Source organism: Paraburkholderia sp. SEWSISQ10-3 4 (assembly GCF_030464785.1).
Taxonomy (GTDB): Bacteria; Pseudomonadota; Gammaproteobacteria; order Burkholderiales; family Burkholderiaceae; genus Paraburkholderia; species Paraburkholderia aspalathi.
The window spans coordinates 56,023-113,186 of the sequence record NZ_JALPRI010000011.1; the positions used below are offsets into that span (position 1 = coordinate 56,023).

51 protein-coding genes, 1 tRNA gene and 2 pseudogenes (2 of these 54 only partly in view) are annotated in these 57,164 nt (G+C 60.9%); 32 read left to right on the top strand and 22 right to left on the bottom strand.

Annotated elements, in window-relative coordinates; genetic code table 11:
* The 3 genes from M0D68_RS20785 to M0D68_RS20795 form a co-directional block, all read left to right on the top strand.
* Positions 1–53, top strand: the end of a protein-coding gene (locus M0D68_RS20785) for an AraC family transcriptional regulator (RefSeq protein ID WP_211703775.1). 883 nt of this gene lie to the left of the window's left edge; the window shows 53 of its 936 coding nt (coding positions 884–936); its start codon lies beyond the left edge, outside the window; it ends in the stop codon at positions 51–53.
* A 105-nt stretch (positions 54–158) separates the two neighbouring features.
* The gene (locus M0D68_RS20790) at positions 159–1,253 is read left to right on the top strand and encodes a triacylglycerol lipase (RefSeq protein ID WP_211708747.1); all 1,095 of its coding nucleotides are present in this window, start codon (positions 159–161) and stop codon (positions 1,251–1,253) included.
* 4 nt (positions 1,254–1,257) lie between these two features.
* Complete coding sequence (locus M0D68_RS20795) at positions 1,258–2,316, top strand: lipase secretion chaperone (RefSeq protein ID WP_266225199.1); 1,059 nt, start codon at positions 1,258–1,260, stop codon at positions 2,314–2,316.
* A 28-nt stretch (positions 2,317–2,344) separates the two neighbouring features.
* Here M0D68_RS20795 and M0D68_RS20800 read toward each other — a convergent pair whose 3' ends face one another.
* From M0D68_RS20800 to M0D68_RS20810, 3 genes are all read right to left on the bottom strand, one after another.
* A complete protein-coding gene (locus M0D68_RS20800; RefSeq protein ID WP_266225201.1) occupies positions 2,345–3,172 on the bottom strand; it encodes an anti-sigma factor in 828 nt (275 codons plus the stop codon).
* Positions 3,169–3,687 (bottom strand): sigma-70 family RNA polymerase sigma factor, encoded by a 519-nt coding sequence (locus M0D68_RS20805; protein WP_093638677.1) that lies wholly within the window; start codon positions 3,685–3,687, stop codon positions 3,169–3,171. The genes M0D68_RS20800 and M0D68_RS20805 overlap by 4 nt, the downstream gene beginning before the upstream one ends.
* A 143-nt stretch (positions 3,688–3,830) precedes the next feature.
* Positions 3,831–4,556 carry an anti-sigma factor gene (locus tag M0D68_RS20810; RefSeq protein ID WP_266225203.1) on the bottom strand — a complete coding sequence of 242 codons (726 nt, stop codon included), beginning with the start codon at positions 4,554–4,556 and terminating at the stop codon, positions 3,831–3,833.
* 167 nt (positions 4,557–4,723) lie between these two features.
* Here M0D68_RS20810 and M0D68_RS20815 point away from each other — a divergent pair, with 167 nt between their 5' ends.
* The 3 genes from M0D68_RS20815 to M0D68_RS20825 all read left to right on the top strand — a co-directional run bounded on the left by M0D68_RS20815 (position 4,724) and on the right by M0D68_RS20825 (position 6,735).
* On the top strand, positions 4,724–4,993 hold the full coding sequence (locus M0D68_RS20815) for a DUF4148 domain-containing protein (protein WP_200619231.1): 270 nt from the start codon (positions 4,724–4,726) through the stop codon (positions 4,991–4,993).
* A 114-nt stretch (positions 4,994–5,107) separates the two neighbouring features.
* Positions 5,108–6,199 carry a catalase family peroxidase gene (locus tag M0D68_RS20820; RefSeq protein ID WP_301713943.1) on the top strand — a complete coding sequence of 364 codons (1,092 nt, stop codon included), beginning with the start codon at positions 5,108–5,110 and terminating at the stop codon, positions 6,197–6,199.
* Complete coding sequence (locus M0D68_RS20825; RefSeq protein WP_211703779.1) at positions 6,196–6,735, top strand: cytochrome b; 540 nt, start codon at positions 6,196–6,198, stop codon at positions 6,733–6,735. The genes M0D68_RS20820 and M0D68_RS20825 overlap by 4 nt, the downstream gene beginning before the upstream one ends.
* Here M0D68_RS20825 and M0D68_RS20830 read toward each other — a convergent pair.
* Positions 6,732–9,236 carry an FAD-dependent oxidoreductase gene (locus tag M0D68_RS20830; RefSeq protein WP_266225206.1) on the bottom strand — a complete coding sequence of 835 codons (2,505 nt, stop codon included), beginning with the start codon at positions 9,234–9,236 and terminating at the stop codon, positions 6,732–6,734. The two genes, M0D68_RS20825 and M0D68_RS20830, sit on opposite strands and share 4 nt — an antisense overlap.
* A 166-nt stretch (positions 9,237–9,402) precedes the next feature.
* Here M0D68_RS20830 and M0D68_RS20835 point away from each other — a divergent pair, with 166 nt between their 5' ends.
* From M0D68_RS20835 to M0D68_RS20850, 4 genes are all read left to right on the top strand, one after another.
* On the top strand, positions 9,403–9,699 hold the full coding sequence (locus M0D68_RS20835) for a type II toxin-antitoxin system MqsR family toxin (RefSeq protein ID WP_200619233.1): 297 nt from the start codon (positions 9,403–9,405) through the stop codon (positions 9,697–9,699).
* Between the two features lie 2 nt (positions 9,700–9,701).
* On the top strand, positions 9,702–10,103 hold the full coding sequence (locus tag M0D68_RS20840) for a type II toxin-antitoxin system MqsA family antitoxin (protein WP_200619234.1): 402 nt from the start codon (positions 9,702–9,704) through the stop codon (positions 10,101–10,103).
* A 113-nt stretch (positions 10,104–10,216) separates the two neighbouring features.
* Positions 10,217–10,996, top strand: coding sequence for a DeoR/GlpR family DNA-binding transcription regulator (locus M0D68_RS20845; RefSeq protein WP_266225208.1), 780 nt, complete (start codon positions 10,217–10,219; stop codon positions 10,994–10,996).
* A gap of 201 nt (positions 10,997–11,197) precedes the next feature.
* On the top strand, positions 11,198–14,683 hold the full coding sequence (locus M0D68_RS20850) for a DEAD/DEAH box helicase (RefSeq protein ID WP_266225209.1): 3,486 nt from the start codon (positions 11,198–11,200) through the stop codon (positions 14,681–14,683).
* 64 nt (positions 14,684–14,747) lie between these two features.
* On the opposite strand, the gene M0D68_RS20855 is transcribed toward M0D68_RS20850, so the two are convergent.
* Positions 14,748–15,083, bottom strand: coding sequence for a type II toxin-antitoxin system HicB family antitoxin (locus M0D68_RS20855; protein ID WP_266225211.1), 336 nt, complete (start codon positions 15,081–15,083; stop codon positions 14,748–14,750).
* 271 nt (positions 15,084–15,354) lie between these two features.
* Here M0D68_RS20855 and M0D68_RS20860 point away from each other — a divergent pair, with 271 nt between their 5' ends.
* The 4 genes from M0D68_RS20860 to M0D68_RS20875 all read left to right on the top strand — a co-directional run bounded on the left by M0D68_RS20860 (position 15,355) and on the right by M0D68_RS20875 (position 16,963).
* Positions 15,355–15,663, top strand: a complete 309-nt coding sequence (locus tag M0D68_RS20860; RefSeq protein WP_266225213.1) for an SDR family NAD(P)-dependent oxidoreductase — start codon at positions 15,355–15,357, stop codon at positions 15,661–15,663.
* Between the two features lie 183 nt (positions 15,664–15,846).
* Positions 15,847–16,299 carry an Hsp20/alpha crystallin family protein gene (locus M0D68_RS20865; RefSeq protein ID WP_266225214.1) on the top strand — a complete coding sequence of 151 codons (453 nt, stop codon included), beginning with the start codon at positions 15,847–15,849 and terminating at the stop codon, positions 16,297–16,299.
* Between the two features lie 24 nt (positions 16,300–16,323).
* Positions 16,324–16,740 (top strand): Hsp20/alpha crystallin family protein, encoded by a 417-nt coding sequence (locus M0D68_RS20870; RefSeq protein WP_256457936.1) that lies wholly within the window; start codon positions 16,324–16,326, stop codon positions 16,738–16,740.
* A 147-nt stretch (positions 16,741–16,887) separates the two neighbouring features.
* A tRNA-Lys gene (locus M0D68_RS20875) sits at positions 16,888–16,963 on the top strand.
* Between the two features lie 417 nt (positions 16,964–17,380).
* On the opposite strand, the gene M0D68_RS20880 is transcribed toward M0D68_RS20875, so the two are convergent.
* From M0D68_RS20880 to M0D68_RS20895, 4 genes are all read right to left on the bottom strand, one after another.
* Positions 17,381–17,713: a hypothetical protein gene (locus M0D68_RS20880; RefSeq protein ID WP_266225215.1), complete on the bottom strand. Its 333-nt coding sequence runs from the start codon at positions 17,711–17,713 to the stop codon at positions 17,381–17,383.
* Entirely contained in the window at positions 17,710–18,084 is a 375-nt protein-coding gene (locus M0D68_RS20885) for a phage holin family protein (RefSeq protein ID WP_256457938.1), read from the bottom strand. Before M0D68_RS20885 ends, M0D68_RS20880 begins: the two co-directional genes overlap by 4 nt.
* Positions 18,085–18,192: 108 nt before the next feature.
* Positions 18,193–18,489 (bottom strand): CsbD family protein, encoded by a 297-nt coding sequence (locus tag M0D68_RS20890; RefSeq protein ID WP_266225216.1) that lies wholly within the window; start codon positions 18,487–18,489, stop codon positions 18,193–18,195.
* A 102-nt stretch (positions 18,490–18,591) separates the two neighbouring features.
* Positions 18,592–18,885: a hypothetical protein gene (locus M0D68_RS20895; protein WP_256457940.1), complete on the bottom strand. Its 294-nt coding sequence runs from the start codon at positions 18,883–18,885 to the stop codon at positions 18,592–18,594.
* A 113-nt stretch (positions 18,886–18,998) separates the two neighbouring features.
* On the opposite strand from M0D68_RS20895, the pseudogene M0D68_RS20900 reads away from it, so the two are divergent.
* From M0D68_RS20900 to ribB, 3 genes and pseudogenes are all read left to right on the top strand, one after another.
* Positions 18,999–19,337 (top strand): annotated as a pseudogene (locus M0D68_RS20900) (alcohol dehydrogenase catalytic domain-containing protein); the annotation flags it as partial.
* 197 nt (positions 19,338–19,534) lie between these two features.
* Complete coding sequence (locus M0D68_RS20905) at positions 19,535–20,875, top strand: carbohydrate porin (RefSeq protein ID WP_266225218.1); 1,341 nt, start codon at positions 19,535–19,537, stop codon at positions 20,873–20,875.
* Positions 20,876–20,991: 116 nt separating this feature from the next.
* Positions 20,992–22,131: a 3,4-dihydroxy-2-butanone-4-phosphate synthase gene (gene ribB, locus M0D68_RS20910; protein ID WP_256457942.1), complete on the top strand. Its 1,140-nt coding sequence runs from the start codon at positions 20,992–20,994 to the stop codon at positions 22,129–22,131.
* A gap of 124 nt (positions 22,132–22,255) precedes the next feature.
* Here ribB and M0D68_RS20915 read toward each other — a convergent pair whose 3' ends face one another.
* From M0D68_RS20915 to M0D68_RS20955, 9 genes are all read right to left on the bottom strand, one after another.
* A complete protein-coding gene (locus M0D68_RS20915) occupies positions 22,256–23,776 on the bottom strand; it encodes a DHA2 family efflux MFS transporter permease subunit (protein WP_266225219.1) in 1,521 nt (506 codons plus the stop codon).
* Positions 23,773–25,269, bottom strand: a complete 1,497-nt coding sequence (locus M0D68_RS20920) for an FCD domain-containing protein (RefSeq protein ID WP_266225220.1) — start codon at positions 25,267–25,269, stop codon at positions 23,773–23,775. Before M0D68_RS20920 ends, M0D68_RS20915 begins: the two co-directional genes overlap by 4 nt.
* Before the next feature lie 35 nt (positions 25,270–25,304).
* Positions 25,305–26,675 (bottom strand): MFS transporter, encoded by a 1,371-nt coding sequence (locus tag M0D68_RS20925; protein ID WP_266225222.1) that lies wholly within the window; start codon positions 26,673–26,675, stop codon positions 25,305–25,307.
* A gap of 110 nt (positions 26,676–26,785) precedes the next feature.
* Positions 26,786–28,126, bottom strand: a complete 1,341-nt coding sequence (locus M0D68_RS20930; RefSeq protein ID WP_256457946.1) for an acyl-CoA dehydrogenase family protein — start codon at positions 28,124–28,126, stop codon at positions 26,786–26,788.
* A gap of 8 nt (positions 28,127–28,134) precedes the next feature.
* Positions 28,135–28,656, bottom strand: coding sequence for a nuclear transport factor 2 family protein (locus tag M0D68_RS20935; protein ID WP_266225224.1), 522 nt, complete (start codon positions 28,654–28,656; stop codon positions 28,135–28,137).
* Positions 28,653–29,975, bottom strand: a complete 1,323-nt coding sequence (locus M0D68_RS20940) for an acyl-CoA dehydrogenase family protein (protein WP_256457948.1) — start codon at positions 29,973–29,975, stop codon at positions 28,653–28,655. Before M0D68_RS20940 ends, M0D68_RS20935 begins: the two co-directional genes overlap by 4 nt.
* Before the next feature lie 11 nt (positions 29,976–29,986).
* Entirely contained in the window at positions 29,987–30,595 is a 609-nt protein-coding gene (locus M0D68_RS20945; protein WP_256457949.1) for an NADPH-dependent FMN reductase, read from the bottom strand.
* Entirely contained in the window at positions 30,592–31,197 is a 606-nt protein-coding gene (locus M0D68_RS20950) for a nitroreductase family protein (RefSeq protein ID WP_266225226.1), read from the bottom strand. The genes M0D68_RS20945 and M0D68_RS20950 overlap by 4 nt, the downstream gene beginning before the upstream one ends.
* Before the next feature lie 23 nt (positions 31,198–31,220).
* Positions 31,221–32,504: an acyl-CoA dehydrogenase family protein gene (locus tag M0D68_RS20955; RefSeq protein ID WP_266225227.1), complete on the bottom strand. Its 1,284-nt coding sequence runs from the start codon at positions 32,502–32,504 to the stop codon at positions 31,221–31,223.
* A 237-nt stretch (positions 32,505–32,741) separates the two neighbouring features.
* On the opposite strand from M0D68_RS20955, the gene M0D68_RS20960 reads away from it, so the two are divergent.
* The 6 genes from M0D68_RS20960 to M0D68_RS20985 all read left to right on the top strand — a co-directional run bounded on the left by M0D68_RS20960 (position 32,742) and on the right by M0D68_RS20985 (position 39,256).
* Positions 32,742–34,340 (top strand): hypothetical protein, encoded by a 1,599-nt coding sequence (locus tag M0D68_RS20960; RefSeq protein ID WP_256457952.1) that lies wholly within the window; start codon positions 32,742–32,744, stop codon positions 34,338–34,340.
* Between the two features lie 164 nt (positions 34,341–34,504).
* Positions 34,505–34,927, top strand: a complete 423-nt coding sequence (locus M0D68_RS20965) for a nuclear transport factor 2 family protein (protein WP_266225229.1) — start codon at positions 34,505–34,507, stop codon at positions 34,925–34,927.
* A 54-nt stretch (positions 34,928–34,981) separates the two neighbouring features.
* Positions 34,982–35,887 (top strand): VOC family protein, encoded by a 906-nt coding sequence (locus M0D68_RS20970; protein ID WP_323137233.1) that lies wholly within the window; start codon positions 34,982–34,984, stop codon positions 35,885–35,887.
* A gap of 36 nt (positions 35,888–35,923) precedes the next feature.
* Positions 35,924–36,787, top strand: a complete 864-nt coding sequence (locus M0D68_RS20975; RefSeq protein WP_256457955.1) for a fumarylacetoacetate hydrolase family protein — start codon at positions 35,924–35,926, stop codon at positions 36,785–36,787.
* A 95-nt stretch (positions 36,788–36,882) separates the two neighbouring features.
* Positions 36,883–38,337 carry an aldehyde dehydrogenase gene (locus M0D68_RS20980; protein ID WP_266225232.1) on the top strand — a complete coding sequence of 485 codons (1,455 nt, stop codon included), beginning with the start codon at positions 36,883–36,885 and terminating at the stop codon, positions 38,335–38,337.
* A gap of 25 nt (positions 38,338–38,362) precedes the next feature.
* On the top strand, positions 38,363–39,256 hold the full coding sequence (locus M0D68_RS20985; RefSeq protein WP_266225233.1) for an acetoacetate decarboxylase family protein: 894 nt from the start codon (positions 38,363–38,365) through the stop codon (positions 39,254–39,256).
* A 505-nt stretch (positions 39,257–39,761) separates the two neighbouring features.
* On the opposite strand, the gene M0D68_RS20990 is transcribed toward M0D68_RS20985, so the two are convergent.
* Positions 39,762–40,490, bottom strand: a complete 729-nt coding sequence (locus M0D68_RS20990; RefSeq protein WP_266225234.1) for a TetR/AcrR family transcriptional regulator — start codon at positions 40,488–40,490, stop codon at positions 39,762–39,764.
* A 552-nt stretch (positions 40,491–41,042) separates the two neighbouring features.
* Between M0D68_RS20990 and M0D68_RS20995 the strand changes: the two genes are divergently transcribed.
* From M0D68_RS20995 to M0D68_RS21005, 3 genes are read left to right on the top strand one after another with little or no spacing between them, the layout of a single operon-like run.
* Entirely contained in the window at positions 41,043–42,107 is a 1,065-nt protein-coding gene (locus M0D68_RS20995) for an efflux RND transporter periplasmic adaptor subunit (RefSeq protein WP_266225236.1), read from the top strand.
* Complete coding sequence (locus tag M0D68_RS21000; RefSeq protein WP_266225237.1) at positions 42,104–45,277, top strand: efflux RND transporter permease subunit; 3,174 nt, start codon at positions 42,104–42,106, stop codon at positions 45,275–45,277. Before M0D68_RS20995 ends, M0D68_RS21000 begins: the two co-directional genes overlap by 4 nt.
* 2 nt (positions 45,278–45,279) lie before the next feature.
* Complete coding sequence (locus M0D68_RS21005; protein WP_266225239.1) at positions 45,280–46,743, top strand: efflux transporter outer membrane subunit; 1,464 nt, start codon at positions 45,280–45,282, stop codon at positions 46,741–46,743.
* A 125-nt stretch (positions 46,744–46,868) separates the two neighbouring features.
* Here M0D68_RS21005 and M0D68_RS21010 read toward each other — a convergent pair whose 3' ends face one another.
* Positions 46,869–47,624, bottom strand: a complete 756-nt coding sequence (locus tag M0D68_RS21010) for a TetR/AcrR family transcriptional regulator (RefSeq protein ID WP_266225241.1) — start codon at positions 47,622–47,624, stop codon at positions 46,869–46,871.
* Between the two features lie 212 nt (positions 47,625–47,836).
* Between M0D68_RS21010 and M0D68_RS21015 the strand changes: the two genes are divergently transcribed.
* From M0D68_RS21015 to M0D68_RS21040, 6 genes are all read left to right on the top strand, one after another.
* Complete coding sequence (locus M0D68_RS21015; protein ID WP_266225343.1) at positions 47,837–49,444, top strand: bifunctional 3-(3-hydroxy-phenyl)propionate/3-hydroxycinnamic acid hydroxylase; 1,608 nt, start codon at positions 47,837–47,839, stop codon at positions 49,442–49,444.
* Between the two features lie 13 nt (positions 49,445–49,457).
* Positions 49,458–50,528, top strand: a complete 1,071-nt coding sequence (locus tag M0D68_RS21020) for a VOC family protein (RefSeq protein ID WP_266225242.1) — start codon at positions 49,458–49,460, stop codon at positions 50,526–50,528.
* Between the two features lie 34 nt (positions 50,529–50,562).
* Positions 50,563–51,519 (top strand): fumarylacetoacetate hydrolase family protein, encoded by a 957-nt coding sequence (locus M0D68_RS21025; RefSeq protein WP_266225244.1) that lies wholly within the window; start codon positions 50,563–50,565, stop codon positions 51,517–51,519.
* Positions 51,516–53,522 (top strand): acyl-CoA synthetase, encoded by a 2,007-nt coding sequence (locus M0D68_RS21030; RefSeq protein WP_266225246.1) that lies wholly within the window; start codon positions 51,516–51,518, stop codon positions 53,520–53,522. Before M0D68_RS21025 ends, M0D68_RS21030 begins: the two co-directional genes overlap by 4 nt.
* Positions 53,523–54,041: 519 nt before the next feature.
* Positions 54,042–54,782: an OmpW family protein gene (locus M0D68_RS21035; protein WP_266225247.1), complete on the top strand. Its 741-nt coding sequence runs from the start codon at positions 54,042–54,044 to the stop codon at positions 54,780–54,782.
* Between the two features lie 608 nt (positions 54,783–55,390).
* On the top strand, positions 55,391–56,719 hold the full coding sequence (locus M0D68_RS21040) for an FAD-binding oxidoreductase (protein WP_266225248.1): 1,329 nt from the start codon (positions 55,391–55,393) through the stop codon (positions 56,717–56,719).
* 65 nt (positions 56,720–56,784) lie between these two features.
* On the opposite strand, the pseudogene M0D68_RS21045 reads toward M0D68_RS21040, so the two are convergent.
* Positions 56,785–57,006, bottom strand: a pseudogene (locus M0D68_RS21045) (DJ-1/PfpI family protein); the annotation flags it as partial.
* A gap of 115 nt (positions 57,007–57,121) precedes the next feature.
* Positions 57,122–57,164: the end of a hypothetical protein gene (locus tag M0D68_RS21050; protein ID WP_256457968.1), read on the bottom strand. 293 nt of this gene lie beyond the right edge of the window; only the last 43 of its 336 coding nucleotides appear in the window; its start codon lies beyond the right edge, outside the window; its stop codon occupies positions 57,122–57,124.

Sequence of the window (57,164 nt, forward strand, 5' to 3'; positions counted from 1 at the left end):
GCATTGTGGAACTCGACGCCTTCAATGCCCGTCGCATTGCAACACCGCGATAGACCTTAAAAACGCACTGCAGCATAAGCAGTTTGGAGGACCGGCTCTATTGCCCTCGATCGATTTGTATAGCTAAATACGCGGACTTCGCAACCGGAGGCCGTCACATGTCGAAATCGAAGGGTTCTCGCATCGTCGCCTGGGCGATCGCGGCCGCTCTCGCCAATGCGCCGCTCGCTGTGCTTCTCACCATCGCCACTCCGGTTGCCATCGAGCGCGCAGTCGCCGCGACGTCGACCACCAGCGCCGATGATTATGCGGCAACCCGCTATCCCATCGTCCTCGTCCACGGCCTCACTGGGACCGACAAATATCTCGGCGTGCTCGACTACTGGTACGGCATTCAGTCCGACCTCCAGCAGCACGGCGCAAGCGTGTATGTGGCGAACCTGTCGGGCTTTCAGAGCGATGACGGTCCGAACGGCCGCGGCGAACAGTTACTCGCTTACGTGAAGCAGGTGCTGGCCGCGACCGGCGCGCAGAAGGTGAATCTGATCGGCCACAGCCAGGGCGGATTGACCTCGCGCTATGTTGCGGCAGTAGCGCCGGAACTCGTCGCTTCGGTCACCACGATCGGTACACCGCATCGCGGTTCGGAGTTCGCCGACTTCGTGCAGGACGCGTTGCAAAAAGATCCGACCGGTCTTTCGACACCGATCATCGGCGCGTTTGCGAATATATTCGGCATCCTGACGAGTAGTAATCACAATACCAATCAGAATGCGGTAGCCGCGCTGCAGACGCTGACCACGGCTAACGCCGCGGCCTACAATTTGCGCTATCCCAGCGCCGGCCTCGGCGCGCCCGGTTCATGCCAAACGGGCGCCGCGACTGAAACCGTCAACGGCAACACGCATCTGCTGTACTCGTGGGCGGGCAGTGCGATTCAGCCGACCTCCGTGCTTGGCATCCCCGGCGCCACTGACACCAGCGTCGCGCCAATCGATTCCGCCAACCTCCTTGATGCTTCGACACTCGTCCTGTACGGCACCGGCACGATCATGCTGAGCCGCCGGTCGGGACAGAACGACGGACTCGTCTCGGTGTGCAGCGCACTCTACGGCAAGGTGCTCGGCACGAGCTATAAGTGGAACCATCTTGACGAGATCAACCAGTTGCTCGGCGTGCGCGGCGCGAACGCGGCCGACCCGGTGGCAGTGATTCGCACGCAGGCCAATCGCCTGAAGACGCAAGGCGTGTGATCGGATGCGGCGATTGGATCGGCAGCAGGGTAGCGCGCGCGGTCAGTGGCTGGTTTTCGTGGCGGTGGGTGCGGTGTCGGCCGGCGCGGCATTGTGGTTGAACCGCCCGCCGTCCGCGCATGATGCGTCAGCGTTGCACGCGGTGAATGCAGCGAGCTCTGCGCAACCCGCGCTTGCTTCGAGCAAGGACATGGTGGCCGGCACGTCGACTGCCGGCGCATTGCCCGCTTCGCTCGACGGTTCGTCGCCACCGCATCTTCCAACCGATGGCCGCGGCCACCTCGCGCGCTCGCGTGCGGTCCGCGATTTCTTCGATTATTTCCTGACGGTGCAAAACGAAATCTCCGCTGCGACGCTCGATGCATTGGTGCGTCGCCAGATCGCCGCGCAACTCGACGGCACGCCGGCCGCCGACGAAGCGGTGACCGTCTGGCAGCGCTACAACGCTTATCGCACGGCGCTCGACCAGTTGCCACAAACCTCACCGGTCCAAAGCCAGAACGGCGCAAAGCTGGACCTCGACGCGCTGCAACTCGCACTCGATCAGCGCGATGCCTTGGGCACCCGTTTGATGGGCGAATGGAACGAGCCGTTCTTCGGAGCCGAATCGCAGCAGCAACATACGGATCTGGCGCGTCTGCGCATCGCGTCAGACGATTCGTTGAGCGCGGCGCAAAAAGCGGCGCGTCTCACCGCACTAGACGCGACACTGCCGCCGGAAACGCGCGCAGCCCACGAACGAGCGCGCCAGCAACAGGCCGCACTCGACGCGATCAGTCAAGCGCAGAAGCAGGGCGGTTCGCTCGATACGATGCGTGCGCAGATCACGCAGACACTTGGGCCTGAAGCGGCGCAGCGCGTCGTGCAGATGCAGCAGGCTGACGACGCCTGGCAAGCCCGCTACGCGGACTATGCGAGCCAGCGCGCGCAGATCGACAAACAGGGTTTGTCGCGTCAGCAACGCGACGCGCAGATTGCGCAGTTGCGTCAGCAATTCTTCACTAATCCGAGCGACGCGATGCGCGCGGCGTCGCTCGATCACGGTAGCGGCTCGGCAAACTGAACCCGCTATCGCGATCTGATGCAGCATCTCAACCCGGTGCGGCGCCCGTCAATTGCGAGTACACGTCATGCGACAGTTGCAACAGCACCTTGCGATCGATCCCGCCTGACACCGCATAGCCGAAGTCGCCGTCGACCCAGTAGAACACGTTCACTGACCCGTCCTGATACAACTTGAACGCAGTGGTATTCGAATTCACCTGACGGTGCGAAATGCACAGCGTTACGCGTTCGCCATTCGGCCCGCGATACATGAACTGCGCGGTCGGTCCATCGGCGCCCGGCAACAGGCGGCCGCCCGAAAGATTGAAACCGCTTTTGGACAGCATCGGCGGATGCACGTTGGTGCCGAGCCGGTTTGACAGCCACTGCACGAAATCCTGCTCATGATCCGCAGTCATTTCGGCCGGACGGTCGACGGCGGGCATATAAACCACATGCGCCACCGCGGCCTGCCGCGCAAACATTTCCGAACTGTCCGCACTGACCGGGCGCGTGTTCGACTGACCGGCGACCGGCGCCACGACGTCCTGCCCCATATGCGTGCCGACGCCGATGCCCACGCCCAACACCAGCGCCGCCGCCATCCCGGCGAACTGCGGCCAGTTGGCGGCTATGCGCCAGCGGCGCCCGCTGGCCAGAGGCGTTTGCAGACGTTTGGGCACGGGCTCGCTCAGCACGCGGTCATAGCGGTCATGAAACATATTGTTCAGCGAGAAATAATCGCTGACGCGTGCGGCCAACTCGGGGTTCTGTTCGAGCGCGCGCTCCACCTCGACGCGTCGTTCGTCGGACAGCGTGCCGTCCACGTACGCGTGCAGTTCTTGTTCGCCGATCGGCGTGTGTTGGTCGCTCATCGCACCACCTGTAGTTTTGCACCGGGCTGCGTGCCCGCCATCAATGCCCGAAGCCGCTCACGCCCGCGCGACAGGCGCGACATCACCGTGCCGATCGGAATGTTCAGCGCCAGCGCCACGTCGGCGTAGCTCATTTCCTCGAGACCGACCAGCAGCACGACTTCGCGCTGCTCCATCGGCAGACGCTGCAGCGCGTAGTCGAGGTCGCGCATTTCCAGTGAACGGGTCTGGTCGGACTGCACGGCAAATTCGCTTTCGTGGACGCTGTCGTCGTCGACCGCCACGTGTACCGCGCGCGCCGAAGCCTTGCGCGCCTGATTGGCGAACACGTTATGCATGATCGTGAACAGCCACGCACGCAGGTCGGTGCCGGGCTGGAACATGCCGGTTCGGCCGAGCGCGCGTTCGAGCGTGTCCTGCACCAGATCGTCGGCGAGATCGCGATTGTTGATCAGCGCTCGCGCATAGCGCCGCAAGCGCGGCACATGCTCCATCAACTCGTCACGGACATCCATTTTCTATCCCAATCGTGGGGCTTCTCGTAGGCGCCGGGTGGGCAGCCGTCGATTGAACCACCACGCGTATTCGAGGTGCAAACACACGTGGGCACATTTTATTCCGTTGTTTTTGTCGCGTTGCGCAAAAATCTGGAAAGGGCTTAGCGCATCGTCATCACGTCGGCGGCGCGCATCAGGCCGTGGGTGCGGGCGTCGCCGGCGACCACGAAGCGCTGCCATTGCACCGTCCAGGTCAGCAACCTGATCTCGCCGATGCGCAGGGCGGCCCACTGCGGCTGCGCCGGCGCCAGCGGTGCCAGCGAGGAAATCAGCACGACGGGGCGGTTGTCGCCGTTCAGATAAATGAATTCGGTGGCGCGTTGGAGTGGACCGAGCGATAGGACCCTTTGATCCACCAGTCTCAACCCGATCGCCGCGAGGTTGGGCGCGGACACGTCGGTTCGCGTCGGCGAGGCAGCGGAATAGTGTGCGGTGGCGGTTTCCGCCAACGCCATTACGGCCGCATTGTTGAGTGCCTGCCGGGATACCTGGGTGGCGGCCAGCCAGCCGCTCGCGGCGATCAGCGTCAGAACGAGCGCCACGACAGCGTTCACCACCTTGCCCCGGCGTTTCCCGGCCTGTAGCCGCCCGAGTACACCGCGCCATCCTTCGGCGCGGGTCGAAACGGGTTCGTCAGTTGTTTGGAAGGCCTGCTGCATCTGCGCGTTGAGCCTGTCGTAGAACGCTACGCGGCGTGCTTCCGCCGGATCCTTGCCCAGATAGTCCTGCAGAAACGCAGCGCGTTCCGGCGTCAGCGTGCCATCGGCGTAGGCCTGAATGTCGGCTTCGGAAGGCGGTGAATCGGAGGGAGGAGCGGTTGAGGTCATGGTTTCGGCATTCGTCGGATTTCAGCTATCGAGTGGCGAACACACGCAGGTGTGAGTTTATTCCACGTTCGAAGTTTGTTTTTTACGAAGCGCCAAGGCAGGAATAAAAGCCGGAAACCCGTGGTTATCCCTCATGCAAACCCGCACAATACTCTCTGGAGTTCATCATGAAGAAGATCGCTTTTGCCGCATTGTCCCTCGTCGTTTTCGCTGCTTCGTCGAGCGTTTTTGCAGAAGGCAAGACACGTGCTCAGGTGTACCAGGAATTGATCGAAGCCCAGCAGAACGGCCTTGACTATGTCACTGATACATCGTATCCGGAAGTCAACCCCATCTTCGCCCAGCAGGTCGCGCACAACAAGGCAGCACTCGCCGCCAAGGCGGCCGCCGCGAACCATGTCGCGAGCGGCGCCGCGACCGCAGGCAGCGTCAATTGACCGTATCGATAGCCGGCGCGCACACGGAACGGACGCGCCCTACGTCGAATGGAATAGATCGCCGAATTCGGTGTTTGCCGATGAGTGCATCTTTCCGAGAGTCAAGGAGTCGTCGTGACAAAACCATCCGTTCCCAACGCTGCGCCTCCATGCATGCCATGCCGGCTCGCGGCAATTGGCGCGGTCGTCGCGGTTCTTGCCGGCGGCTTCGCTTACACGGCGGGCTGGCTGACACCTGCGCGGCTCACTGCGCCCCGTATCATCAACACTTTCGAAGCGGTGGCCGGCCAGGCTCATCCCGGCTATCGCCGCAACCATGCAAAGGGCCTGTGTGTGGCGGGGTATTTCGATAGTAGCGGCGACGGTTCGGTACTTTCACGTGCTGCCGTGTTCGCGCCGGGCCGCACGCCGGTCATCGGCCGCTTCGCGGTTCCAGGGGGCAACCCGTCCGCGCCCGACACGAGTTCACCGGTGCGCAGCATGGCGTTGCTGTTCCAACTGCAGAATGGCGAGCAGTGGCGCACTGGGATGAATTCGACACCTGTGTTCGCGGTTCATACACCCGAGCAGTTCTATCAGCAACTGGTCGCGGCGAAACCTGACGCCGCGACCGGCAAACCGGACCCGGCAAAGCTGAAAGCGTTTTATGCGGCGAATCCGGAGACCAAGCCGTTTCAGGCATGGGTGAAGGCGCATCCGCCATCGTCGAGTCTGGCGAACGCCGCGTACTACAGCATCAACGCATTCCAGTTCACCGACAGCGCGGGCAATACTCGCGCCGTGCGTTGGGCGATGGTGCCTGAAACGCCGTATGCATCGATCACCGATGCGCAGAAGGAAGAGAAGAATTTCCTCGAAGCCGATCTCGATCAGCGTCTGCAAAATGGACCGTTGCGCTGGCATCTGATCCTGACGGTCGCGCAACCCGGCGATCCCATCGACGACGCGACGATGCAATGGCCCGACGATCGTCAGCATATCGACGCCGGCACGCTGGTGATCGATCACACGACGTCGCAGAAAGACGGTGCCTGTCGCGATGTTAATTTTGATCCGACCATCTTGCCGGCCGGTATCCGGCCTTCCAACGATCCGTTGCTCGCCGCGCGCTCGGCAGCGTACGCGCTGTCATATAAGCGCCGCACGCGCGAAGAATCGTTGCATCCCGAGGTTCATCAAACGAAGTCGAACGGAGAGCGTTCATGACACAGACGCGTACCCATTTCAGTCCGCTAGCGCGACTCCTGCATTGGACGATGGCGCCGCTGATCATCGCCATGCTGTTTATCGGCGTGGGAATGGTCGCGACGGTGTCGCGGGCGCATACCACGCTGATCGCGATTCACAAGCCGCTTGGGATAGCGCTGCTGCTGTTGGTGATACTGCGCGCGGGCGTGCGTATCCGGCGCGGCAGTCCGCCATTGCCGGCCTACATGCCGGCGCCGCAGCGTTTTGTCGCCAGGCTGTCGCATCTCATCCTCTATGCGCTGATGATCGCGATGCCGTTGATCGGTTGGGGGATGCTATCCGCCGGGGGATATCCGATTACGCTATGCGGTCCCCTGCATTTGCCGCCGATCGCGCCGCATAACACGGAGCTGTTCGCACTACTCCGTGCCTTGCATACATGGCTAGCATTCGCGCTGTTCGCCACGGTGCTGTTGCATCTCGCGGCGGCGCTGTTTCATGGTCTGATCCGCCGCGATGGGGTGTTTTCGAGTATGGCGCGCGGCGGACGTTAGCCCTTCACCCGTTCCGAGCGTGGATCATAGGGCGCCTTCAGATGCACGGTCGCCGGCAGTAGATCGCCGGCTACGTCGATCATGTATTGACCGCTATTCAGATACGCGGCATCGGCGACGCCGTCCGGATTGTTGATATAGCCCATCGCCACCGGACAGCCGAGCGTGTGCCCGAACGCTGCCGAACTGACGAAGCCGACCGGCTTGCCGTCACGCAGAATGGCTTCGCCACCCCACAGCATGCGATCGGCGGCGCCGTCGGCGGTAAGCACTACCATGCGGCGGCGCAGCGGCTTGGCGCGCAATTTCAGCAACGCATCGCGGCCGCGGAACGGGATGTCCTTATCGAGCTTGCAGGCGAATGACAGACCCGCTTCGAACGGATTCGTATCCGGCGTCAGTTCGCGGCTCCACGCACGGTAGCCTTTCTCGATGCGCAAAGAGTCGATCGCGTAGTAGCCCGCGTTGACGAGACCGAACGCCTTGCCTGCCTGTTGCAAGGTTTCGTACACGCCGACTGCGAACTCGGCCGGTACGTACAGTTCCCAACCGAGTTCGCCGACGTAGGTGAGGCGGGTGGCGCGCAGCGTCGCGTAGCCGAGATCGACCTCGCGGCTCTGGCCGAACGCGAACGCCTCATTGCTCCAGTCCGCCTTCGACACGCTTTGCAGCAACTCGCGTGAACGCGGGCCCATTACAGCGAGCACGGCGTACTGGCCTGTGACGTCGACCAGCGTGCAGTGTTTGTCGCGCGGAATCGCTTTTTCGATGGTGTCGAAATCGCGCGTGGTTTGCGCGGTGCCGGTGACCAGCAGGTATTGATCGTCGGCGAGGCGCGTGAGCGTGAAATCCGATTCGTAGGTGCCGCGCTCGTTGAGCATGCCGGTGTAGACCGTCGTACCTGGCGGTACGGCTACGTCATTGGCGACGATGCCTTGCAGCACGCTTTCCGCATCGCGTCCTTTGACGAGAAATTTGGAGAACGACGTCATGTCGAATAGCGCGACGCCTTCGCGACATGCGCGATGTTCGGCGCCGCTCCACGGTAACCAGTTCTGCTGCCCGAACGCGTAATCGATCTGTGCTTCAGCGGGTGTCGGCGCGAAAAAGTTGGCGCGCTCCCAGCCCATTTTGCTGCCGAAGCAGGCGCCGTCATCGCGCAGCAGCGAATACAGCGGCGAGCGGCGGAACGGCCGCGCGCTGTCGAGTTCGCGATTCGGCCACGGCATCGCATAGTGCAGGCCGAGCGTTTCCTTCACGCGATCATGCAGCCAGGTGTCGTTGCCGTTAAATCGCGCAAAGCGGCGGATGTCGACCGGCCACAGGTCCATCGTCGGTTCGCCCGCGACGATCCACTCGGCGAGCGCCATCCCCGCGCCGCCTGCCGATGCGATCCCCATCGAATTGAAACCTGCGCCGATGAAAAAGCGCCGCAATTCGGGCGCTTCGCCGAGCATGAAGTTGTTGTCCGGCGTGAACGATTCCGGGCCGTTGTAGAACTGCTTTACTTGCGCCGTTTCGAGCGCGGGCACGCGCTGCAACGCGTTTTCCATCAGGATTTCGAACTGATCCCAGTCGTCGGGCAGCAACTGGAATTCGAAGTTGTCCGGGATGCCGTTCATGCCCCACGGTTTCGCGTTCGGTTCGAAGCCGCCCATCACGAGACCGCCCACTTCTTCCTTGAAGTAGATGAAGCCGTCCGGATCGCGCATCACCGGCAGGTCAGGATGCACGCCGGCAATGCGTTCGGTGACGATGTAGTAGTGCTCGGCCGAGTGCAAGGGCACGGTCACGCCGCACAGGCGGCCCACCGCCTTGGCCCATTGGCCCGCGCAATTCACGACGATGTCCGCGCCGATCGTGCCTTCTTCGCCTTCCTTGTTGCGCCACGCGAGGCCGCTGACTTCGCGTGCGCCTGTCGTGCCGTTTGCCTTGTCTTCGAGCGCGGTGCGCGTGTGAATCGCCGTGACCCGGGTGTTCTCGACGATGCGTGCGCCGCGCGTGCGTGCGCCGCGGGCGAGGGCCTGGGTCAGATCAGTGGGATTCGCTTTGCCGTCGCCGGGCAGCCAGACGGCGCCGAGCAGGTCGTCGGTGCGCATCACCGGCCATAGATCGCCGGCTTCCTGCGGGCTGATTACGTCGCACGCCACACCGTAGGCGCGCGCAACGGCGGCGGTGCGCTTGAGTTGCGTCATCCGCTCGGCCGTGCGGGCCACCGAGAGCGAGCCGCATTGCTTCCAGCCGGTCGCGAGGCCGGTGTCGGCTTCGAGTTCGGCGTAGAGGGCGGTCGAGTAACGGATCAGTTTGGTCATGCTTTCCTGCGCGCGCAGTTGGCCGACGAGGCCGGCCGCGTGCCAGGTCGTGCCACACGACAACTGACCCTGTTCGAGCAGAACCACATCGGTCCAACCCAGTTTGGTCAGGTGATAGGCGACCGAGCAGCCAATGATGCCGCCCCCGATGATGACGACACGGGCGTGGGTTGGAATGGATGTGGACATGTGTGGAAATAGGTTGAATTAACGTGCGTAGATTGCAACAAAATTTGGCAAAAAGCAACGATCGATTTGGCTGATGTGGGATCAAAGGATGTCGCGGATACGTCAGTAACAGACGGCCGCCCTACCTTTTTATAACCAAATAGGTTAATATCAATCGGAGGCAAGAGTGGAAAAAAATACGCCTCACTGCAAGTTGGCCGATGTCCAGGGCTTGGCGAGTGCAGGGAAGATCAGAATCACGAAATCGGCCGTGATCGGGGCTGCGGCACTCGGCTTCGGGCCTGCGGCGATTGTCGAAACGGTGATGTCCCTCGATCGGCGTGCTTTCAGAAAAAGCATGACTACGTACGCGGACCACCGGGTCTGGCAGGACGTCTACTGCGCCATGACTGAAGCAGGCATGGTCTATTTGAAACTGACGGTGGTCGATGACGTCCTCGTCGTGTCATTCAAGGAGTGGTGAGCATGAAGTGTCCGAATTGCGGAGCGGCCGAACTGGTGCGCGATACGCGCAATATGCGCTATGTCTACAAAGGGGAAACAGCCGTCTTCGAGGCCGTCACCGGCGACTATTGCCCGGCATGTGAAGAGGCTGTGCTCGACATGGACGAGGCGACCCGCACCGGTCAAATGATGCTGGCCTTCAACAAGGAGGTGAATGCATCGCAAGTGGATCCCGCATTCATTGCCGCCGTCCGCAAGAAGCTTGAGCTGGACCAGCGCGAAGCGGCGGAAATTTTCGGCGGCGGCGTGAACGCTTTTTCGCGGTACGAGAATGGCAAAACCAGGCCGCCGCTCGCGCTAATTAAACTGCTGCGAGTACTGGATCGGCATCCCGAGTTGCTGGCGGAAGTAAGGGCAGGTTGAGCTTTAGTGCGGGTTTAGCATGCCGATTGTGGATTTATATGGGAATGCGTTGAGATTTCTTGGCGAATTATGAGGTGTTTGCTAGACTGGCACCGTCTCCCGGTCTCGATCCTATGTTCTCCACCCAACGCCAAGCCGAAATTCTGCGACTCGTCCGCGACGAGCGTACCTGCACGATCGCCGATCTTGCCGGCCGCTTCGAAGTGTCTGACGAGACCATCCGCCGCAATATCAAGCCGTTGATCGCGGACGGCCTGCTCATCAAGGTCCACGGCGGCATCATGCTGCCCGAACGGCTCGACGAGCCGCCGTTCCACCGGCGCATGGTGGCAAGCCGCGAAGGCAAGCAGGCGATCGGCGCTCGCATCAGCGAACTGGTGCGGGACGGCGACTCGCTGATCCTTGAGGGTGGTACGACCTGCCTGCACATCGCCCAGGCTCTTACCGCGCGCTCGCGGCTCACGGTAGTGACCAATTCCATCGAAGTCGCTCGCGTGCTGGCGCCGCGCAACGGCAACCGGGTGTTCATCGCGGGTGGCGAACTGCGTGCTGACGACTCTGCTGCAGTCGGCGACAGCGTGCTTGCATTCCTGCGCCAGTTCCATGTGCGCTACGCAATCGTGTCGGTCACCGCGATCGACCTGCAGGGCCGTTTCATGGACGCACTGCCCGCCGACGTGGCGTTTTCGCTCGCCGCCTTTGCGCAGGCCGAGCGGCGCGTGGTCGCCGCGGATCACGCGAAATTCGGCCACAGCGCGCTGGTACATGCTTTCGGCCCGGATGCGGTCGATCTGCTGGTCACCGATGAGGCGCCAACGCCGACGCTCGCTCAGGTGTTCGCGGCAGCGGGACTGGAAGTGAGCGTCGGGGCATCCAGCGACCCTGCGCTCTGAGCGAAGCCAGGCCATCCGTCCCTTGCACTGCCTTGGAAGCCGTCTCCACAGCTAATTTCGTCCGACGCGTAAAATGGCCGGTTACCACGGGCAATCTATGCCGGGCTGAAACTGCGCGGGCAGTCGCCGTTCGTCGCCTGCCGCGCCGATTCCGCGTCCGCGCACGGTTGCCCCCGCCGGCTTGAAAAGGAATGGACCCTGATGTCGTCAGTTTTCTTCGATCGGGAACGGATTACGGAATGGCTGGGCGACCACACCGTCGCCAAGGCACGCTCGGTTGGCGCCGTCACGAACGTGAAATGGGATGGCGCCAAGCTCAGCGGCTATGTGCAGGGCTCACGGGTGCTGCCCTACCACACGCAGGTGCGGTTCCGGACCGATGGCGGCAGACCGTGGGCGCAGAGCGAATGCAGTTGCCCGGTCAGCCGCAATTGCAAGCATGTCGCTGCGCTGCTGCTCGCCGAGCTCGAGTATCACGACGAGATGGACCACATCACCAACGTCGACACTGGCATCGACTCCGATGAGCGCCCGTCCGCCGACTATTCGCAGGCGCCGTCCGGAACAGCGATGCAGCCGCCATCCGGCGTACGTCCCGAACTGGTCAGCTGGCTCGAGCGTTTTCGCGCGCGCGCCGAGGCCGCCGATGCAGTCGCCCAGAAGGCGGGCGCCGCACGCACCCAAACGCTCGCCTACCTGCTGAACTGGTCCAAGTTCCACATGCGCCACGAAGTCGTGTTGTACCGGGCGCACTGCAATCCGGACGGCACGATTGTCGAAGTCGATGAGCCCTGGGGCAATGTGGAAGCCGCCTTGCTCAAGCAACCCAAGTTTGTCTCCGACGAAGACCTGTCGATCCTGCGCGGTTTGTGGCTGGGCCGCTCGCGCGAGGATTTCGGCCAGTTTGTTCTGCGCGGCACGAGCGGCGCGGAGATGTTGCAAAAGCTGATGGCCACGGGGCGCCTGTTCTTCGAGTTCAAGCCGGCGCCGGGTCACGATGGACCGACGCCTTTGTCGCGCGGCGCCACCCGGCCCGGGCGGATCGAATGGGAGCCGCTGGCGGACGAACGCCTGCGGCCCGTGCTGTGCACTGAGCCGCGCGCCACCATGGTGCTGCCCACCGAGCCGATCTGGTACGTGGACGGCGTCGCGAATGAAGCGGGTTTCGTCGAATCGTCGTTGCCGTTCCAGCAGTTGCCCGACTACCTCGCCATGCCGCCGATCTCGCTCGCCGAAGCGCCGCTCGTCGCCTCGGTGTTGCGTGAGATCGCGCCCGATTTGCCGCTGCCGCCCACGCACGACGCCTCCGCGATTCGCGTGATCGACGTCGATCCCGTGCCGGTGCTCACGCTCAATAGCCACGCGCTGCCGTCGACGGTCAAGGCGGGGCAACGAAAATCAGAGGCTGTTGAACTGGCCGGCGTCAGCTTCGATTACGACGGCGTCAGTATCAATGTCGATAGCAGCGTCACCCTCGTGCCCATGCCGGGCGGCGACGTCATCCATATCCGCCGACGCTACGAAGCCGAAAAGAAGCGCTTACTCGAACTGCGCAAGACCGGCCTGCAGAAAGTCCCGACCAGCCGCGTGTACGCGTCGCGGCTTTTGCCTGACACGATGCTCGGCCTGCCCGATGCCGAATCCTGGTCCGCCTTTGTCAACGACGCTGTACCTGAGCTCGTGAGCAAAGGCTGGCGCGTGACGATGGCGACCGAGTTCCGCTACAACATCATCGAGATCGACGCGATCGACGGCACCGCGCAGCAGGCGGGCGACGGCTGGTTCGATCTGGAGATGGGCATCCGCATCGGCGAACGCAATGTGCGGCTCGAGCCGCTGCTCGCCGATCTGTTCCGGCGCGACCGGCGCTGGCTCGGCGGGGCGCTTGAAGCCATCGCCGACGACGAACCGATCGAGCTGAAGACCGAAGAAAACAAGCGCCTGCGTTTGCGCGCCGACCGGCTGAAGCCGGTGGTGCGCGTGCTGGTCGATCTGTTCGACGCACTGGGCGGCACGTTGGCCGAAGGCGCGCCGCTGCGGGTGCCCTCCGTCGATGCGGGCCGCCTCGAAGCCTTGAACAGCACAGGCCGCTGGCAATTCCAGGGCGACGATTCGATTCGCCAGCTGGCGCAGCGTCTGCAGGCCGGCCCGGGCTTGCACGAGGTGCCGGTACCGCGTGGTCTGAAGGCGGAACTGCGTGCGTATCAGCAGCAGGGCCTGAACTGGATGCAGTTTTTGCGCGAACACGATCTGGCCGGCGTGCTCGCCGACGACATGGGTCTCGGCAAGACCGTGCAGACGCTCGCGCACATCCTCGCGGAGAAGGAAGCAGGGCGGCTCAACCGTCCCGCGCTGATCGTCGTGCCGACCACGCTCGTGCACAACTGGCGCGAGGAAGCGCGGCGCTTCGCACCCGATCTGAAAGTGCTGGTCCTGAACGGCCCGCAGCGCAAGGAGCGTTTTGAGCAGATCGGCGAACACGACCTGATTCTGACGACTTACGCGTTGCTGTGGCGCGATCAGAAGGTGCTCGCCGAGCATGACTATCACCTGCTGATCCTCGACGAGGCGCAGTACGTGAAGAATGCCAGTACCAAAGCCGCACAGGCGATCCGCGGATTGCGCGCGCGGCATCGGCTGTGTTTGACGGGGACGCCGCTGGAGAATCACCTCGGCGAACTGTGGTCGCAGTTCGACTTTCTGTTGCCGGGCTTTCTCGGCAGCCAGAAAGACTTCACCAAGCGTTGGCGCAATCCGATCGAGAAGAACGGCGATGGGGTGCGCCGCGCGCTGCTGGCGCGCCGCATCCGGCCGTTCATGCTGCGCCGTCGTAAGGACGAGGTGGCGAAGGAGTTGCCGGCCAAGACAACCATCGTTTGTTCAGTCGATCTGGAAGGCGCGCAGCGCGATCTATACGAAACAGTGCGGACGGCTATGCAGGAGCGGGTACGTGCGGCGGTCAGCGCGCAGGGCCTCGCGCGCAGCCACATTATCGTGCTCGATGCCTTGCTGAAGCTGCGCCAGGTGTGCTGCGATCCGCGTCTCGTACGGAAAATCAGGGTTGATGAGGCGCCGGGGGAATCAGGCGAACCGGGCGGGAAGCGCGGCAAAGTGGAAAAAGCGGAAAGGGTCGAAAAGGGCGCACGTGTCACGCGTTCGGCCAAGCTCGATTTGCTCCTGTCGATGCTGCCTGAATTGATCGAGGAAGGACGCCGCGTGCTGCTGTTCTCGCAGTTCACCGGCATGCTGGCGCTGATTGCCGACGCGCTCGAGGAAGCCGCGATTCCCTACGTCATTCTGACTGGCGACACGACGGACCGCATCACGCCGGTCGAGCGCTTCCAGCAAGGCGAGGTGCCTTTGTTCCTGATCAGCCTGAAGGCAGGTGGAGTAGGTCTGAACCTGACCGCTGCGGATACCGTGATTCATTACGACCCGTGGTGGAATCCTGCTGCCGAGAATCAGGCGACCGACCGCGCCCATCGGCTGGGGCAGGATAAGCCCGTATTTGTCTACAAGCTGATTGCCGCGGGCAGTATCGAAGAAAAGATCGTGGAGTTGCAGGAGCAGAAGGCGGGACTTGCCGACAGCATTCTCTCCGAAGACGCCGCCGGCGCCGCCAAGTTCTCGGACGACGACCTCGACGCACTATTCGCGCCGATGCCCGAGATTGAAAGCAGCAGGTGAGGAATACAGGCTGCGTTCGCCGCAGAGCCTATGCAGTACTGTTTGGCGCGCAAGTGACACTGTTTCAGGCGTGCGCGGCGCGTTCCAGCACCTCATCGACCCACTGGTTGATGCTCTTGCCGGTGGCCGCTGCGGCGATTCCGGCCGCGGCGTGAACCTCGGGTCTAATGCGCAGCATCAGTTTTCCGGACGCAGGCTTTTGCGGATCGCGCCCGGTCTTCGCGCAGTCTTCCAGATAGTGATCGACCGCCTGATGAAACTCGTTGGTTAGTTCAGTCACAGTTTCCCCATGGAAACTGATCCGATCCGAAACGCCCAGCACATGGCCGACAAAAATGTTCTCGCGTGGGTCGAATTCAACCCGCGCAAAATAGCCTTTGTAAGTCATCGAATTCATCACGGTTCGACTCCAGGTTCGGTAAACCACACACGCAACTCTTCCACTCGATATTTCCGGGCCTCTTTACCGGGATGCGGGCGATGCAGATATCTGCGGCTGGCATGTAACTCGAACACCACGCGGGACCCGGCCCCCTCTCGTATCTCTGCGTCGAGCGCGAGGACCAATGCCTCAATATCGGCGAATACGATGCCGCCCTGAGTGGGCTGCTTGAATAGGGCGTGGAGCGTACTGAGGTGTCTTGATCGGCTTGCCTTGCAGTGCCTGCATCATGAAGTTCGACACGACGAGGCCATCGGCGGGATGCATACACGGCAGTCTTTCGCGCGAGCTTGCTGAAGACCGGATCAACGTCAATAACGTTGCGCCTGGAATGATAGAGCCGCCAGCGACGCAAGCACGGCTCGACGATCCAGAAAAGCGCGGGCAATCGATGCGGGTCGTTCCGTGGCACCGCTCGGGGCAGCCGGAGGAAATCGCGCGGGCGGCGCTGTTTCTGGCTTCCGACGATGGCGACTACGTCATTGGCCAGACCTGGACGATCGACGGCGGGCTTTCGATGCAGTGGGGCGGCGCATGACCCGCCGGAATTTTTACCATCGCCTCTTGAAATTTTCGCCGTAGGTTCTATCTTTGATTTCGCTCAGGCAGATGCACCGGCCACGTCCGGCGCGCTGCGTTTCGATTTGTTTGTCAGCAAGCTGGCAGGCGAACTGGAGCGCGTAAGCCCGTTCGCCTCCCCGCTGCATCGAAGGAGGATACGATGAGTGATCTCTTTTCCGGAACCGACCTGTTCAGTGAATTTGACCGTCTGCAGCGGCAGATGGACAGCCTGTTCGGCGGCTTTCCGTCCAGCATTCGTTCCGGCCGTTTCGGGGCCTTTCCGCAAGTCAACATCTGTGCGACCGACGACTCGATCGAAATCGTCGCGTTTGCGCCGGGCCTCAAGCCGACCGACATCGAGGTGTCGATCGATAAGGGCCTGCTGACCATCAGCGGTGAGCGCAAGCCTCCCCGCGTTGTGGCCGACGACGATCCGCGCGACGACACCCGTACGTACGCTCAGGAACGCTTCACCGGGAGCTTCCGGCGCGTGATCGAACTACCGCAGCACGCCGACCCCGACCGGGTCCAGGCGCGCTACACCAACGGCTGTTTGTCGATCACCGTCGGCAAGCGTGAAGCGTCCAAACCGCGTGCCATTACGGTTCAGTAACGCCAGTGATTCGAGGAGCAAATCATGAATGACAGAACCCAGGTTGCTGAGCGTGACCAGAACGCAGTAACGCAACGCGAGGGACGCGAAGCGGACCGGCCGACTCGCCGGGTAACGCTCACGCCGGCCATCGACGTGTTCGAGAACAGTCAGGGCATCACACTGTGGGCGGATCTGCCGGGCGTCCCCAAGGAAAAACTCGACGTGAAGGTGCACGACGGCAATCTCTACATCGAGGCAGAAGCGGTCGTGCCGACACCCGCCGGTCTGCGGCTACAGCACGCCGAAATCCGTGAGCCGCATTTCGCGCGGGCCTTCTCGGTGAGCCCGGACTTCGATACGTCGAAGATTGATGCGAACCTGCAGGACGGCGTGCTGAAACTGACCATTCCGCGTCGCGACGAAGCACGGCCACGTCGGATCGAAGTGCAGACAACTTGACTCACAGAGACCGGCAACGGCGACAAGGGAAAACCGGTGGCGGTCGCAAGGCCGCCGCCGGGTTCGGCACGCCGCTTCGATGGAGCCCGATTAGGGTTCGGCGCCCTCCCGGCATTTGCGACGCGCTTGAAAGGGAGTGAGTAGAACGGGTCGTTAGCTCAGTTGGTAGAGCAGCGGACTTTTAATCCGTTGGTCACTGGTTCGAATCCAGTACGGCCTACCAGACACGCGGGAATACGGTCCGGCCGTCGCCGGCCCGTACTTTCCCTGGTCCAGATCCTCCGCGGCACGGCGGTTGCGCGCTTGTCGGTTGCCGATACCGGCACAGCGAGACGAGGAGGCGCACATGTCTTTACCGATCGATGCTTCGTACCGTGGATACAGCATCAACGTGCAGGTGACGTCCGCGAGGACGCTGTCCTTTCACGGCGTTGGGCGCCGATACATGGCGTCATGGATCGTCACCGGGCCCGGGTATCCAGGCAAGAGGATTGCAAGTGTTCCAGAGCGCCTCGAATTCATGTCCGAGCATGAAGCGTTCAGATACGCGGAAAACCGTGCTCACACTTTTATCGACTGCGTATTGTCCGGACAACAGGGCATGCCGCCCGCGGCCGACGTTGCGCACGGTCGCGAGCGATCACTCGATCGTCGTGGCTAGCGGGCCGGGCTTGGTCTGAATGACTTTGCGCACGGTGCCACCGAGCCAGGCGGTGATCCCGGAACGGCCGACAATGACGAAAGCCCGGCGGGGTCCGAGAACAATTGTCCCGACGCACAGCGCGAGCAGCAGCGTGACGCGCGGTGCGTCCGCCAGCGAGGCGAGCACATCGGTTGCCGGCGAACGGGTTCGCCGGCCTGCGACCGGAACGGCGGGCGGAGCGCGGTTGGCCGCCAGCAATGCTGCGCGTGATTTAGCCATACGCATGAGGACGGCGTTTTCGGCTTCCTTATGGTTTCCTGTGCGGGTCATTTCAGCGCCTCCTTGAGCGTGTCGAGATCGCTCCGGATTTCCCTCTGCAAAAGAAGAAGCGGACCTCCAGGCTTCCTGGAGCGGGCGAAGAGCAGAGAAACAATCGAGACAAGCAGCCACATCGCCGCGACGCCCCAGACCACCGGAATGAAATAAGGCGTTCGCCATGCCGTCGCAATGATCGCAATGCACAAAAACGAAAGCGTGAACAGGCCGGCAACTGCCAACGCAACAAGCGCGCTCAACTCCCGTACCAGACGCCTCCTGGTTTCTTCGAGCTCGACTCCGATAAGCTCACCATAGTCGGTGGCCCGCTCGACGCAAAATCTTCCGACGTTTCGCCACTTCGTGACTTTCGAACGCATGGACATTGCGAAATTCCTCGGGAGCTGGCGTGTTGCGAAGGCGCCGTAGCGGCACGCCAGGTGCCTGCCGTCTACGACCGTTGGCGTCTCGTCGATGGCAAGACGCCAACAGCGTCAATCCCGATCTCTCCAGTCGCTCCGACTGGTGTCAGGCCTCGAGCGATTGGCTGCGCGCAACGCGCCAAGAACGAAGCCCACGCCGGCGGCAATCGCCAAGGCCGCGAACGGCCGTTCCGTAGTCGTGTCTCGTACTACCTCGACAAAATCTGCGTACAGTTGCTGCGCTTTGCCAGTCAATTCCCTCGCCGCACCACTTACCTGCATGCCGGCGTCGCCCAGAAGATCGCCGGCTGCCTGCTCCACGTTGCCTGCGACTTCCTTCACTACTCCTTCTGCCTTCGTCGTTTCCATTGTCTGCTCCTCGAGTGAAGCGGCACGGCGTGCCGGGTGTTGCATAGGGATGGCGCATGATCGTTGGCGCAAGAGTCGGACCTGACCGGGCCATTCGTCGACTCACGCACTTGCAAGACCGGCGCTCTTTTCTTTGGGCCGCAGCACTTCGCCAACTCCTTCCAGTTCACTGCGGCCAACAATGTGTTCCGGACCGAGACTTCGACCGCATGCCGGGCAGCCGGGCTTCGTCTTTGCGAACAACCTGTCTCCGCCTTCATATGTGCCGGCATGATTCAGGTTACGTAGCCACGTCCGATGCTGCGGACCTTCAAAATTGTCGACGTGCAAGCTTTCGATGACGGCTCCGCAATGTCCGCATGGACATTCGACGTAAGTAAAAACGGGCATTTTCATGGCGGCCTCCTGCCGGGTCGCACAGAGCGCAGCACGAATCGGGCCACGCAGGGCACCACGAGCGGATCCGCGCCTGCATAAGTCTTGACGAGGCGGCGCCAATCTCATTCAGATCGCAGCCGACCGACGCCCTGGTGCGTCTGACGTCGAGCGCGATTTGCGGCACCGATCTGCGCATGGTGCGCGGCATGCTCGGCGACACGGTGCCGGGCACGATTCTCGGTCATGAAGGGATTGGCGTGATCGAGGAAGTGGGGCGCTCGGTGGGTAATCTTCGTAAGGGCGGCCGCGTGCTGATTCCGTCTACGATCTCGCGCGGATTCTGCTCGTATCGCCGCGCCGGCTACACAGCGCAATACGACAACGCGAATCCCGACGGCGCGGCAGCAGGCACAGCATTTTTCGGTGGACCGAAGATGTCAGATCCATTCCAAGGCTTGCAGGCGCAGTATTGAATGCATGCCGTGATAGATGCACCTATTTCTTTTGCGGCACGAAGATGAACATGGGTCTCCCTACCAATAACTGCCACTCAAATAATTAGGAGGAGACTGTGGTGCCACATTGGTTTGCAGCAACAACTTCCCCGTCGAATCTCAAAGCAATCGCGCTTGCGTGTCTGCTGACTGTCGCCGGAACGTCCGAATGCATGGCGGACGCACAGGTGCATGTGAATACGTCCGCGCCGAATGCTTCCCTGGCGCAATCGGGACTAGCTCCGGCGGTTCCCGCACCGGAAGGCTTACCGCCGATGGGCAATATGGATTGCGCGAAATACGATAAGTACAACACCCGTATCATGAGCACGATCTATTTGCCGTCAACGTGCGATACGGTTGCCCCAAAGCTGTTCGGCTTTCGAGATCTCCTTGCAGAGCACGGCTGGGGCTTCCAGGCATCGACTTCTCCGGTTGCCGAGTACGACGTCTTGAATGGGCATCGTGGCGGGGCGCAACATTATGCGGGACAAACACCAAGCGCCTATGACATTACCAGTGTCTATGTTACGTACGATTTGAGTCGAATCGGATTTCCAGAGGGCGGCCAGTTAACCGGCAGTGCGTCGAATATCTTTTCTAATGGTCGCACGGGTGAGGCGCCTGTTCTGCACCCGGCAATGACCACTTTGGGCATTGTTCAACCGCTGTTCGGGAATACGCTGGAGCTCAAAGCAGGCTATCTGCTGACGATTCAAGACTTTGTCGGCATGAATCTGACTGGGAATGCAGGATCCGCGGCGCAAGGTCTGTCCAGCGTGATTCCGGCGCTCGCCGGTCTCAGCGTATATACGCCGACGCCGACCGCGGAAATTACAGTCCGCGACCCGTGGACCAAGAATTTTTACAATCACTTCGGAATTTCGCGAAGCGTTAGCCCTGATGGCTCGCTGGTGGAGCTGGCGGAAAATCCCACTGGTTTCCGCTGGCATACCCCGGGCACAAAGGCTTTATTTATTGACGAAGTCGGATATAAAACCGGAATGACTCAAGATAGTCTGCCTGTCTGGGCTCGGGCTGGCATTATCTACAACACAACGAACTATACGAAGTTCAACGGGCAAGTGGCTAACAACAACCATGCCTTTTACGCTGGCCTCACGGTGCAGCTGACAAAAAATTCCTATAACCCCGGCGGTCTCAATCTGGATATCAAGGTTGATGCTGCGCCATCGGATCGAAATTTCTTTGCGAAGGATTACTCGATCAACCTGTTCTGGGTGGGCCCATTTGCAACTCGTCCATTCGATATGGTTTCGCTTGGGTTTAGCCAGACTTTCGAGAGCCGCGACCTGCAAGCCATCGAAGCGGCTCATGGTGTTCAGAATACATCGGCTGTTTCAACCGACGTGTCGGTTTCATATTCCTATCGCATGAGACCGGGCATTTATCTCATCTCGACGGCATCCCTGGTGACCAATCCGGGAACCGTGATGGCGCCGAAACTTCCGACTGCCCTGATCGTCAATGAAAAAATAATCTTCTCGTTCTAAAGAGTGTCTGAAATGCGGAGCTGACCGGTTCCGGCCGGTGAGCTTCATTTGTTTTGGATCTCGCCGAACGTCAGATACAAGCCGCTCCCGAAGCGACCGTCGACGGAGAATCAACCATGCAAAAAGAAGCGAGTATGTCCACTGAATCGCAATCCTATATTTCTTCACCTCAGGAAATCATCAACGAAGCGCGCAACGGACGCATGTTCATCCTGGTCGATGACGAGGATCGTGAAAATGAAGGCGATCTTGTCGTTCCTGCCCAGATGGCCACGCCAGAAGCGATCAACTTCATGGCAACCCACGGCAGGGGGCTGATCTGCCTCGCCTTGACTGAAGCACGCGTTGAACAGCTCAAGCTTGAGCCAATGAGTCGAACTAACGGAACGCGCCATGAGACGGCTTTCACCGTATCGATCGAGGCACGCGAAGATGTTAGCACTGGCATTTCAGCCGCCGACCGCGCGCGTACGATCTCCGTCGCAATCGATGCCGCGAGAGGGCCGGATGACATCGCCACGCCCGGCCATGTCTTTCCCCTGTGTGCACGCAATGGTGGCGTTCTGATTCGAGCGGGCCATACCGAGGCCTCAGTGGACGTGGCGCGCCTGGCCGGACTCAATCCTTCGGGAGTGATCTGCGAGATCATGAAGGACGACGGCAGGATGGCCCGCATGGACGATCTGATCGAATTCGGTAAGCGACACAATCTGAAGATCGGCACGATCCGTGATCTGATCGCCTATCGGTTGTGTCACGATCATCTGCTCGAACGCAAGGTCACGGCGACATTCAGGAGTAAATGGGGCGGCGAGTGGCTGGCCTATGTATTCTGGAATAAAGCTACCAAGACTGAGCAGGTCGCCCTCGTCAAGGGAATCATTGATCCGGGCCGCCCGGTTCTCGTGCGGATGCACGCCCTGTCCATCTTCGCGGATGCCTTTGGCGAAATGGGTGAGGAATCAACCTATTTAGCCCGTTCGATGGCGATGATCGCCGAGGAAGGGGCGGGGGTAGTGGTCATCATCAACAAGCCCCGTGCCGACGCGTTCGCTACGGCAGTCCGGCTTCGCGATCAGGATGACGAGGACGCGGAAATGCGCGAACTTCGCGACTATGGTGCAGGTGCCATGGTGCTTGCCGAACTCGGTATTCAACAGATGATCCTGCTATCGAATCATCGGCGCAGTCTGGTTGCCGTTTCGGGATACGGGTTGTCGGTGCTCGGCGAGCGTCCGATCATTGTGTCAGCGTAGTAGGAGCCGCGTAGGTCCCGATCGCAATGCGGTCAGTCAATCGACCGCTATTCTATGAAGGAGGGTGCGATATAGCACCCTCCTGATGTCGGAACCCGTTCAAGCACGGGTATGGCCACGTGCTTCAGTCACCGGGTGAAATGGGTTCTTCGCTTCCGATCGCGGCTTTGCTGTTCAGCAAGAGCATGGCGGAGCAAGCCGCCAGCACGATGATCCCCAGTGACCAAAGAAACGTGTGGCCAAATACCTGTCCGCGTGTGAGTGGGAGGTAGTCGCTTCCTCGAGAAATGACGCCAGTATGTAAGTTCCCGGTGTCGTCCGCCGGGGCGACGCGCGATATGCCGCGCGTCAGGACTACAGCGAGCAGCGCTGTGCCGATTGCGCCACCGGCACGCTGTATCGCGTTCAGTCCGCTCGTTGCCCGGGCAATCTCGTGCTTTCTCAATGTGCCTAGCGCTGCACTTGTTGCCGGCATCATCGTCGATCCTTTGCCAAGCCCCTCGAGGAATAGCGCAGCTTCAATGGTCCAGATGGGCGTTGCGTCGCCGATCATACTCAGGATCAGAACGGAAAGCGTAATACATGCAATCCCCACCAGAACGATTTTGCCAGCGCCGATTCTGTCGGTCAGATAGCTCGCCAATGGCATCGACGTCACTGCCCCCAGTGCCTCCGCAGCCACCAGGACACCCGTGTCGAAGGCCGAATACCCGCGCACCAGCTGAAAATACAGAGGAAGCAAAATCGAGATGCCGAAAACGGCCGCGCTCAACAGAAAGGTGGTGCAGGCGGCGCTTGCAACGACCCGGCGACCAAACAGCCGTACATCAATCAGCGCGTCGTCGCGGCGCAGAGCGTGCAGCACGAATCCGACGATCAGTGCCAGACCTCCGAGCACGCAGCCATCGCCGATCAGCGACTTGAAGCTGCCTGCCGCTGCGGTTTGCGCAAGGCCGTAGACGAAAATCGCCAGCCCTGGGGAAAGAAGCAGCAGGCCGAGCCAGTCCAAAGTGTGGTGAGGTTTGGGATCGTCGCGTTCGAGTACGCGATGCGCCGCATACAGTGCGATCACGCCGACCGGAAGGTTGATGAAAAAGATCCAACGCCAGGAAACGTCGTCGACCAGCCACCCACCCAGAGTCGGTCCCAGAATGGGGCCCAGCACGATCGGCATGCCTACGATGCCCATCAGGCGTCCCATGCGTTGAGGGCCGGCGAGATGGCTCAGTAGCGTCATGCCGGTAGGCAGAATCATGCCGCCTCCCAGCCCCTGCAGCACGCGGAACAGAATCAGTGTCGGCATCGACCAGGCTGCTCCCGACAAGACCGATCCGGTCACAAACAGCATGATGGAAGCCAGGTACAGGCGCTTGGTGCCGAAACGGTCGGCTGCCCATCCGGCAAGCGGGATGATCGTGGTGAGGGCCAGCATATAACCGGTCGATATCCACTGGGTCATTTCCAGTGGAGCCTGGAAGGCCTTCGTGAGTCCGCGGATTGCGACATTAACGACGGTCGTGTCGAGAATCGACATAAAGGCGCCAAGTACGACTACGCCTGCGACGCGTAGTAGATGCGGATCCAGTTTGTCAGACGATGCAGAATTCGAATGGGTGAGACGAGAAATAAGCCTGGCAATGCTCACGAAACCCTCTCGATTTCACGTCTCATCAATTCGCATTTGCGCTCAGCAGCGCTGACGGCGGCTGTCGGTTCGCCCATATGGATGGCCTGGGAGATTTCCAGGCTGCAGGTGCGCATCGCTGAAGCCACATCGGATGAGAATTGCGCCATGTCCACCAACGTTTTACTGAACACGGATTGCAGCGCCAGGCTGCGCACGAAGATGGCGAGGATCGGGTTGTCCATGATGTCGAGAAGTGTGTTCTCGATGTCGATAAGGTCGATCAATGTGACGATTTTTTTTGAAGGAAGATCTTTGGTTGGAGAAAGTGGGGCGCCACTGTTGCGTTCGGCAGCCAGGCGAACCCCTTCTGTCACGAGCTGGCTCGCCAGCTCGAAGTTTTGCGCGGGAGAGATGCCGCAACTCGCGATACCGGAGCTGATCAGACGCACGACCGCTTCAATCCTGGGCGACGTGCTGATTACGCCGCCGCTGCGTCCACGGCAGCATGCAACGATGCCGAGGTCCTCGAGCATCCGCAGGGCGGGGCGGACGATCTCGCCCGCGTAGCCGTAACGGTCACCGATGTCCCACTCCGACCCGAGCTTGAACGATTCGTCTGCGGCATGCGCCAGAATTTCCTCGACGATCAAGCCCGCCAATCGTCCGGAGGATTTCTTCAGGTCGAGGAAGGTGGTTGTTTGGACGAAGCTGGTCTGATCCATCGGCTGGCTTACTGCGAACCCGTCGAGTGCTCGTATGTGATTCCGGACCAGGCGACACGCGGTTTCCGCATCACCCGACCGGATCGCCTGAATAAGGGCATTGTCCAGCGGCTCTGTGTGGATATCAGCCGAAGCGGCTGTGTTCTTGCGATTGGCGGCAGCATAGCGTTGCTGTACCTCATCCAGAAGATCCATCAGGAAAGCGATCGCCGGATCGCCGGACGCCTGAGCTAACTGGCGGTAAAAAGCTGATCTCGGCTCCTTGCGGGCGATGGGTAGCGCATCCCTATAGACGAGATGCGCGCCACATCTGATCAGTGAACGGATGGCAAGCTGGCAAACGATGATGCGCGAATCGCGCAGGGCGCGCAGCGGGGTACGGCTGAGAGCCAGATGCAGAATGAGCGCGTCGGCGGTATCGCTCAATCTTGGGCGGGAGACATAGAGGCCGCCACCGACACCTCGCCGGACATCGATGAGCCGGCGCGTCTGCATGATTGTAATTGCTTCCTGGCAGGCCTTTCGTCCAACGCCGAAACGTTGGCGAACTTCGGATACCGAACCAATCAGGTGACCTTCCGGCCAATCGCTGGCGGAAATATCTTCCACCATCGCAGCAGCAGTTTCATAAGCCAGCTTATGTGGCCTGCTGTCGAGGCCCACGATGCGCTCACCGAACTCACGTCGAGCGTCAGTTCCAGTGTCTGGACAATTCATCACGTGTCTCCTGGTTTTATATTTTTTTTGCGAGCGCTCGATCGAGCGCTCGCAGAGTGCCGCTACTTCCATCCTTATGGACTACAGCAGTAAGCTGTCTTGGATTTCTATCCAAGCTCGGGCGCGTCAGCGCCGCGCGTGAATCGATCCTGTTCCGTACGATGGGTCCATTCGGCCGGATATGGCGGCAGTAGAAACGCGAACAGCACGGCCAACGCGGTCAGCGCGGTCAGCACGCCGAATGGAACCGTATAGCTGCCTATCGCGGTTTGCATGGCGCTCACGAGAAATGGCGCGAGGCCGAGCGTAAGCGTTGAGATGGCGAGTGTCAGGCCCTGGAGCTGGGCGAAGCATTTCAGACCGAAATAGCGTGCGATAAGGAATGGCCCCAGCGACGACTCTGCGCCTGTTGCAAATCCCAGAAAGGCAGTAGAGACGAACAGAAGCAGGACGTTGCCGTGATTGAAGTAAGACAGCACTAGGCCGGTAGGCACAGTCGCAAGGAGCGGGACGATGACCCACGGGCGGCGCGAGCGATCCAGAATCATGCCGCCGAAGAACAGACCTACGATCGAGGCCACGAACAACACGGATTGCGATACCGCGACGGTTGCTGGATCGAAGCCACGCTCGGCAAAGAAGTTGACCGCGTTCTGACGCACCGCCATGGGGCCAGCGGCTGCCAGCGCCAAAGACAGAGCGATGAAGATCCAGGTACGGCTCCGAAGCGCCTTGCCCATCGGCACACCGGGAATATCCTTCAGATTGACTTTGCTCGGTGGTTTGGGAAAGGCCGGCTCTGACGTTTCGAGGGCAGGTTCAGAGAGCAGAAACAGTGCAGCCGGAACCGCGAAGACCGCAATCGCGGCGGCAACGGCATAGTAGGTACCGGTCCAGCCGAGGCCCGCGAACCCGGACTCGTCGCCGTCAATCATCCATTGGAACAACGGGGAGAGCAAGGCGTTCGCGAGACTCGACACCGCGCCGATCAGGGCGAAGCCGACACCACGATGGCGTGGGAACCAGCCGGTGACCACCTTAAATACCACGGCGAGGCTGGCCATGAAGCCAAACACCGATGTCAGCACGATAACAACGCCGAGCAGCCCGGGAAATGCACTGCTGATTGGCACCAGTGCGGTAGCTGCTGCATAGAGGATTGAGGCTGGGATGGCGACCCGCTTTGCACCCCATCGATCAACCCATGCGCCTGCGATTGGAAGGATAAATGGCGAGATCAGCAGTGGAATCGCGACAAACACCAGAATTGCCTCAGGCATCGGCTTCCCTGTGTGATGCGCGAACGACGCCGTGATAAAAGGCATCATTGCCGAAAGGCCCGCGGGGCTGAGCGTCATCAGGATGAAACAGCCCACGAGCGCCGCTTTAGCTTGGCGCGGTGCGCGTAGCAGATCAAGAACATAGGTCTGCCACGTAGTTCCGGGCAAAGAGCGGCCGGAAAAAGAGGATTGGTCCATAGTCTCCATAGTCTTCGTTATTTCTACGGTTCAGGATAGGGCATATCCGTATCCGCCTGACCGGACGTCCAATCGATGCCGTTGGATGGCGGCCTGGCGTTCGGTGCGCGTTATGCTTTCTGGGGTGCCGGCGGCATCCCGGACCCTGCTCCTGGCGGCCCTCCTGACGGTGCGCCCGACGACGGTGTCAAGGCGGCCATCATTGCAAACGGCTCCAATCCAAGCATATCGCGGCCGTTGATCTCGGCCATCGGATCCACGCGGAAAGCGCCATGGGTTGCCAGGACGTGGATGTCACGAACGAAACGCTGGATCGGATTGGTCACGCTCACCGTCGACGAGCCCAGTGCAAGCTGGAGACCATCGATGGTCTTGAGGCATTCGTGAATCTGATGAACCAGATCCATGGTGATCTCAGGCTCATCTGTCGGCAGGAAATCTTCACCTGCGATAGCCCGGCGGTCGATTTCGTCGGCATGACGGTAGAGCACAGCTTCGGCCGAATTGATGACCGCGCGCGCTTTGCCTGCGACAACCTGGATACTTGCCATTTCGGACATCGTGGCGTACGGGACGTTGAAGGGAGGTCGCTTTTTTGCCTGTGCGATGAATGCGGACAGTGCGCCTTTGGCCATACCAGTGGCGAGTGACGTGAAGGCAACCGTCATGGCCACCATTGAACCGATCGGGCTATGCATGAAGGCGACCCCCTGATACTTTCCGCGGAGTCCGTTTATGTGCCCGATAAGCTCATCCATGTGAACGACGCGGTAGTCGGGAGCGAATATTTCTTCGGTCGCCTGCACGCTGTTACTCGACGTAGCCTTCAGCCCCATGACTTTCCAGTCATCGACGATCTGGTACTGATCCCGCGACAAGATTGCCATGGCGCGGCGCGGAACACCCGTGGCCGGGTCGACGTAGGCGATGCCAACCGATCCCCAGGCTGCGATGCGACATCCGCTGCCAAACGGCCACTTGCCTTTGATCATATAGCCGCCTTCGACTTTGCGGCCTTCGCCGACATGAGGTGCCAGGACCGTCGCACCGAACATGAGTGGGCCGACCCAGCTATCGACGACGCTGAATACCTCGTTGCGCGCTCGTTCGGAGAAGGCGAGCGTGTTCCGGGCCGCGCTCGAGACTATTACCGTCCAGCCGGCGGAGGCGTCTGCTTGGCCGAGGGCTCCGACAATCTCGGCGGTGTCGCGTGCGCCGAGCGCATAGCCGCCCAGCTCGATCGGCAGCGTGATCTTGAATACACCGGTCTCGTGCAGGGCTTGAAGCGTCGCAGGTGCGAGTACCCCCAGTTCCTCGCCTTCGACGGCATGCGCGCGCAGCAGGTCAAGCTTCTGCATGACGGCATCGCGGATACTTTTCCCGGTTTCGCTCAGATGTCGCGATTCCGGAAACTTCGGGCTTGGCTTCGGAAAACCAAAGTGATTGTTCATGGCAGAGCTCAATCTTTTTTTGGCGGGAACGGGTCGGCCATCTTCTTGAAGGTGCTCCAGTGTTCGGCCAGCTTGCCATTGCGGACACGGAACACCGTGATCATGTACCAGTCGTAGGTCTGGCCCGGTGCAGTCGGGTCCGGCGTCGGCTCCTTGAACATGACCGTGCCAAGCTCGCCTTCGACGATCACGCTAACCACCGGCGGCGGCGTAACGCCAGCGAGCGGGACCCGGCGGAAATGCTCGATAAGCCGTTCGCGGCCATTGCCCGGGGCATTCGGGTCGTGCTGGATATAGTCGTCCGCGATAAACCTGGTCATTACTTCGACGACTTTTTCCTGGACGGTATTGTCTCGAACCATACGGCTGAGCTCTGCCTCGAACTCGATCAGGAGCCGTTTGATCGCGGTGACTTCCGGTGACGGCGAGGCGGCCAGCGCCTCGATATAGTCGGGCCGGTCGAGCCAGGTGTTGTACAGCTCGGGATTGTGGATCTGGGCTACGCCATCAACGATGGTGAAATCACTCATTTGTTTACAAGCTCCATTTTGGGGTGATTGCCGCGCGCTGGCACGGCGCCGCCGAACATTGGGAACGGTTCGCGTCCAAGAATGCGTCGGCCGTTCTGTTCCGACTGGGGGTCGACCCGGATCGCGCCATGCGACGTCAGAACTCGGACGTCACGGGCAAAGCGCTGGATCGGGTTTTTCAACGACGCCGTTGAAGAGCCGATCGTCTTTTGCACGAGGGTGATGGCGTCTTCGCAAAGATTTCCTGCATAAGCGAGGCTGAGGCTGATTTCGGACTCTTCGTCGACCGTGAAATCTAAACCTGCCGCCGTACGGGCATCCAGTTGATCTGCGCAACCTTCGATCGTGGCAGCCGCGACCTTGATCATGGCCAATGCTTTACCTGCAGCGACCTGGACCGAGGCCATGTCGGCGATGGTGGCGTAGGGCAGGCTGAACGGCTTGCGCGTCTGTGCCTGTTCAGCGAAGCAGGAGAGCGCGCCGCGTGCCATGCCCAGTGCAATTGCAATGTTGGTGAGCGTCACCGTGAGCAGTTGTGCAAGACCACGCTGCTGGAAACCAGCCCCCTGGAAATGATCGCGGATAAGCTGCATGCGCAGTGGAAATTCGGCGAGATCAAGGAAGCGGTGGTCGGGAACGAACTGCTCGGAAACAATCTCGATGCTGTTGCTCGCCGAACCCGACAGACCCATGACGTGCCAGTCGTCGAGAATTTCGTACTGGTCACGCTGGGCGACGACCACGCCGCGGCCGGAACCGCCCGGCGAGGTTGCATCGTATTCAACGCCGAGCAATGCCCACTTTGCGTGCTTGCAGCCGCTGCCAAAGGCCCAACGGCCTTTCACCATCCAGCCTCCGTCGACCTTGCGGGCGTCACCAACCTTCGTCGCATAGACCGAGGCACCCACAATGGTGGGCCCGGCCCAGCCTTGCGTATCAGCGCGCACTTCTTCAATGACCTCCGGGTTGAGTGCCAGCAGGTTCTTGAGCCCTACGCCGACAAAGCCAGCCCAGCCGGCCGAGCCATCGCCCTCGCCAAGAACGCTGATGATTTCGACGAGATCGCGCGCGCCGAGCGCGTACCCACCCCATTCGATCGGCATGCCCATCTTGAAGATGCCGGCATCGGTGAGCGCGTGGAGCACATCCTGCGTGAGGGCGCCGATCTTTTCACCTTCCTGAGCCTGTTCGCGGATCAGCGGAATCAGTGCACGCACCTTGGTCGCGATGGCGCGGCCGGTATCGGTGAGCCACGGGGATTCGATCGCGCCAGTCGGTACCATCGGCGGAAACGGCTTGTCCATTTTCGGAAGAGACATAACTGGTATTCCTAAGCGTTGTTCAGTGATATTGACTGCGCTGCGTAATGTGCCGATGAAGTCGCGAATTCGACGACCTGGAGACCAACGAGGCGGAGTTGATTGGCAGCGGCCTCGTTCTGGCAGGCGCCTTCGGAGAAGACGCCTCCGCTGGTATTGATCGCGGCGCCCATTGGCGTAGGCCAGCCGCGCAGTGCATGAACGATCGAGCGCAAGGCACCGAGCGTTCCTCCGGTTGCTTGCCAGCCATAAGCGGTGGCAATCAAGCCGACGGGCAGCCCGTCCAGATAGACCCGGTCGTCCTTGGCTGTTTCCTCGAGATAGTCGATTGCATTCTTGACGAGTCCCGAGATAGTGCCGTGGTAGCCGGGACTAGCGATAATTAGACCATTCGCATTACGAACGGAATCGACCAGTGCCTGACCGTTACCGTTCCGCCTGAGACTCCCTGGCACATAGTGCGGCAGGGCCAGAAGTTCCTCACCGCCGAATAGCTGCGTTCTCGCGCCGGCCGCTGCCGCGGCTGCCAGGGCAAGACTCAGTGCCTGTTCGGTGGACGAACCCCTAGCCGTCGTGCCGCCGATTCCGATGATAAAGGGTTGGGTGGCGGAGGAGTTCATGACTGGAACCGTCCTTCCATGACCAGATCTTCGACCGGCCGGCGACCGTTCGGTTGCTCACGCTCTTGAAGTGGCGGCGGCAGCACGCTTCTATCGCCCAGACGGCCGATGGCGATGGCCGTTTCGACCCGGAAGGTGTCCGCCGGCACACTCAGTACATCGTAAGCGTCGTCGACATTGAACCCGGCCATTGCGTGCGTATACCAGCCAAGCTTCGTTGCCTGCAGGGCAAGGTGGGCCCACGCGGCACCGGCATCGAGGGAGTGGCTGTAGGAGGGGACCGGCCCCGGCGCTCCCGGTGGCTGGGCGTTTTTGGCCGATACCAGCACGATCAGTGCTGAGGCACGTGCCGCCCAACCTTGGTTCATGGGGACCAGCAGATCGAACAGACGAGACCATTCCGGCGTGTCCCGACGTGCGTAGATAAAGCGCCACGGTTGCGAGTTGAAAGACGAGGGCGCCCAACTTGCTGCCTCGAAGATTGTCATCAACTCCTGGTCGGAAATGACGGCTTTCTCATCGAATGCACGCGGGGACCATCGATCCAGAAATATCGGATCGATGGCGTATGAAGACGAACGATTATTCGCGGAAGTGGACATATGGAGTTCTCTTGTGAGGGTTATCAACGCTGTGCCAGGCCGCCAGCGAACATATTGAAAGGCGGAATACCGAGGACATGCCGTCCCGCGATTTCTGCTGCCGGATCCCGGCGAATGGCACCGTGGGTCAGCATGACCCGTACATCACGGGCGAACCGCTGAATCGGGTTGCGTAAGCTGGCGGTCGAAGAACCGATGCAAAGCTGCATCTCGTCGATTGCCTCGCCGCATAGATTGGCGGCATAGACCAGGCTCATGGTGGCGAGCGATTCCTCGCTGGGCGAGAAGTCGTTGCCACGGAGGGTACGCGCATCGACTTCGTCAGCCGTCTGAAGAATCACCGCTTCGGCCACCTTAACCATGGCGTGCACACGTCCTGCAACGACCTGGGTCGACGGCATGGTCGCCACCGTGTCGTACGGCAGGTTGAACGGCACGCGCTTGTTGGCCTGTTCGACAAAGCAATCGAGACAGCCTTTGGCCATGCCGAGGGCAATGGCGATATTGGCGAGCGCGGTGGACAGCATGGTCGCCAGTGGGCCCAACCGGTAGGTGAGTCCCTCATATTTTCGCGGGAGCGCGCCCAGTGCGACGGGCAGATCGGCATGGCGAATCACGCGATATTCCGGAATGAAGATTTCGTTCCGGGCCGTGATGCTGTTGCTTGAACTCGCGGCCATGCCTGAGACGTGCCAGTCGTCCAGGATCTCGTATTGGTCCCTGGAGATCAGCGCCAGGCCGCGCACGGGCTTATCGTCTTCTTGCCATTCGATGCCGACGACCGCCCATGCGGCATACCGGCAGCCGCTGCCATACATCCACTTGCCGGTGGCCATGAATCCCCCATCGGAGCGTCTGGCCTGTCCGACCGTACTGGAAAAGATCGAAGCCCCCACCGCGACCGGACCGACCCAGTCGGTGAGCTGTGCGCTCACTTCCTCGACTGCGCGCGGACTGAAGGCCAGAACCAGGCGTACGCCGGACGCGGCGAACCCGCTCCAGCCGGCAGATCCGTCAGCATAGGACGCGGCTGTGATGACCTCGACCAGATCACGCGCGCCGAAGGCCGAACCGCCGAATTTCTCGGGCAGCGTGGTGCGGAAAAAACCGGTCTGGTCTAGTGCCTGCAACGCTTCGGGTACGAGCGCCGTCGATTTTTCGCTTTCCCAGGCGGTTTCGCGCAGAAGCGGCGTCAATGCCCTGATCGCGTCGCGCATCTTTATGGCTTCCGGACTCGGTCCGGGAGCGCCTGCCAGCCGCGCATCGGATACGGCGCCGAAATCCTGCGGCTTGCTGAGTTGGGTCATGTCGTTTTCGTTGTGGGTTGAACACGCCGCAACGGTACCGCAGGCCCAACGGGGCAACCAAGTCTCAGAGGGTTACGTTCCATCGGTCGCTTTTTGATTTATTTCGGCTGCGGCTTCGACGGAAATGTGTGACGTGTTGTGACCTATTGGGGGGCGATATGCGGCATGACCCTAATCGGCATATCGCCTTATATGTGGATAGAATCGAGCGGTTAGTCTGCAAGGTCCGAGAAGCGTATGGTCCAAAGTGTCACCCCCCCTCACGAATTGCAAGACGAGCACGTCACGGCAGCGCTTCACGCAGTGCTGGAAAGTGAAACCTTTCGGCGCGCGAAGCGCCTGCGCGAACTGCTGCAGCATCTCGTCTCCGAAACGCTGGCCGGCCGTGGTGAGCGCCTGAAACAATTCACCATCGCCGTGGACGCGTTCGGTCGCGACGGGGCGTTCGACCCGCAGGTCGAGACCAGTGTGCGAACCGAAGCCTGGCGACTCAGGGCGCGGTTGGAACGCTATTACCGGACCGAGGGCGTGATGGATCAGGTGCAGATCTCCTTGCCAAAAGGGGGCTTTACACCAAGGTTCCAGTTTCGGGTCAAGAGTGCCGGATCGCCAGCAATTCAATCTGCGATCCGCGAGGAATCCCGGCCGCGGCTGTTGATTCTGCCGTTCTCGGGCCTGAATATCGGCGACCCAGACATGGTCGCCGCGTTTCATGACGAGATCAGTCTGTATCTCTCCGGTTTGCCGGTCGTTGCTGTTCTGTCCCGGAATTCCAGCCAGAAATTTGGCCAGATGGCGATGGAACTGCCGCTGGTGGTTCGGGCGTCACAAGCGTCCTATGTCATGGAAGGAAGCCTGTTCCGGCAGGGGAAGACCTATCGGCTCAATCTGCGCATCGTCGACCCAGCCCGGGATGTGTCGGTCTGGTCCGGACGCCACGAGCAGCAAGTGGAAGACATGATGGCGTTTCAGCGAAAGGTCGCCACCGATGTTGCCGCTTCGGTTCAGTCCTGGCTCAGTTCCAGGCCAGCGACCATCATCATCGAGGATGAGTTTGCGCCGCGTTACGTCATGCGGGACAACGTGCTGCTGAGGGAATATCTGCGCAGCGCCATACGGGACCAGACGGCTGGCGAGCAGGTTGCCCTTGGCGTGGGGCGCCTTACATCCGGCCGTGCCGACGAGGCCACATTGATGTTCAGCCAGGCGATCATGGCTAGTCCGGAGGACGGCCTGCCGCATACCGCCATGGGATTGGGGCACCTTCAGTCAGGACGCTTGCGGGACGCATTCGATGCTGCTGCACGCGGAGTGGAACTGGCCCCGCGGTCCGCCTTTGCGCTTTCCTCGCTGGCCGCGATCTGTTTACATATGCGCGATTTCGACAGCGCGATCATGTTTGCCCAGAAGTCGGCGGCGCTGGCGCCCGAGTTCGATGCGGTGAAGTTGTTGCTGGGAGACTGTTTTCTCTACGCGGGTTTCCCCAACACCGCCGTCGATCAGCTGGAGGAAGCCTGTCGTCTGATGGACGAACACCCGGTAGCCTTGGGGCACGTGGGTTACGCCTATGCCAGGACTGGGCAGCACGGCAAGGCAAGGAATCTTATCGAGGTTCTGCGGGGCGCAGGCGGCGCCACGACGGGGCCTAACGCGGCCGCGATGACACTGATTCACGCCGGACTGGGCGACGTCGAGCAAGCCTTTAAATGGCTGGATCGCGCACTGACGTCCCGCACGCACATCCAGGAACTACTGTTGCTTACGTCTCCCGCCTACGATGTTCTGCGCGCCCATCCAGACTTCGAATCGCTCGCCAGCCGACTGAACGTCGCCTAAGCCTGGTTGCAGGAAGTAACCTGACGCGACCTTCTGTGACTTCCGTATTCGTGAGCCGGTCGGCCACACTCTCCATACAGAATCCCGATTTGCCGCAGTAGCAGGGTCACCATGCCCCGCCGCTCGGCAGGCTATGTGTAGTTCTGACACGGAAGATGGAGACTATGACCAACCCGACCCAATCGGCGGATCAAGCGGCGCGCAACCGCCAGCTTGTGATTGATTTTTACAGACATGTTTTCGATGCCCGGAACCCCGCGGCGGTGAAGGACTTCGTCACGGAGGACTACCATCAGCACGGCTCCCATCTGCCCAGCGGCCGCGCCGGCCTGGAAGCTTTCGTAGCTGAAACCTTTCGCGGTCTGCCGCCGCAGCCGGTCAAGCCGAATCTGATGATGCCGCCGGCACTTCTTGTCGCAGACGGCGATATGGTCGTTATCGCGGGCGAATTCCCCCAGCCCGAACCGGGCGATCCGACGCGGACTTATCCATTTTTTGTGTTTGATGCCTATCGTGTCCGCGGCGGAAAGCTTGCGGAGCACTGGAGCGGTATCAACAAGATCGCACCGCCCAAACATCCTCAATAAAACCCGTTAAAGAAAGAGAGGACAAGTGTGATTACTGTCGAGGATATCGCATACGTGCGTTACCAGGTAACGGATCTGGAGAGCATGGAAAAGTTTCTGACCGACTTCGGCCTACATCGGATTGCGCACACCGGCAATGCTCTATACATGCGTACGGCCGGTTCTGTGCATCACTCGCATATCAGCGAGTTGGGCGCTTCCAACGCCACGCTTGGCTTTGGATTATTTGCTGAGCAATGCAAAGATCTTGAAAAACTCTCGGCGATTCTTGGCGCGCCTATCGAGGACAACCCTGAACCAGGTGGTGGCAAGCGGGTACGCTTCCGCGATCCAGCCGGGTTCGTGGTCGACGTGCTGCACGGTCAGGCTCGCCATATGCCGATGACGGTGCGCGATCCGCTTGCCATGAATTCGTCGACGCGGTGGCGGCGCTTCGGCGACAAGGTGCGCGTCACACGCAATCCGAGCTCGGTCGGGCGGCTCGGGCATGTTGCCTTGCTGGTGCCGAATTTCGAGGAAACGTTTGCGTTCTATCGCGACATACTCGGCTTCCGCGTATCGGATACCTACTGGGCCGAACGTGAACAGAATTTGATTGCCGCTTTCCTGCATTGCGGCCTCGGCGAGCGATGGACCGATCACCACACGATCGCACTGGTGACGACGCACGGTAACGCTGCGCGTTTCGACCATGCGGCCTTCGAGGTTCTGGATCTGGATGATCTGTTTCAGGGGAGCGAGCACCTCAAGTCCCGCGGGTACACGCATTCGTGGGGCGTTGGGCGCCATGTGCAGGGCAGCCAGATCTTCGACTACTGGCGCGATCCGTTCGGCAACAAGATCGAGCACTGGACGGACGGAGACCTGGTCAATGACGAAACCCCTGTGGGGCACGCAGAGATCTCTGACGGTGAGCTGAGCCAATGGGCTCCTCCGCTGTCCCCCGAATTCTTTGACTGATTGCCTTCTCTGATATTTTCTTCAGGAGCTCCTTGTATGAAACTCGCACGCTACACCCACGGTGGCGTCACAACCATTGGTGCGGTCGTCGGTGATCATGTCGTGCCGCTTGCTGACCTCGATTCCGCGGCGCCTTCGACGATTCGCGAAGTATTGGCCGCGGGTCCTGCGCTGATCCAGCAACTGACGCAAAAACTCGTCGGCGTTTCGGGTGGCATTCCGCTTTCCGAGGTTCGGCTCGAGGCCCCGATTCCAGATCCGCGGAAGTATATGGCGATCGGCATGAACTATCACGACCATGCGGAAGAGGCTGCGCGTGCCGGCGTGCCGGTACCGGAGAACCAGCTGTGGTTTAACAAGCAGGTCACCTGTATCACCGGCCCGTTCGATCCGATTTACAAACCGCGTGTGTCGGACAAGATGGACTATGAGGCCGAGCTTGGCGTCGTGATCGGCAAACGCTGCCGCTACGTGTCGGTCGAGGATGCGCCGGCCGTTGTAGGCGGCTATTTCGTCGCCAACGATGTGACCGCACGCGACTGGCAGTTCAGGAGTCCGACCTTCACGCTCGGCAAGTCGTTTGACAGTCACGGTCCGATCGGACCGTGGATCACGACGGCCGACGAGATTGCCGATCCGCACGCGCTGCAGATGAATCTCTCGGTCAATGGCGAGCCGCGTCAGAGCGCAAGCACGCGCGGCATGATCTACAACATCTGGCAGCAAATCCATGAGCTCTCGCAGGTTATGACGCTGGAGCCGGGCGATCTGATCGCGACGGGTACCTGTGCAAATGTCGGCATTGCGCTGGGCAAATTCTTGCAACCGGGTGACGTGGTGCGTGTCGAGATCGAGAAGCTCGGGCACATCGAGAATCCCGTCGCCGCCGAGTTTGTGTAAGTGACAGTCAATGAGCGGCGCACGTCACGCCGCATGATGTGCGTCGATGGCGGGCTACGCCTGTGTGAATCCGTTCATGACGTAAAGGATTATTCATGTTCGAAGTCAATCTAATGATCGGCGGGAAGACGGTGCCGGCATCGTCCGGTATTACGTTCGAGCGTTGCAATCCGCTCTCGGGGGAGGTCGTCTCACGTGCCGCCGCGGCAACGGTGGCGGATGCCCGTGCCGCGGTCGATGCGGCCGCGCGTGCGTTTGTGGAGTGGTCCCAGACTGGACCGGGTGAACGCCGTACATTGCTGTTGAAGGCGGTGGACGCCGTCGCCGCCCGGGAGTCACAGTTTATCAAGGCGATGGCCGAGGAAACTGGTGCGAGCCCTGCGTGGGGGAATTTCAACGTTCATCTGGCGGCAGGCGTGCTGCAGGAAGCGGCCTCAATGACCACGCAGATCTGCGGCGAGGTGATTCCCTCGGACCAGCCCGGTAATCTCGCGATGGGCGTGCGTCAGCCGGCCGGTGTGGTGTTGGGCATGGCGCCTTGGAATGCGCCCGTGATTTTGGGTGTGCGCGCCATCGCTGTGCCGCTCGCCTGCGGTAATACCGTGGTGCTCAAGGGTTCGGAGCTCTGCCCGAGGACGCACGGTCTGATCGCGGAGGCTCTGAACGAAGCCGGCTTTCCTCCGGGGGTAGTGAACTTCGTGACCAATGCGCCAGCCGATGCCGGCGCTGTGGTCGAAGCAATGATTGCGCATTCCGCGGTGCGACGCGTGAATTTCACGGGGTCGACGCGTGTGGGTCGAATCATCGCCGCTACGTGTGCACAGTACCTGAAGCCCGTGGTGCTGGAGTTGGGCGGCAAGGCGCCCCTGGTCGTTCTTGATGATGCTGATCTGAATGCCGCCGCGAACGCTGCCGTATTTGGTGCCTTCGCTAACTCCGGCCAGATCTGTATGTCAACCGAGCGCATTGTCGTTGATGCGCGGATCGCAGACGAATTCGTTTCTTGCCTTGCGGCCCGCGCGAGTTCTCTGCCGCTGGGCGACCCGCGCGGCAAGGAGCCGGTGGTACTCGGGTCCGTAATCGATATGGCGACGGTCGAGCGCTGCAACGCACTGATCGACGACGCGCTGGAGAAGGGCGCCAAGCTGCTCTGCGGCAACAAGGCGACGAGCACACTGATGCCGGCGACTCTGCTGGATTACGTTACGCCGGACATGAAAATCTATCGCGAGGAATCGTTTGGCCCTGTGAAACCCATCGTTCGCGTCAATGGCGTCGAAGAAGCGATCGCCTGTGCCAACGACAATGAGTACGGGCTTGCCGCCGCGGTATTTGGTGGCGATATCGCCCGAGCCTATCAAGTGGCAAAGCGTATCGAGTCGGGCATCTGCCACGTCAATGGCCCGACCGTGCACGACGAGGCACAGATGCCATTCGGCGGCGTCAAGTCCAGTGGCTTCGGTCGCTTTGGCGGTCGCGCCGGTATCAACGAGTTTACCGACCTGCGTTGGATAACCCTGCAGACCACGCCTCGCCAATACCCGTTCTGAGTCTTTGAGAAATTGGACATATTTAATGACAGTCGAATTCAAACCCGGCGTGCGTTATCGCATGCCAGCCGTGTTCGGACCTGCGCCCGGCCCCCGTCAGAAAGCCGATGGCACCCTTTGGATGCCGGAGGAATCCGGCGTGATGAAAGCACAATGGATGACGGTGCGTTATCGCACCGAGGCCGCGAGCATCGAGCGCATTCTGCCGCCCGGTTTCTCGCTGCGCGGCCGGCCGGAGGTGCATGTGTCGCTGGCTTTCTTTAGCAATCTCTACTGGTTGGCAGGCCGTGGTTACGGCATTCTTAACGTTGAAGTGCCGGTTACCTATACTGGTAAGACCGAGACGATTGACGGAGCGTTCTGTCCGGTCCTGTTCGAGGGTCTCCCGGATGCGATTCTGACTGGCCGCGAGGAACTCGGTTTTCCTAAGTTGTTCGCCGAAATACCAGACTTGAACGTCGATCTGAGCGCGGGTACTGCCAGTGGAAGCGCGTCGTGGTTCGGCTTCGAGTTTTTTGAAATCGATCTGTACGGCTTGACCGAAATATCGGGGGACAAACGGTTGCCGGGCCCTGGCGGCGCGACGCTGTTCTACAAGTACATGCCCCGAAGCGGTCAGTTTGGCAGTGGCGGTTGCGACATCGCCTACGCAACCACGTCGCAGCCATTGCCGGGTGCAGCGGGCGATACTTCGCCAATCAAGTTTAGCGATGCCAATTTCCGCAAATGGGGGGGCGAGGGCGGTTCCGTGAAATGGAATCGCGCGACGTTCGAGCAACTGCCCACGACGTTCCACGTGATCAACGGCCTCGCGGACCTCGAGATCATCGAATATCTGGGATGCGAGATGATCGAATTCTCCGCACCCGGTATCGCCGTTTCGGCCAACGTGATTCGCCCGGTGGATCCTGCTGTCTGAATGGATGCGTTTGCCGCGGGAGACCGCCCTGTAGATTCGCGATGAAACCGAGAGCGTCAACGGCAACGTCGACGTTCCTCGTTTATGCGAAACAAGAAAGCCTGAATAATGAAGAATTCAGGTGGAATCGTCCGCCCCGCCGAGCGCGTTATTCAGCGTAATCAGTTTGAGCGTTTCGAAAGTGTATCGTCACTAGGCAGAGACCAGGTTAGTGGCGCTGAGGTACGGTTGGCGAAAGATAGGCGCACGGGAGATTTTTGTGTAGATGATATGCAGACATTGCTCCATGCATACGAATGCGTAGCTACTACCGGCATCGATGAGGCGGCTACAGGTCGCTTTCCCGACATTCGAGCCTCGGCAGCCGCGAACGTGAGCTAACACTTCAAGCGACACGCACTTGTGACCATAAGCGGCAATGCTCCCTTGGCGATGAATGACCGTTATTCTGCGCGGCAGATTGGGGATGCACCCTAGATTGAATCATTCAAAGACTGATTTCCGGCTAACCCCGTAACGGCAGCCGCGCAACTCTCTCCGCCTCGACCTGCTTGAGTCCAAGTGCCTGTAGCACGACCGCCGCTGCGCGCTCCGCGAAGGTCTGTTCTCCGAGTCCACATGCCTTCTGCCCTTGGGCGGCTGGTGTGACGGAGGCGGAAAAGTGCATTTCAGCGGCGATCGCCGCCAAGATGATGCCCGTAACGGAAATGAGACACAGAAAGTGGTCCGAGACGACAAAGCGCCTCGCGGAAATGCCACTTTGACTATCGCGCAGCAATCGCTGACCGAGCCCCCAATTCAGCGCATGCACCGAGAAACCCTCGCGAATCAGGAGCTGTCCCCACACCGGCTCGCGGCGGGCGCGCATTAGCGTATGGCGCACACAGACAGCGACCACTTCGGCCGGATCGGACAGTCCGCCGGCCAGGCGATCAAGCGTACCGGCGAACTCCTCGTATACCCACTCGACAGCCGCGGCGAAGATCCCTTCCTTCGACGAGAAGTGATTGTAGAAGGAGCCGAAACCGACGTCGGCGGCCTCGGTAATGTCGTTGATAGCCACTGAAACCATCCCTTTTTCGGCCATTAGCTTGAGCGCAGCGTCGAGCAGGCGGGTTCGAGTCTCCCGCTTGCGGCGGGCGCCGCGCGGCTGGCGCCCTTCGGTCGCTTCGGCCGGAGCTGGCAGCTTTTGTGTGTGCTGCCTGGTTGCACGGGAGTTCGGGGTATCAGGCATCTCGGTTCCAGATTTCTGTAACGTCGCATTGTAGATTTATACGTCATAATTGACAATATCATCAGTTATGGGGTGTAATGTCACTGTCGCGAACGGATCAGCGACCGTATGGACAGACGAATTGAATTCCGACGGTGCCCGGAGCAGCGTGTTGCAGCGCTGAAGATGGGCCGTCCATTGCCGTTCAGATCCACCAGCGCCGGGCTCGGGGCGAGGATCTATTTTTATGTTCGTTCTCTAGCTGTTTCGTGGGGAGTGGCCGCGTGCGATGACGAAGTACGAAGAGTTGCAAACGGTTTGTATCAGATGCAGCGAGTAGGAATACTAAGTTATAGGGATACCGAATCGAGCGCTAACGCGCTTGGCAAGGCATGCCGCTAGATGCACCGTGTCTTCCGATGCCTCGCCCATTTTTATTGCTGGACCATCACCTGCCTTGTGAACATCGTGAAACTTTCCTGTCTTAACGCGCAGACGCTTGCGCGCCCCTTCCTGTCGTCCGCCGCCCGACCATCTCACCGAGGACGTCTTCTCATTGCGGCTTGCGGCGCAATGCTGCTAGCGGCCTGCCACCCGCGCGAAACCGTCGCTCCCGAGCCCAAACCTGTCGTCGCTGTCAGGGTTCATCCCGACGCGCGCACGGCGAGCGCCTCGTTGCCGGCTCAGGTACAGGCGCGGTATTCCACGCCTCTTTCGTTCAGGATTGGAGGCAAGGTCACCGAACGGCGGATGCGCATCGGCGATACCGTCAAGGCGGGGCAGACCGTTGCACTGCTCGACCCAACCGATCTGCGCATTAACCTGGTCAACGCGCGAGCGCATCTCGACGCCGCCGAACATCGCCTCGTGTACGCCAGGCAGCAGCTCGATCGCGACCGCGCTCAGGCGCAGGCAAACCTCATCGCAACGGCGCAGATGGAGCAGACCCAGGACGCCTACGCTTCCGCCCTCGCACAGCGGGATTCGGCGCTCGCCCAAATGGCGCTCGCCACGGATCACCTGCGCTACGCCACGCTTACGGCAGACCACGACGGAGTCATCACATCGGAGGACGCCGACACTGGCCAGAACGTTCAGGCAGATCAAGCCGTCTATCACCTCGACTGGACGGGAGACGTGGATGTTGTCTGCGACGCGCCCGAGCGGACGCTTGGCGTATTGACCGTCGGCAGCAATGCGCAAGTAAGCCTGTCCGCGCTGCCCGGCAAGACTTTCGAGGCACGCGTGCGCGAGGTGTCGCCGGCTGCCGACCCGCAAAGCCGCACCTGGCGCGTGAAGCTTACGCTGGCCGCGCCGAGCCCCGAAGTTCGCCTGGGCATGACGGCCAATGTCACGTTCGAAGCCGGCGGCGATGTGCCAACTGCACGTCCGTTTGCGCTGCCTGTGACGGCGCTCTTTCACAAAGGCGAGGACCCCGCTGTGTGGGTGGTGCGCGCGGGCAGCGACACCCTTGAGCTGCGCCCTGTCAGTATTGCGCGCTACGACGAGCGCAAAGTCTCCGTCACCGGCGGCCTGCACGACGGCGATCGCGTCGTGATGCAAGGCGTGCACGCAGTGAGCGCTGACGAACACGTGCAGGTGATAGCCCCGTTGCACCCCGAGGATTTTTCGTCATGAACGCACGCGACCGTGAAACTGCGCGAGGCAGCGTGCCCGTCACCCCGTCCGACGCCGAGGCACGTGGCGAAGGCGGCTTCAATCTCTCAGCGTGGGCGTTGCGCCATCAGCAGCTCGTGATCTTTCTGATCGGGCTTGCAACCCTGTTCGGCGTGATCGGTTATACGCAACTTGCGCAGTCGGAGGACCCGCCGTTCACGTTCCGGACGATGGTAGTCAAAACTTACTGGCCGGGCGCAACTGCCCGCGAGGTGCAGGAACAGATCACGGACCGGATCGGCCGCCAGTTGCAGGCGGCACCGTATGTCGACAACATCAAGAGCTACTCGCGGCCCGGTGAGTCGATGATCTTCTTCGCTATGAAGGATTCGGCCCCGGTCAAGGATGTCCCAGAGACCTGGTACCAGGTGCGCAAGAAAGTGAGTGACATTGCGGCGACGCTGCCCAAGGGGACGGTTGGACCGTTTTTCAACGACGAGTTCGGTGATGTCTACACAAACATCTATGCGCTTGAAGGCGACGGCTTTACGCCCGCGCAACTGCACGACTACGCGGACCAGTTGCGCGCGATCCTGCTGCGCGTGCCCGGCGTCGCCAAGGTCGACTACTTTGGCGACCCGGACCAGCACATCTTCGTCGAGATATCGAATGCAGAGCTGACGGGGCTCTCCATCACGCCGCAGCAGCTCGCCCAGGCAATCGACGCACAAAATACCGTTGCGCCCGTGGGCACCATTACGACGGCGGACGATCGGGTGTTCGTGCGACCGAGCGGCGCGTTCAAGGACGTGCAGGCGCTCGCCGACACACTGATCACCGTGAACAAACGCACGTTCCGGCTCGGTGACATCGCGAAGATCACGCGCGGCTACGACGATCCACCCGTTACCCAGATGCGGGTCGGCGGACAGGCGGTCCTTGGAATCGGCGTCACGATGCAAAAGGGCGGCGACGTGATCAGCCTCGGCAAGGCGCTCGACGCGAAAGCCGCCGAACTGCAGGCTGCCATGCCGGCGGGACTCAGGCTGGCTCCCGTCTCGAGCATGCCTCACGCGGTCAAGCATTCAGTGGACGAGTTCGTCAGGTCGGTCGGCGAAGCGGTAGCCATCGTACTGGTCGTGAGCCTCGTTTCGCTCGGCCTGCGTACTGGCATGGTCGTCGTGATCTCGATTCCGATCGTGCTCGCTGTGACGGCGCTGTGCATGCATATGTTCAATATCGGGCTGGACCAGGTATCCCTCGGCACGCTCGTGCTCGCGCTGGGGCTGCTAGTCGACGATGCGATTATCGCCGTCGAAACGATGGCCGTGAAGCTCGAGCAGGGGTGGAGTCGCCTGCGCGCGGCGGCCTTTGCCTACTCGAGCACCGCGTTCCCGATGCTGACCGGCACGCTCGTGACGGTAGCGGGCTTCCTGCCGATCGCACTCGCGAAATCGAGTACGGGCGAATACACGCGCACGATCTTCGAAGTGTCGGCCATTGCGCTGATCGTATCGTGGTTCGCGGCCGTCGTGCTGGTCCCCTTGCTGGGCTTTCATATGTTGCCCGAGCGCAAGAACCATGAGAGTGGCGGCCACCATCATGAGCGCGATGTTTACAACACTGGCTTCTACCAGCGCCTGTCGAGGTGGGTCTCGTGGTGTATCGAGCGTCGCTGGGCCGTGCTCGGCGTCACTGCCGTGCTCTTTGCCATCGCGATGGCGGCCTTCACGCGCGTGCCGCAGCAGTTCTTCCCGAACTCGGAGCGGCCAGAGTTGCTCGTGGACTTGCGACTGCCGGAAGGCGCTTCGTTCGAGGCGACGCTGCGTGAAGCGAAGCGCCTGGAAAAGGCGCTCGACGGCAATCCCGGGATCGACCACTTCGTCGACTTTATAGGCACGGGCGCACCGCGCTTTTATCTGCCGCTCGACCAGCAGCTTCAGCAGCCTAACTTTGCGCAGTTCGTGATCACGGCAAAAGGCGTCGAAACCCGCGAAGAGTTGATGCGCTGGCTCGATGCCAAACTCGGGAGAGAGTTCTCCGGCGTGCGCACGCGTGTGGCGCGGCTCGAGAACGGTCCGCCCGTGGGTTTCCCGATCAAGTTCCGGGTGAGCGGCAACGATATTGCAACCGTGCGCTCCATTGCTGAAACGGTCGCCGGGAAGGTCCGTGCCGACTCCCGCACACGCAATGTCCAGTTCGACTGGGACGAGCCGGCGGAACGGTCGATCTCATTCGAGATCGATCAGAACAGGGCACGCCAGCTTGGCGTCACGTCGGAGGACGTATCGAACTTCCTCGCCATGACGCTCTCGGGGTACACGGTCACGCAGTACCGTGAACGCGACAAGCTGATCAACGTCGATCTGCGTGCACCGAAGAGTGAGCGTGTTGATCCTGCGCAGCTCACGAGCCTCGCGGTTCCGACGCCGAACGGCCCGGTTCCGCTCGGTTCCCTCGGACACGTTCGGGACACGCTCGAGTACGGTGTTATCTGGCAGCGCGACCGGCAGCCGACGATCACCGTGCAGGCTGACATTCGGGGCGACGCGCAGGGCATCGACGTGACCCGCGATATCGAGCACTCGCTCGCCGGGGTACAAGCAAGACTGCCGGTGGGTTATCGCATCGAAGCAGGCGGCGCGGTCGAAGAAAGCGTGAAAGGCCAGACCTCGATCAACGCCGAGATGCCGCTCATGATCATCGCCGTGCTGACGCTGCTCATGATTCAACTCAAGAGCTTCGTGCGGACGTTTATCGTCGTACTGACAGCACCGCTCGGGCTGATCGGGGTCGTGGCAGCGCTGCTCCTGTTCGGCAAGCCCTTTGGTTTCGTCGCGTTGCTCGGCGTGATTGCCATGTTCGGCATCATCATGCGCAACTCCGTGATTCTGGTCGACCAGATCGATCAGGATATCGCGGCGGGGCATGGGCGCTTCGACGCGATTATCGGTGCGACGGTGAGGCGCTTCAGGCCGATCATGTTGACGGCCGCCGCCGCTGTGCTCGCCTTGATTCCACTCCTGCGCTCAGCGTTCTTCGGACCCATGGCGACTGCGTTGATGGGTGGTATCACGATTGCCACGGTACTGACTGTGTTTTTCCTGCCGGCGCTCTACGCGACGTGCTTCAAGGTCCGGCGCGACGAGTGCGCGATGCAACCGGTCGTCGTCGAGCATACGGAGATCTGATCATGAAGCTTACCTATAAGACGTCCTTTCTCGCCGTGACTACGGCGCTCGCACTGACAGGCTGCTCGTTCGGCCCCAGCGGCGAGCCGCCGGCGATGCCTTCGCCCGAGCACTACGGGGCGCAGGCGCAACCCTCGAAGACCGTTGCCGCAGGCGGTATTGCGCAGCGGTTCGATATCGGCGCGACATCGGTGCCGCAGTGGTGGCGGCTTTACCGGTCCGACGCGCTTGATGCACTCGTCGAGGAAGGCTTGCGCAACAGCCCGACGCTTGCAGGTGCGCAGCGAACGCTCGCGGCCGCGCAAGAGGAACTTCGCGCGCAGGTCGGCGCGTCCACGCTGCCGTCAGTCGACGGTGTCGCCCAGGTGGAGCGCGCGCGTTCACCCGTCGTACCAGGGCTCGGCCCTGAGCAGGTGCAGTACAACTTTTTCGCTGGGCAACTTCAGGCGCGCTACGCATTCGACTTCTTCGGCCAGACGCGCTACGCCAACGCGGCGGCTGCCGCTCGCTTGAATGTGCAGGGGTTCGAGCTGGAAGCGGCCCGGCGCGCGCTCGCCGCCAACATCGTCGGCACGGCGATCAATGTGGCGGCGCTCGATCGCCAGATCGCGCTCACTGAACGGCTCGTCGCCGTGGCGAGCGAAACCGCAAACGAGGATCGGCAGCGATATGCGCTCGGGTCCATTTCGCACGTGCAGGCGCTCAACTCGACGCAGGACTCAGATTCGATCGCGGCGAGTCTTCCGGCCTTGCGCCAGCAGCGCCTCACAGCCGTCCACGCGCTGTCGGTACTGATGGGCCGGACGCCCGATAACGCACCGATCGTTCCCGACCTCGACAGCATGGCGTTGCCCGGCCATGTGCCGGTCGTCGTGCCGTCGGATCTTCTGCGTTCGCGCCCGGACATTCAGGCAGCCGACGCCGCCGTGAAAGCGGCCGCGGCCGACGTTGGCGCGGCGACCGCGCAACTCTTTCCGAGCCTGTCACTGACGGCCTCGATGGGCCGCGGCGGCTTTAGCTGGCCGGCGATGCTTTCAGGCGCGGGCGGCCTCTGGGCAATCGGTGCGGGCCTGTCGCAGCCGCTCTTCCACGGTGGGGCGTTGTTCGCGCAACGCAGAGCCTCGATTGATACCTACGATGCCGCGGTTCTGCACTACAAGTCGACGGTCCTGTCGGCATTCCAGGATACCGCGGATTCGCTTGCCGCACTGGACAATGACGCGCAGACGCTGGCATCAGCCGAAAGAGCGGCACAGGCAGCCCATGCTGCATTCGACGAAACGGCGTCGCGCGCCCGTCTGGGTTCCCTGCCGTCAACCGCACAGCACGCCAGCGAGCAGCGATTTCTCAATGCACAGCTTGGCGCCGTACGCGCCGGGCGCCAGCGCATGAGCGATACCGCCGCACTCTTCCAGGCGATGGGCGAACTGCCGGACGATCAGCCGCACGTGACGTCAAGGGAATGACCTTGACTTCGTGAGGTCGGGGAGAGCCTGCCACGAGTGCGATCTGCTATCCGCGGCGTTGGTGACACATTTGCCGATCGTACCCGGTGACCCCAATTCCGTAACGTACGTTGTCGCCGCCCGCCTCATTCCCCATCGACTTCCGCCTCGATGAGCGGCAACGCTCGCATTGCAATCTTCTCTGCCTCGGCGCGCTTGAGTCCGAGTGTTTGCAGAATCGTTGCCGCCGTGCGCTCGGCGAAGTGCTCTCCGCTGAAGCCAAGTTCGTCGAGCAACTGCGCCGCCGGCGCGCTCGGCGCGACGAAATTCAGCTCGGCTGCAACTGCCGCGAGCACCGTGCCGCCAACCGAAAGAAAGCCGATGAAGGGGTCGGCGACTATAAAGCGCTTGGCGGCGATGCCATTTCCGATATCCCGCAGCAGCCGCTGACCCAGCCCGCGGCTCAGCATACCCGCAGAAAACCCTTCGCGTATTAGGAAGCGTCCCCATACGGGGTCGCGCCGCGCACGCATCAGGGTATGACGCACCGAGACGGCGATCACTTCTGCGGGGTCGGACAGGCCCCCCGCGAGTCGATCGAGCATGTCGGCGAACTCCTCGAACACGTTGTCCACAAGCGTCGCGTAGATGGCTTCCTTCGACTCGAAGTGGTTGTAGAACGATCCGAACCCGACGTCGGCGGCCTCGGTGATTTCGTTGATGGCTACGCCTTCCATGCCCTTTTCGGCCATCAGCCTGAGGGCCGCGTCGAGGAGGCGGGCGCGCGTCTCGCGCTTACGACGGGCACCGCGCGGCTCGCGTTCTTCGGGAACGGCAACCGCGGCAACTGACGCCGCACGGGAAGGACGCTTTGCTGTCGGGCGATTTGAAGTGTTCGGCATGATCGGTCCAGTTTTGGCCATGCCGAAGTATAGATGCTATTGTCTATGTTGACAAAATCATCATTTATGAATTTAATGTCACTAACGGCCATGTAGCGCCGGTCCAAGAAACAACAGACGGAGTGACTGTGGAGACAGCAGCAAAAGATGGTTCCGTGCCGCACAGCCGGGATGGCGAGGGGTGTGCGCCGATTGGGGCGTTTCCGCGAGCCGTGGACGTTTTATTGGTGGGTTGCGGACCGGTGGGTGCAACGATTGCCAATCTGTTGGCACAGCACGGCGTGAACGTGATGGTTGTCGACAGGTCGACTGAAGTATTCATGGCGCCCCGTGCGATCGCGCTCGATAACGAAGCGCTGCGCATCCTTCAGCTTGCCGGCGTTGCGGAGAGCGATTTCGAGACGATCGCCATACCGCACGTCCGCATGAGGTCACCCATGCTGGGACTGTTCGGTAGGGTGAATTCGCTGGGCAGCCTGGATGGCCATCCGAAGCTCGTCACCTTCTACCAGCCAGACCTTGAGCGGTGCCTACGCGCCCGGCTCGCGACATACGACTGTGCGCATGTCGCCTTGGGGGTTGAGCTCAAGAGCTTCACAGAAGAACGGGATCACGTGCTCGCATCGTTAGATCTTGGCGAGGGGCGCACTCATGTGGTCCGGGCCCGCTATCTGGTCGGCGCGGACGGGGCGAGTTCATTGGTGCGCCAGCTCATTGGGCAGGAATTCAAGGGCAAGACGTTCGCCGAGGACTGGCTGATCGTCGATGCCCGCAACGTACCGCGTCCGATCGATCACATCGAGTTCATCTGCGATTACCGTCGGCCGATCCCGCACATGGTCGCGCCTGGTGGTCGCGAACGCTGGGAATTTATGCTCCGGCCTGGCGAGCGCCGCGAGGATATGGAATCCGAGTCGTGTATCCGGGATTTGCTTTCCCCCTGGGGCAGGGCGGAAGACATGATCATCGAGCGCAAGGCCGTGTATCGCTTCCATGCGCGCGCTGTCGATGCGTTCAGCAAGGGCCGGGTGTTCCTGGCGGGCGACGCGGCCCACATCACGCCCCCATTCGTCGGGCAGGGATTGGTCGCAGGTCTTCGGGACGCCGCCAACCTTTGCTGGAAGCTCGCATGGGTGGTGCAAGGACGTGCCCATCCAGAGATTCTCGATACCTATGACGAGGAGCGGCGCCCCCACGCGAAGGCGATGATCAACCTCGCGAAGTTCATGGGCAAGCTCGTCATGCCCCGGAGTGGCGTCGTCGCCTTATTGACCCACGGGTTGATGCGTCTGTCGAGATTGGTACCGCGCCTACGCGCGCAATTCGAGGAGCTGCAGATCAAGCCAAAGAATGTATTCCGCCGCGGGCTGTTCGTCAAGGGCCGCTCGTCGACGAAGCTTGTTCGTGGCGCAGTCATCGCGCAAGGCTGGGTGAGAGGTTCGGATGGCACCACGCGTCTGAGCGACGACGTGCTCGGGCAGGGTCTCGCATTGATCGGGTTTGGCGTGGACGCGGCTGCTGCGCTCGAGCACGCGACGGCCGCAGCCTTTGCGCGTGCCGGAGGGCGCGCTGTCCAGATTGCTCATCGGGGGCAACGACTGCATCTTGCCCCGCGCGACAGCTGGGAAGACCTCGAAGGCGTATTTCTTCCCGGGCTGGTGCCCCTCGGGTGGGCTGCCGTAGTGCGGCCCGACAAGACGATCGTCCACGACGGCCCGGCCACCGATGCAAACCGTATTGTGCGCGAGAGTCTCGCCTTGCTGGGTAATCCCTTGAGCGTGCGGATGCCGGAAGTCGAAACCGCTATTCGAACCGCCTGATTTCTTATTCGCTATGAAACTGACCACTGGACAGCCGGCTCGTCACCCCGATCCCACGACGAAAGCGTCGGCATTAGCCTATCTGATATTCGATCGGCCAGACCTCGGGAAGGCCGAGCAATTTCTCAATGATTTCGGGCTGCAGACCGTATCTCGCGGTGAAGCGCAATTGCTCCTGCGGGGAACGGGTGTTTCGCATTTCTGCTATGTCGTCCAGAAGGCGACGAAATCCCGGTTCGTCGGTTTCGGGCTAAAGGTCGACAACAGGGCCGATCTTGATGCACTTGCAAAACTGTCTGGCGCCTCTGAGGCCGAACGGTCATCCCTGCCCGGCGGGGGTTATATCGTACGGCTAACCGATCCTTCCGGCTTTCGCGTCGATGCAATATGGGGCCAGGCGCCAGCTTCGACGCTGTCTCATCGGCCGCCATTGCCGTTCAACTCCGTAGACGCAGCCGTCCGGATTAACGGGACGCAGCGACCGCCCGAGCGCGCGCCTGAAGTTATCCGGCTCGGACATGTCGTGCTCGAACTCGCCGACTATCAGGAAACCTGCGCATGGTATACGCAGCATTTCGGCTTCATCCCGAGTGATGTGCAGGTGCTTCCCGATGGCTCGCCCGTCGTCGTATTTATGCGGCTCAATCTCGGCGACAAGCCGGCCGATCACCATACGCTAGCGCTTGCACAAGGCTTCCTGCCTACCTACAGCCACAGCGCCTACGAAGTCGTCGATGCCGATGCGGTCGGTATGGGTCAGCGCGTCCTGCGCGAGAAGGGCTGGACGCACGCGTGGGGGATCGGCCGACATATCCTGGGCAGCCAGATTTTCGACTACTGGCAAGACCCGTGGGGCGACAAGCATGAGCACTATTGCGACGGCGATCTCTTTACGGTCGATGCTCCGGCAGGTGTGCACGCGGTGAGCCGCGAAGCAATGGCGCAGTGGGGACCGACGATGCCGCGCAGCTTCACGAAGCCAAAATTCACGCCGGCAAGCATTGTGGCGCTCTTCAGAAACCTGCGCCGCAGCCCCGACCTGACGCTGAGCAAGCTGCGGACGCTGGCAAAGCTTTTCGCTTGAACCCACCCCTTCCATAGAATCCGGAGATCGATAAATGGCACTTCACGTTCTGCATTATTTGCATCAAGACCGCGCCCAGTGGGGCGTGGTCGCTAGTGGCGCTATCACGCCGATTCCCGGCGAGTTCAAGTCGACCGCTGAGTTTATCGAGGCCAACCCGGTCGAACGGCTGTTCGTGCTGAGCGGTCCGACGATTCCCGAATCGGAAGTCCAATGGTTGTCGCCCGTGACCGCCAATCAGCAGTTCGTCTGCCAGGGCGCAAATTATCGCCAGCATATGATTGAGTCCGGGATGGACCCGGATGTGAAGAAATTCAACATGATCTTCACCAAGGCGACAAGCTGCATCGTTCCCGCCGACTCTCCAGTGGTCAAGCCCAACGAGGTGCAGTTCCTCGACTACGAGATCGAACTCGGTCTCGTCCTCAAACGCGACATTACGTCGCGCGAAACTGTCACCGAGGAGAATCTGCACGACTACATCGCCGGCGCCGTGATCGTCAACGACTATTCCGCGCGAGATATCCAGATTCCGCAAATGCAGTTCTACAAGGGCAAGAGCTATCGCTCTTTCGGCCCTGTCGGCCCTTACCTTTGCCTCCTGGAGAAACAGGATATTCCAAAGCTAAAGGAGCTCGTGCTGACGCTGACGGTGAACGGAAGTGTCCGCCAGAATGACTCCACGGCTGGCCTCGTCTACGGCCCGGCAGAGACCTTGACGGAGCTTTCCGCCATACATGACCTGCGCGCCGGAGATCTGCTCGCCACCGGCACGCCCTCCGGTTGTGCGCTGAGTATTCCGTCACCCGAAAAGCAACGGGCCGCGGCGCAGCTGCCTGATGCGGAAAAGTGGCGGCTTTTCCTGAAGATGCAGGAAGAAAGGCCTCAGTATCTGCGCGTGGGTGACGTCGTGGAGGCGCATATCGCCAGCCATGACCACTCGATCGATCTGGGCGTACAGCATAACGTCGTTATGGAACAGGCGGCATGAAAGGCGTCGCAAACGTACACGATGTCCTTGACATTGAAACGCAAGGGCATCCTGCAGATCTCCCGTCCAGTACCTACGAGATGATCTGTCGGGGCGCCGCCATCAATCCGCTGGCACCGGCCCTTTCGTTCTTTGCAACGGCCGACGACTACCGGAACGCCGAGTGCTGGACGTACAGCGAACTGATGCGTGATGTCACGCGAACTGCGAACATGTTTGCCCGCCTGGGAGTACAACGCGACTCGGTCGTCGCCTACGTTCTGCCCAACCTCCCTGAAACGCATTTTGTGATCTGGGGCGGGGAAGCCGCCGGGATTGTCTGCGCGATCAATCCGCTGCTTGAGGGCGACGCCATCGGCGAACTGCTCAACGCCTCAGGTGCTACCGTGCTCGTCACCCTGGCGCCGTTTCCCGGAGCCGACCTTTGGCAGAAGGTGCAATCGGCGCTGCGCAAGGTTCCTTGCCTGCGGCACCTGGTGCTCGTGAACCCGGCCGACCGCATGCCGGGCGAAAAGGGATTTGCGGCCCGGATTCTTCAACGCGGCGAGTGTTCAAAACTGCATGGGCCTGGCGGCGTTCGCAGTGCCGTTCCTTCGCATATCGGCATCCACGATTTCAGCACGGCAAACGCGCGGGAGTCAGGGACGGCGCTCGGCAGCGTGCGTCGAATGAGCATTGATGATGTGTCGTCGTTCTTTTGCACGGGCGGCACCACCGGGCTGCCGAAGATTGCGATTCGACGGCACGGCAACGAAGTGGCCAATGCGTGGAACGCAGGTCAATTCTTCGGCGAAAGCATTGGTCCGGGGAAAACGATTTTTTGCGGACTGCCGCTATTCCACGTCAACGCGGTGATCGTGACAGGCCTGCTGGCGTTCTCGCGTGGTGCCCACGTCGTGCTCGGGACACCTCAAGGGTATCGGGGCGACGACGTTATAAAGCGCTTCTGGGAAATCGTTGAGCATTACCGCGTCAACTTCTTCAGCGGTGTCCCGACACTCTACGGATCGCTGCTGGATGTCCCGGTTGGCGATCACGATATCAGTTCGCTCGAGTATGGACTGTGCGGCGCTGCCCCGATGCCGGTGGAATTACTTCGCGCTTTCCAGGATCGTACAGGAATCAGAATCCTTGAAGGTTACGGCCTCACGGAGGGTACCTGCGTTAGCAGCGTTAACCCGCCGCTTGGCGAGCTGAGGGTCGGTTCGATTGGTCTTCGTCTGCCCGGTCAGGCGATGAAAGCCGTGGTGGTCGACGAAAGCGGCCGGTATGTACGGGATTGCGTTGCGGATGAGGTTGGCCAACTGGTTATCTCCGGACCAAACGTGTTCGTTGGCTATACACGGCCGGAGCAGAACAGTGGCATCTGGATGGAGGGTGGTGACGGCAGGCTCTGGCTCAATACCGGAGATCTCGGCCGCTGCGACCCAGATGGTTACTTCTGGCTCACCGGCCGGAAGAAGGAGCTGATTATCCGGGGCGGACACAACATCGACCCTGCGGCAATCGAAGAACCACTGCATCGCCATCCCGCAGTCCAGATCGCGGCAGCCGTAGGGCGCCCCGATATGCATGCGGGCGAGTTGCCGGTTGCCTATGTCCAGCTAAAGCCGGGCACAGCGGCAACGGAAGCGGAATTGGCCGAGTTTCTGCGTCGCGAGATCAACGAACGCGCCGCATTGCCAAAGGGGATACGGATCGTGGACAAGATGCCGTTGACGGGCGTCGGCAAGATCTTCAAACCGGCGCTGAAACGGCGCGAAACGGCGGACGCGCTGGAGTCGGCCCTCGTAGAGGCCGGCGTCGAGGATGTAATCGTTAGCCTCATTGATGACAACTCGCTCGGAATGTCACTCCACGTCGAACTTGCCGACCCCGCGTTCGAAGCATTGGCGACTTCCGCGCTCGGGCGCTTTCCGTTTGCATTTTTGATCTCGGTCGCCGCGAGGCCATCACGGGCGGAGCAACCGACGGGGACAGCCCCAACGGCAACAGATGCGTAGGGCAGGACAATGTGACACGAGCCAAAATATCAAAGGGACCTGTTCGGTCGTGCGACCGGATTAAAGGTTGATCGGAAGTACCTGTCGCGATGCTGCATTGAAATGCGTGTCAGTGCATTTTATTTAGTAAACCTATTCGTTTGGGAGGAATGGAGGGTGAGTATTGCATCGGAAAGGTCTTTGCGTTCGCAGGTTGAAAAATGGTTCGGGCCGACCTCCTCGACACCGGTTCGGGTTACCTGATTCAGCCGCGCGCGCTCGAATCAGAGACCGTGCGTGCGTATCGAGCTACTGCTACCGACAGGCCCGCTTGGATTCTTTTTCTTCCAGCACCGCGACGGTAAGTGGTACGTGTTCTCGCCCGAGACGGAACGCCTGGCAATGCACGCTTACTAGAGTGCAGGGCGATTGGAGTAGGCGGCGTAGCTATACGAAAGACGGACAACAATCAATTAAATAGTTCGAACGGAAACACCACTGATTCACAAAATTTACAGACAAAGAGGCAGGAGAAGAGACATGAGGAATTACAAACGCACGATGAGTTCGGTCGGTATGGCGGCTTGCATCTGCCTAGCTGGGCCTGTCGATAATGCCAATGCGCAGTCGGCCGGAAGCATAACGCTGTCGACTGGATGGCTTCACATTGCGCCGCAGGGCGACGCAACGCCACTAACCGTGGAAAGCATTGGCGGGGTAGCGGTGAATCAGCAGCTATCTGGTAGCGGAGCGCATGCGAGCTCAACCGATACGGTGGGAATTACCACTGAGTACTACGTCACGGACAACATTGGTGTCGCCGTGCTTTTTGGACTACCAATGAAGGTGAATCTGATTGGCGACGGGACGCTGCAGAAGTACGGCAAGCTCGGCACAACAAGGCCAATGCCGCCCGCCATCGAACTTCGATACCATCTGTTTTCGGCCGAATCGAAATTCCGTCCGTTCATAGGGCTCGGTGTGAGCTATACGTGGTTCACCCAGGTTCGGACAACCAATAGCCAGTTTGTCACCGATAGCCTTGGTCCAGGCGGCTCGGCACGTGCGACACTCAGTTCATCGTGGAATCCTGTGTTCGAGGTCGGGGCAAACTACGCGATTGCGAAGCATTGGTCGGTCGGAGCCTCCCTTGGCTACGTTCCAGTTAAGACCCGCCTGACGTTATACGGGCAGACCGCGACTGGAACGCAGATCGTTTCCAAATCGACGCTTCGGCTCAATCCGCTTAACGTCTTCCTGAACGTCGCCTATACGTTCTAGCACGTACGGGTCGTCGATGCGCCAATCGACGGGTTTGAACGCTCATCGAACACTCGGAAATTATTCTTTCGCCACCAGGACCTGACTGCAGGCCGCGACGTCGCGGTCGATTACACATATTGCGACACACACTGCCGCAAAGAGGCCCGGCGATGCCGGGTCTCGGGCCCACAGCCTGAGCCCGACGACGACTGGATCAACTCGACCCACAACCGCCGGTCGCGTCCGTGCGCCTTCAACGGCCGCTTGCGAGGTGCTACGGCCATTCATTTTTCTAGTTCGTGCGGCAGCATGTCGGCCTTTGCCGCCGTTCGCACATCCTGGCTTGCACGTCCGCTAACCAGGAGGCAAGAGTGTGAGAATGTGGCTAAGCAGAAACCTGATCTCGGCAACAGTCTGCAAGATAGCAATTCAAGAATTGCCTCAGCGCCTGGTGGATCATCGTTGTATCCCTTTCGGATACAACAGGATCGTCCTATCAGCGAAGCGGTGGAACATACCAAAATCGTAGCCAGTATCTGCGGATGATGAAATCGCGCTTCAGGTGCGCATTTCGGACGGTCTTGACTGCAGTAACGTACTAAGAAGCGGCAACCAACGGCTATGAAATGCTAAGGATCGACGAAGTCACGGATAGTGAAGGTTTCCCCGATCGATGCGATGTCGCGGTAATTGGCGGCGGCATTATTGGCGTCAGCACCGCGTATGAACTGGCGCGACGCGGCGTCCAGGTGGCTCTGCTGGAAAAGGGCGTCATCGGCTGCGAGCAGTCGGGGCGCAATTGGGGCTGGGTGCGTCAGCAGAACCGCGACCTCCATGAGTTGCCGCTCGCGATGCAGAGCCTCAAGCGCTGGAGCGAACTAAGCGAAGAACTGGGCGAGGACATTGGGTTTCGTAAGGCGGGCATCCTGTACGGCACGGAGCATCAATCAGACATCGCGCAGTGGGAATCGTGGCTTGCCCGCGCCCGGGAAGTCGGCTTTAACAGCGAGATCCTCAGTGCGCGTGAACTGGCAGCGCGCATTCCGTCCGGACGTGCGAAGTGGGCTGGAGGGCTGTGGTCTGTCACGGACGGCCGCGCCGAGCCGTCGAAAGCCGCGCCTGCGATTGCTCGCGGCGCGCAAGGTCTCGGCGCGATGGTGTATCAGAACTGCGCGGTACGAAGTCTCGACACGAGCGCTGGGCGTGTCTCTGGTATCTGGACGGAGCGCGGCCGGCTGGCAGCCGACACCGTCGTTCTCGCGGGAGGCGCCTGGAGCGCGTTGTTCTGCCAGCATCACGGCATCGATCTGCCCGCCATCAACGTGATGGGAACGGCGTTGCGAACCGCTGAGGCGCCGGGGGTCATTGAAGGCTGTTTCTCCGGGCCTAACTTCGCGCTGAGGAGGCGCTTGGACGGGGGCTACACCATCGCTGTTCCCGGCTACGGACGCGTGGAACTCGCGCCGCAAAACCTGCGGCATTCGGTGAAGTTTCGCACCATGTTCCGCAGCAAGCTGAAGAAAAAACTGAAGATTCGCGTCGGCGCCAGCTTCTTCCACGGACCGGAGGCAAGCGCAACCTGGCGCGACGATGAAGTCTCGCCGTTCGAAGAAACGCGGGTGCTGAATCCCCGGCCTGATACCGAATGGCTCGAACGTGCCCTGCAAAATGTGTCCAGCGTGTTTCCCGAGCTGGCGGGCTTGCGGATCGCTCATGCATGGGCGGGCGCGATCGACACGACGCCGGACCTCGTTCCCGTCATCTCGAAGGTTAATGCGAAACCCGGTCTTGTGATCGCATCCGGCTTCAGCGGACACGGCTTTGGACTGGGGCCAGGCGCAGGCGTTCTCGTGAGCCGGCTGGTAATGGACGAGGCGCCGCAGTTCGACATTACACCCTACAGACTGGCCCGTTTTTCCGACGGAACGAAACTGAGCAGCCCCGAAATGATGTGAGTCGAGGCCGCGGGCGGGTTATCGCGGCAACCCACTTCGGGAGATTGAACCTCCAGCATGGTGCAACCGCCTGGAACGCAGATCACGTCCAACGGTGGACAATCCTCGAATGTCATTGTGGGCAGAGTGCTTAAGCCACGGTCAGATGAAACCGGATCAAGCGTCTTCCACAGAAGGTGTACTTCGGCGCCTGGCATGCGTCCGAAAACTTCAGCTGGTCCCGTCAAATCCAACTGAGTCAATTTGCGAAAGAGAATTAGTCCGATCCGAGTCTTCTCAATGTTCACGATCGTTTCCGGTTGGTGGGGTTACCAGCTAGCCAACAAAACCACATTCAGGCTCACCGCTCCCCGCAGCCCGTGCGACCTAGGTGCGACCGTACATCTCCCGACTAAACTGACCCTATGGGCACGGCACAAGGCCAACCGTCGATCCAAAGGTCTGT

Coding starts and splice junctions, on each gene's coding strand:
- M0D68_RS20905 (WP_266225218.1), top strand. CDS start 19,535: ATGGCGGACGCACAGGTGCATGTGAATACGTCCGCGCCGAATGCTTCC.
- M0D68_RS20885 (WP_256457938.1), bottom strand. CDS start 18,084: ATGTCCATGCGTTCGAAAGTCACGAAGTGGCGAAACGTCGGAAGATTT.
- M0D68_RS20805 (WP_093638677.1), bottom strand. CDS start 3,687: ATGGATGTCCGTGACGAGTTGATGGAGCATGTGCCGCGCTTGCGGCGC.
- M0D68_RS20950 (WP_266225226.1), bottom strand. CDS start 31,197: ATGTCCACTTCCGCGAATAATCGTTCGTCTTCATACGCCATCGATCCG.
- M0D68_RS20965 (WP_266225229.1), top strand. CDS start 34,505: ATGACCAACCCGACCCAATCGGCGGATCAAGCGGCGCGCAACCGCCAG.
- M0D68_RS20995 (WP_266225236.1), top strand. CDS start 41,043: ATGCTGCTAGCGGCCTGCCACCCGCGCGAAACCGTCGCTCCCGAGCCC.
- M0D68_RS20980 (WP_266225232.1), top strand. CDS start 36,883: ATGTTCGAAGTCAATCTAATGATCGGCGGGAAGACGGTGCCGGCATCG.
- M0D68_RS20990 (WP_266225234.1), bottom strand. CDS start 40,490: ATGCCTGATACCCCGAACTCCCGTGCAACCAGGCAGCACACACAAAAG.
- M0D68_RS20870 (WP_256457936.1), top strand. CDS start 16,324: ATGAATGACAGAACCCAGGTTGCTGAGCGTGACCAGAACGCAGTAACG.
- M0D68_RS20865 (WP_266225214.1), top strand. CDS start 15,847: ATGAGTGATCTCTTTTCCGGAACCGACCTGTTCAGTGAATTTGACCGT.
- M0D68_RS20925 (WP_266225222.1), bottom strand. CDS start 26,675: ATGGACCAATCCTCTTTTTCCGGCCGCTCTTTGCCCGGAACTACGTGG.
- ribB (WP_256457942.1), top strand. CDS start 20,992: ATGCAAAAAGAAGCGAGTATGTCCACTGAATCGCAATCCTATATTTCT.
- M0D68_RS20810 (WP_266225203.1), bottom strand. CDS start 4,556: ATGACCTCAACCGCTCCTCCCTCCGATTCACCGCCTTCCGAAGCCGAC.
- M0D68_RS20895 (WP_256457940.1), bottom strand. CDS start 18,885: ATGAAAATGCCCGTTTTTACTTACGTCGAATGTCCATGCGGACATTGC.
- M0D68_RS20840 (WP_200619234.1), top strand. CDS start 9,702: ATGAAGTGTCCGAATTGCGGAGCGGCCGAACTGGTGCGCGATACGCGC.
- M0D68_RS21005 (WP_266225239.1), top strand. CDS start 45,280: ATGAAGCTTACCTATAAGACGTCCTTTCTCGCCGTGACTACGGCGCTC.
- M0D68_RS20985 (WP_266225233.1), top strand. CDS start 38,363: ATGACAGTCGAATTCAAACCCGGCGTGCGTTATCGCATGCCAGCCGTG.
- M0D68_RS20940 (WP_256457948.1), bottom strand. CDS start 29,975: ATGTCTCTTCCGAAAATGGACAAGCCGTTTCCGCCGATGGTACCGACT.
- M0D68_RS20860 (WP_266225213.1), top strand. CDS start 15,355: ATGAAGTTCGACACGACGAGGCCATCGGCGGGATGCATACACGGCAGT.
- M0D68_RS20945 (WP_256457949.1), bottom strand. CDS start 30,595: ATGAACTCCTCCGCCACCCAACCCTTTATCATCGGAATCGGCGGCACG.
- M0D68_RS20880 (WP_266225215.1), bottom strand. CDS start 17,713: ATGACCCGCACAGGAAACCATAAGGAAGCCGAAAACGCCGTCCTCATG.
- M0D68_RS21010 (WP_266225241.1), bottom strand. CDS start 47,624: ATGCCGAACACTTCAAATCGCCCGACAGCAAAGCGTCCTTCCCGTGCG.
- M0D68_RS20795 (WP_266225199.1), top strand. CDS start 1,258: ATGCGGCGATTGGATCGGCAGCAGGGTAGCGCGCGCGGTCAGTGGCTG.
- M0D68_RS20790 (WP_211708747.1), top strand. CDS start 159: ATGTCGAAATCGAAGGGTTCTCGCATCGTCGCCTGGGCGATCGCGGCC.
- M0D68_RS21020 (WP_266225242.1), top strand. CDS start 49,458: ATGAAACTGACCACTGGACAGCCGGCTCGTCACCCCGATCCCACGACG.
- M0D68_RS20800 (WP_266225201.1), bottom strand. CDS start 3,172: ATGAGCGACCAACACACGCCGATCGGCGAACAAGAACTGCACGCGTAC.
- M0D68_RS20890 (WP_266225216.1), bottom strand. CDS start 18,489: ATGGAAACGACGAAGGCAGAAGGAGTAGTGAAGGAAGTCGCAGGCAAC.
- M0D68_RS21000 (WP_266225237.1), top strand. CDS start 42,104: ATGAACGCACGCGACCGTGAAACTGCGCGAGGCAGCGTGCCCGTCACC.
- M0D68_RS20930 (WP_256457946.1), bottom strand. CDS start 28,126: ATGAACAATCACTTTGGTTTTCCGAAGCCAAGCCCGAAGTTTCCGGAA.
- M0D68_RS20920 (WP_266225220.1), bottom strand. CDS start 25,269: ATGGAAGTAGCGGCACTCTGCGAGCGCTCGATCGAGCGCTCGCAAAAA.
- M0D68_RS20935 (WP_266225224.1), bottom strand. CDS start 28,656: ATGAGTGATTTCACCATCGTTGATGGCGTAGCCCAGATCCACAATCCC.
- M0D68_RS20955 (WP_266225227.1), bottom strand. CDS start 32,504: ATGACCCAACTCAGCAAGCCGCAGGATTTCGGCGCCGTATCCGATGCG.
- M0D68_RS20815 (WP_200619231.1), top strand. CDS start 4,724: ATGAAGAAGATCGCTTTTGCCGCATTGTCCCTCGTCGTTTTCGCTGCT.
- M0D68_RS20960 (WP_256457952.1), top strand. CDS start 32,742: ATGGTCCAAAGTGTCACCCCCCCTCACGAATTGCAAGACGAGCACGTC.
- M0D68_RS21030 (WP_266225246.1), top strand. CDS start 51,516: ATGAAAGGCGTCGCAAACGTACACGATGTCCTTGACATTGAAACGCAA.
- M0D68_RS21035 (WP_266225247.1), top strand. CDS start 54,042: ATGAGGAATTACAAACGCACGATGAGTTCGGTCGGTATGGCGGCTTGC.
- M0D68_RS20830 (WP_266225206.1), bottom strand. CDS start 9,236: ATGTCCACATCCATTCCAACCCACGCCCGTGTCGTCATCATCGGGGGC.
- M0D68_RS20845 (WP_266225208.1), top strand. CDS start 10,217: ATGTTCTCCACCCAACGCCAAGCCGAAATTCTGCGACTCGTCCGCGAC.
- M0D68_RS20975 (WP_256457955.1), top strand. CDS start 35,924: ATGAAACTCGCACGCTACACCCACGGTGGCGTCACAACCATTGGTGCG.
- M0D68_RS20850 (WP_266225209.1), top strand. CDS start 11,198: ATGTCGTCAGTTTTCTTCGATCGGGAACGGATTACGGAATGGCTGGGC.
- M0D68_RS21025 (WP_266225244.1), top strand. CDS start 50,563: ATGGCACTTCACGTTCTGCATTATTTGCATCAAGACCGCGCCCAGTGG.
- M0D68_RS21040 (WP_266225248.1), top strand. CDS start 55,391: ATGCTAAGGATCGACGAAGTCACGGATAGTGAAGGTTTCCCCGATCGA.
- M0D68_RS20825 (WP_211703779.1), top strand. CDS start 6,196: ATGACACAGACGCGTACCCATTTCAGTCCGCTAGCGCGACTCCTGCAT.